This is a genomic window from Aliiroseovarius sp. S1123 (assembly GCF_023015885.1).
Taxonomy (GTDB): Bacteria; Pseudomonadota; Alphaproteobacteria; order Rhodobacterales; family Rhodobacteraceae; genus Aliiroseovarius.
On sequence record NZ_JALKBE010000008.1, the window covers coordinates 56,535 to 114,205 of the forward strand.

Below are 57,671 nucleotides of genomic sequence, written 5' to 3' on the forward strand. Positions count from 1 at the left end.
GGTCGGTCGGACAGGAGTGGGGCGGCGAGCAGACCATTTCCGGCCCGAAAGTCGTGATTCCCGTGAAGGCGCGTGTCACCGTGACCGAGCTTCACAATGTGATCGACGAAGCGACCGGCCTTGTCATGCGTGACAAGGAAACCGGCGAGAACCTGCAAAAACTGGTCGAGGTCGAGCGGATTGAAACCCGCGAGCCGCTTCATATCTATCCGGATGTCTTCGATGTGCAGATCGCGACCGAAACCCAGATGCGCCATCGCGGCATTTTTCAGGTGCCGGTCTATAAGGCGCAGGCCGACATCGCGACCGAGTTCCCGTTTGATCGGGTCGAGGCGCAGCTGGAAGAGGACGAGTTCGCCGTGTGGGAAGAAGCAAGCCTGCGTCTTTCCGTCAGTTCAAACCGCGCCTTGCGCGGCGAAGCACGCCTGACCGCAGACGGGGAAGAGATCTTGATGGAGCCGCTGGGCGAGTCAGCGGGGCTGATCGCAGCCCTGACCGGTGGCAAGGCGCAGACGAAATTTGATCTGGCGCTTGGGCTGAATGGCGCGGCCCAGCTGCACGTGGCCCCGGTGGGCCGGATATCGACGGTCGAGATGAACAGCGACTGGCCCGATCCCAGCTTTGGCGGGGCCTTCCTGCCTGATGGGTCCGAGATTTCCGAGACCGGGTTCCAAGCCAAGTGGACCATCCCGCATCTGGCGCGCAGCCTGCCGCAAATCTCGCGCCAGGATTACGAGCAAACCGCGCGCAGAAGCACCGCTTTCGGGGTTAGCTTCTACCAACCCAATGATTTCTATCAAAAAGCTTGGCGCGCGGCGCGTTACGGCATCCTGTTCGTGTCGCTGACTTTCCTGACGGTTCTTCTGATGGATATGCAAAGCAAGAAGCCGGTGCATCCGGTGCAATACCTGCTGATCGGTCTGTCGCAGGCAGTGTTTACGCTTCTAATGCTGGCCTATGCCGAGCAGGTAGGCTTTACCGTTGCCTACATCGGATCGGCGGCGGCCTTGATCCTGTTGTTGTTGATGTTTGGGCGCTTCGCATTGAAGCTCGGATCCCGGACATGGGTCTTGGGGGGCATGTTGGTGCTGCTGTACGCTGTGCTCTATCTGATCCTCTATTCGACCGACTATGCGCTTCTGGCGGGTGCCACGCTGGCCTTCGTGGCGATCGGGGCGACCATGTACGCCACGCGGAACGAAGAATGGTACGGCGAAGATGGACCCGGGCCGGGATTGTTCGCCCGACGTACGCCCAAAAAGGCAGTGGCGCGGTCCAGCCCTGTAGCGACACAAAATTCTGAAGGACCGTGGCGTGCATCACCTTCGGATGACACGCCGAAAGAGGACCAATAACGAAAAAAGAGGCGCCGAAAGGCGCCTCTTTCGCATTCAGGATGATCGGGTGCGGTCAGGCGAAGGCCGCCTCAAGTGCAATCTCAACCATGTCGCCAAAGGTCTTCTCGCGTTGGTCCGAGGGCAGCGCCTCGCCGGTTTGCAGGTGATCAGACACCGTCATGATCCCCAGCGCCCGTACGCCATAACGGTTGGCCAGCATATAAAGCTCGGCCGCTTCCATCTCGACCCCCAGAATGCCGTGGCGGGTCATCTCTTTGTTCAGGTCAGGGCGTTCGTCATAGAACGTGTCGGATGAATAGATCCCACCCACATGCACGCCCACATCGCGGCCACGTGCGGCGGCAACGGCGGCTTCCAGCAGGCCATAATCCGCGCAGGGCGAGAAGTTCAGCTCGCGGAAAATGGTGTTCGACGGCGTGCCTACGGTTGTGCAGGTCATTGCGATCACCATGTCACGGACCTTTACATGCGGCTGCATGCCGCCACAGGATCCAATACGGATCAGCGTTTTCGCACCGTAATCGCGGATCAGCTCGTTCGCGTAGATCGAGATCGACGGCATCCCCATGCCAGACCCCTGAATGGTCACACGGTTTCCTTTATAGGTGCCGGTAAAGCCCAGCATCCCGCGCACCTCGTTGACCAGCTCGGCCCCTTCAAGAAAGGTCTCAGCGGCCCAGCGGGCGCGATAGGGGTCGCCCGGCATCAGAACGGTTTCAGCGATTTGGCCCTGTTCGGCCCCGATATGGACGGTCATGGTTGGCTCCTATATTCAAGAAGGGTCGCAGGCAAAGGAGAGCCCCGTGCGCTGGATCGTATTCCCATTCTTTATCGTGCCAAGTTTAACCCATGCGCAAGAGGCAGCCGAGTTGACGCTGGTGAAACAGGTTTTCGCCGAGCTTCAGCCAAGGTCCATCCGTTGGAACCGCGAGTATTGCGGTTATATCGGCTATGACGCCGATGGCACCCTTTCAGCGTCACGCCCGACACCCGGCAAACGGGATGCGTGTCTGCCGGATGACCCCGAAAATCTCGAAACCATCGTGGCCTCGTATCACACCCACGGCGCGTTCTCGACCGACTACGCGAACGAGGTGCCGTCGGGCGAGGATATGGAAGGCGACGAGGACGAGGGGATCGACGGCTGGGTCGCCACGCCGGGCGGGCGGCTTTGGTATATTGATACGGAAGACATGGTGACCACGCAGATTTGCGGGATCGGATGCCTGCCGATGGACGAAGATTTTCAGCCCGGCGACATGGGGCATGTCGCCCAGAGCTATAGCTATGATGCGTTGGTCAAGAAGCTGGAAGATGGGGGCGTCTGAGGAAACTCAGTGCGCGCGCGCCGGATCGGACATGACGCCCAACCCTAGTTGCGTTGGGGCTTGCCTGCCGGGTCTTTCGCATCCCCGAACCAGATCGACCAGAACGTCCGGTACTGCCCCTGAACCTTGGCGCGGCCAAAGCCAATCCCGACCGAGCGCCATGTTTTGCGCCGCCACATGCCTTCGTTCAGGATGACCTTGCGGTGATTGGGCGAATTCAGGAAGCCTTTGATCACAACCTCTGGGTCGCTATATCCCCACGCGGTAATTTCATAGCCGTTCTTGCGGTAGCGCGTGCGCAAGCGCTTGGGCGCGTCCCACATGGCTTTCGGGGCGCCGTGATTGGCATAATAGGGCGCGTCGCTCCAGCTGTGCGTGTTTGTGCCCGGGATGGGGCCGCCACGGGGGGCGATGTTGCGGGTGAAGTCCTCGACATGGCGTCCGGCAACAAGGGTCAGGCTGGAGGACAGCGGGATCGACGGCAACCCGCGCTTTGCACGTTCGCGCATCAGAATATCATAGGCCTGTTTTTCGATGTCACTCAGGTGGTCATTCGGGGTCGGCTTATAATAGTTGAACGCCCCGGTTTTCGAGCTGACCAAGATTGGGTCACCCGCTAGCGCGGGTGACTGAAGAGCGAACAGCCCCAGAGCTGCTGTCATAAGAAGCTTTTTCATGTGGACACTCGCCTTTGGTTTGACTCGACGCACTACTTTCACGAGACTTACGCGCGAAATGAGGCTGAATTCTGCACCGAATGGTGCAAAATCGCGTCAATTGTTTCCAATGCGAGTTACCGCTTGTCCTATTCTGCAGCGATGCCCTTTGGCGCAACCAGCGTCACGATGTCTTCCATGATCGTGTTCAGCTCGAAATCCTTCGGCGTATAGACCTTGGCCACACCCATCGCGCGCAGGCGCGCGGCGTCTTCGTCCGGGATGATGCCACCTGCGACCACGGGCACGTCGCCCAGACCGGCGTCTTTCATACGCTCCATCAGCTCTTCCAGCAGCGGAATGTGGCTGCCCGACAGGATCGACAGGCCAACCACATGGGCTTTGGTTTCCAGCGCCGAGGCCACCAGCTCTTCGGGCGTCAGGCGGATGCCTTCATAGGTAATGTCCATGCCGCAATCGCGGGCGCGGGCAGCGATTTGTTCGGCTCCGTTCGAATGGCCGTCGAGGCCCGGCTTGCCAACCAGGAAGGTCAGGCGGCGGCCCAGAGCGTCTGATACGGCATCGACGCGCGCACGGATTTCGTCCAGCCCTTCGGTGCGGTTCGAGGGGTTCTTCGACACACCTGTGGGCGCGCGATACTGGCCAAAGGTCTGGCGCATCACTTCGCCCCATTCGCCGGTGGTCACGCCTGCTTTGGCGGCGGCGATCGAGGACGGCATGATGTTCTCGCCGGATTTAGCGGCGGCGCGCAGGGCGTTCAAGGCATCTTGCACGGCGGCGTCGTCGCGATCCGCACGCCACTGTTCCAGACGTGCGATCTGGTCAGCTTCGGCTTCTTTATCAGCGACCATGATGGCCCCGTCACCAGCGGTCAGCGGGCTTTCGGTGGTCTCGAGCCATTTGTTCACACCGACAACCGTGGTGTCGCCGACCTCGATCTTGCCGATGCGGGCGGCGTTGGATTCTACCAGACGCGACTTCATGTATTCGATGGCCGCAACCGCGCCCCCCATGCCGTCAATCTGGGCAAGCTCGGCACGTGCACCTTCCTTCAGCTCGGCCACTTTGCGTTCCACGGCGGGGTTTTCGTCGAACAGGTCGTCGAACTCCAACAGGTCGGTTTCATAGGCCAGGATCTGTTGCATGCGCAGCGACCACTGCTGGTCCCACGGGCGGGGCAAGCCAAGCGCTTCGTTCCATGCAGGCAGCTGCACCGCACGGGCGCGGGCGTTTTTCGACAGCGTCACGGCCAGCATTTCGATCAGGATGCGGTAGACGTTGTTTTCCGGCTGCTGCTCGGTCAGGCCAAGGCTGTTCACCTGAACGCCGTAGCGGAAGCGGCGGAATTTCGGGTCTTCAACGCCATACCGCTCGCGGGTGATTTCGTCCCACAGCTCGACAAAGGCGCGCATCTTGCACATCTCGGTCACAAAGCGAATGCCTGCGTTCACGAAGAACGAGATACGCCCGACCATCGCGGGGAAGGCCTCGGCGGGTACTTTTTCCTTCAGGTCGTCCAGGACGGCAATGGCTGTGGCCAGTGCGAACGCCAGCTCCTCCTCTGGCGTCGCACCGGCTTCCTGCAGGTGATAGGAACACACGTTCATCGGGTTCCATTTCGGCAGGTGTTCACGGGTGTAGGCGGCAACATCGGTAATCATGCGCAGCGACGGCTTCGGCGGACATACATATGTACCGCGCGACAGGTATTCTTTGATGATGTCGTTCTGAACGGTGCCCTGCAGCTTCGAGATATCGGCGCCCTGTTCCTCGGCGGCGGCAATATAAAGCGACAAAAGCCACGGCGCAGTGGCGTTGATCGTCATCGAGGTGTTCATCTGTTCAAGCGGGATATTGTCAAACAGGCTGCGCATGTCGCCCAGGTGGCTGAGCGGCACGCCCACCTTGCCCACCTCGCCACGCGACAGCTTGTGGTCGCTGTCATAGCCGGTCTGGGTCGGCAGGTCGAAGGCCACCGACAGGCCGGTCTGACCTTTGGCCAGGTTGGTGCGGTACAGTTCGTTCGAGGCCTTTGCGGTCGAGTGACCCGCATAGGTGCGGAAAAGCCAGGGGCGGATGGTATTCGAAGACATGGCAGAGACTCACCTTATGTTGCGCTGCAGCATTTTTAGTTGCGCAAGAAAATTACGCAAGGGGTAAAATCACGGGAAGAAAGTTACGTGGGGCGGTGCGCGTGGCGTGACGCTCTCGCTGGTCGCATTGGAGATGCCAGATTGACTGGCGTCACTCCTTCTTTACCTTTCTGAAAAATGGTGAGAAGGCTTGAGCATGACGCGCGTTGTGGAACTTCCTCTTTGGTTGCTTGTGCTGATCCTGGCTTTTGCCACGGTGACCTTTGCCTCGCATTTTCTGTTCCCGTCTGTGCGTTGGTTCTTTCGTAAGCGGCTGGAGCGTGCTGTCGCCAAGTTGAATGAACGGCTGGAGCGTCCGATCGAGCCGTTCAAGCTGGCGCGGCGCTATGACATGGTGCAGCGGCTGTCGTATGACCCGGAAGTGGCCAAGGCCATCGTAGACCACGCGCGCAAGGCGGGCATCCCGGAACAGGTGGCATTTGAGAAAGCCCAGCGTTACGCGCGCGAGATCGTGCCGCGGTTCTCGGCCACCGCCTATTTCGGGTTTGGCATTCGGTTGGCGAAACTCTTGTCGCGCGCTTTCTATCGTGTGCGCCTTGGTGCCTTTGACGAAGCGCGGCTGAGCGAGATTGATCCCGACGCGACGGTCATCTTCGTGATGAACCACCGCTCTAACATGGACTATGTGCTGGTCACATGGTTGGCGGCCGAACGGTCGCACCTGTCTTATGCGGTGGGTGAATGGGCGCGAGTCTGGCCATTGCGGATGTTGATCAGGTCGATGGGGGCGTATTTCATCCGGCGCAAAAGTCGCAACAACCTCTATCGTAAAGTGCTTTCACGCTATGTGCGCATGGCGACGGATGGTGGTGTGACGCAAGCCATGTTCCCGGAAGGGGGGCTGAGCCTGAATGGCGAGGTCGGTGCACCCAAGCTGGGGCTGCTCAGCTACATTGTGCAAGACTTCGTTCCGGGCGAAAGCCGCAACGTGGTCTTTATTCCGGTCGCGATGAACTATGACCGGGTGCTGGAAGATCGCGTGCTGGTGTCTGCGGATATCAAGGGCACCCGCCGTTTCGGGCTTCGGTTCAAATATGTGGCACGTCACGTGGGGCGGCATGTTTGGCAACGGGTCACGGGGCGGTTCTATCGCTTTGGCTATGCCTCGGTATCCTTTGGTGATCCGGTGTCGCTGGTAGATTTCTTGGGTGGGAACCCACCTGAAGACATGTTGGAGCCTCTGGGGGATACGCTGATGGCGCGTATTCGTGATGTGGTGCCGGTACTGCCGGTGCCGGTGGTCTCGGCTATTTTACTTGAGGGTGATGGGCAGACCCGCGCCGAGATCGCCGCGCGCTTTGATGCTTTGGTCTCGGCGATGGAGGCCGACGGCGCACATGTCCATATCCCGCGGGGGGACATGGCTTACGCGGCCGAAGTGGGGCTGCGTGAACTTTTACTGCGGAAGATCATAACTGAAGAGGGCGAGGGTGATGCGGCCCAATTCCGTCTGCATCGTCCCGACAGGCTGATCCTGGCCTATTACGCGAATTCGATCGCGCATCTCAGCCCGGAATTAGAGCCCATTCATATCTCGGATCTGACACCCGCCGAGGTCGCGGACGCGTCTGTGCTATAATGCGCATGGGATGCGCCTGCTTGACGTTAAGGTCAAAATTGGGCGCGACATAAAATTACAAAAAGTTGCCAAATGGTGTTGCAATCTTGCTTTTGGAAAAGTAATGCTGCAGTAGCAGCCGCAATTCTGCACTGCGGCGATAGAATCAAATAACACGCGAAAACAGGAGGCCGCCATGGCTTTGGACACGCAAACTGGCATCGCCGAATATGATGCTCCGAAGAAAGATCTCTACGAGATCGGTGAAATGCCCCCGCTGGGCCACGTTCCCGCACAGATGTACGCATGGGCGATCCGCCGCGATCGTCAGGGCGAACCCAACAAGGCCATGCAGGTTGAAGTCGTAGAGACTCCCACCTTGGACAGCCACGAAGTGCTGGTCATGGTGATGGCTGCTGGCGTGAACTACAACGGCATCTGGGCCGGTCTGGGTGTTCCGGTCAGCATGTTCGACGTGCACAAGCAGGACTATCACATTGCCGGATCGGACGCTGCGGGTATCGTTTGGGCCGTGGGTGACAAGGTCAAAAGCTGGAAAGTGGGCGATGAAGTTGTCATTCACTGTAATCAGGATGATGGCGACGACGAAGAATGCAACGGCGGCGATCCGATGTTCTCTCCTAGCCAGCGTATCTGGGGCTACGAAACCCCCGATGGCTCGTTCGCTCAGTTCACCCGCGTTCAGGCGCAGCAGCTTCTGCACCGTCCCAAGCACCTGACCTGGGAAGAAAGCGCCTGCTACACGCTGACGCTGGCGACTGCCTACCGCATGCTGTTCGGCCACCACCCCCATGAACTGAAGCCCGGCCAGAACGTTCTGGTCTGGGGTGCATCGGGCGGCCTGGGTTCCTACGCGATCCAGCTGATCAACGCAGCGGGCGGCAATGCCATCGGTGTGATCTCGGACGAAAGCAAGCGTGACTTCGTGATGGGTCTGGGCGCCAAGGGCGTGATCAACCGCAAGGACTTCACCTGCTGGGGCCAACTGCCCACCGTGAACACGCCGGAGTATGACGTGTGGTTCAAAGAGGCACGCCGCTTCGGCAAGGCCATCTGGGACATCACCGGCAAAGGCAACAACGTAGACATCGTGTTCGAACACCCCGGTGAATCGACTTTCCCGGTCTCGAACCTGGTTTGTAAGAAGGGTGGCATGGTTGTGATCTGCGCCGGCACCACCGGCTTCAACTGTACCTTCGACGTGCGCTATACTTGGATGCACCAGAAGCGTCTGCAGGGCTCGCACTTCGCGCACCTCAAGCAAGCGGCTTCGGCAAACAAGCTGATGATCGAGCGTCGCATCGACCCTTACATGTCGGAAGTGTTCCCGTGGGCAGAAATCCCGGATGCGCACATGAAGATGTATAAGAACGAGCACAAGCCGGGCAACATGTCGGTGCTTGTTCAGTCGCCGAAGACCGGCCTGCGGACCTTCGAAGACGCACTGGAAGCCGGCCCTAAATAAGCCGCATTCTCCACCCAATTAAACCTGCCCGCTGCCTTACTAAAGGTGGCGGGCAATTGATTCTCGAGTGCGAATCACCTGTAGCAGTCTGCGGGAATCGTGAGATTTCCGTTACGGAAGGTAATTTTTCTACCTTTCGCTGCCTCGCTATTTATGGGGAGTTTTAATCCGCGAGTTAGAACTGGCAAATACACCTGTTAAAGTTAAAAAAAGCACCACTGTTCGAGGGTTCTACCGTGTCTGACAAATGGATTGTTGATGTACTTACCGACCTCATGGCCTATGCTGAAAGAAATGGTCTGAGTGTGACGGCAGAACAGCTTGAAGATGCCCGTCTCATTGCTTTGACCGAGATTTCAAACACGTCTCGCGAGCAGAAGGAGACTGCGCGAACCTATGACGAACCGGCTCGAAGACCTTCTCTCTACCTTGCAAGCGGCGGGCACGCTTGAAGACCTGCAAGCGGTACTGGAATCGTTGCGGGACCACTACAAGGTCGAGCATACGGTTTACCATTGGGTAAACTCTGTCGGGGAACGTTACGGGGCTGGGACCTATTCAGCCGAATGGGTCGACCGGTATCTTGAAAAAGAATACCTTCGGATGGACCCCGTTATTTTTGGCTGTTTTCAAAGATTTACACCCGTGTCGTGGAAAGAGCTCGACTGGTCTTCAAAGCCTGCGCGTGAAATGTGGCAGGATGCTTTGGATCACGGGCTGGGAAATCAGGGCTATACGATCCCTATTCGCGGACCAAACGGACAGTTTGCGTTGTTCACGCTGAACGCCTCTCTCAGCGATGAAGAGTGGGCGCAATTCATCGACGACAACGCCCGTGATCTGATGATCCTGGGGCATGAGTTCAACAAAAAGGCGCTGGAATTCGAGCAGTGGGGCGAAGACGGAAGCGTGCCCGCGCTGTCCCCGCGCGAGCTGGCGTCAATGAGCTGTCTGGCGCGTGGAATGAGCCGCGCACAGGCCGCGGCTGAGCTAAATATCTCGGAACATACGCTGCGCGTTTACATCGAAAGCTCGCGTCACAAACTGGGCGCGATGAATACAACTCACGCGGTCGCGCGCGCGCTTTCGGCCGGCATCATCATAATTTAAACAAAGTTCTACCCCACGATGTATTTGCCATACGTTAACTAAGAGGCGAGCATTGTCCTATTAATCACTCGGACAAAGGAGCTCCACTCATGCTGCGTTACCTCTATGGCAATGATCTTTCGAAATTCCCCCTGCTGGCTGAGACCATGTTTCAGGATCGGGCGGAACAATTCTCGCACCGTCTTGGCTGGGACGTTTCGGTCGACGAGAAGGGATTTGAGCGCGACGAATATGATGACATGAACCCGCTTTACGTGATCTGGGAACAGGCCGATGGCCGTCACGGTGGGTCCATGCGCTTTCTACCCACGGTCGGGAAAACAATGGTGAACGACCACTTCAGCCATCTGACCGACGGGGTTCACATCGAAAGCCCGCTGATCTGGGAATGCACCCGCTTTTGCTTGTCTCCAAGTGCAGATCGTCGTGCATCGGCGGCACTGGCGCTGGGCGCAGGCGAGATCATGGATACGTTCAAGCTGGAACATTATGTCGGTGTATTCGATCCGCGGATGGAACGTATTTATCGTCTGATGGGGCTAGAGCCGGACGTCATCGGTATGGCCGGTGAAGGCCGCGACCGCATCGGGGTCGGCCTGTGGTCGATGGATGAAAGCGCGTTTGAACCTACCTTGAAGAAGGTTGGCGTAACACGCGAAGTCAGCCAGGGCTGGTTGCGCTATTCGCTGTCTACGGTCAACCGCGCGCCCGCACCACAGATCTTGCCGCGAAGCGCCTGATCACAACCTGAGAAAAATCGGCGACCAGCGTCTTCGGGCGCTGGTGCTGCTCATGCACGCGCGATAGGGTCGCGGCATGAGCGAACGACCCCCTGTTACTTTTTCGGACGACCAGGCCGAGGCGCATGACCGCGTTTCGGACATGTTGCGTCTGTCTGGCGTCAATCTGGATGATGCGCTGCTGACACCCGTTTCTGACGGCAAGTCGCAAGTGATGGCGGTGATCGGCAAGGCCGGGTCAGGCAAGACGCTGTTGCTGGCCGAGCTTTACCGCGCGCTTGAAGATGCAGGTGTCGAGGTGATCTCGGGCGATTGGGAGGGCAAGCGTCGCAAGGAACGCCGTACTCTTGCCATTCTGGCGCCGACCAACAAGGCAGCAAGCGTTCTGCGCAACCGGGGTGTTCCTGCGACGACCATTCACCGGATCCTCTACACACCTGTCTACGACCCCGAGTACGAAAAGATTGCCGAGTGGCTGGCCGGTAACGGTGACCGGCCCGAAATCGAAGGCCTGACGGACGAGGCATTGGACCGGGCCTTTGCGTTCTATCAGGCCCAGAAATCTGTTCCCGGTGCGCTGGCGGCAGCGGGGCTTCGTGGTTCTGACTTCATCACCGGCTGGAAGCGGCGTGACGATCCCTTGGACATTGGCTTTGTCGATGAAAGCTCGATGCTGGATGAAAAGCAGTTCGACGATCTGCGCGAGATTTTCCCAACCTTGGTCCTGTTCGGCGACCCGGCGCAGCTGGCCCCGGTGGGGCAGTCCGGCAAGATGATCTTTGACGACATCAAAGGGCCTCGAAAGCAGGTTCTGCACCGCATTCACCGTCAGGAAGAAGACAATCCCATTTTGGACCTGGCGCATGCTCTGGCTGACGAATCGCTGGATTTCGACGGGTTTGAACGGATGATCCATCAAGCAGCTGCACGGGATGACCGCGTGGTGGTGGCACCACGTGCCAATGCGGATCTGATGGCGCGCTCGCCCGTGCTGGTCTGGCGCAACAAAACGCGGGTGCGGTTGATTCAGGCCTTCAGATCCGCCTTTCACGCCCCTGAAATCGAACTTCTACCCGGCGAACCTCTGATCTGCGACGGGATCGAGCTGCCTCTGAAGCACCGCAAGAAACGCATCGATCTTGAGGCGCGCGGGCTGATCAAAGGCGCGCAATGTGTCTATTTGGGGCCGGGGAAACGGCCCGGGTTCTCGCGACTGCATGTGCTTGGTGCGGAAGACCCTCAGGTCTCGGCAGCGTCGATTGTGAAGATCGAAAAACCGGACGAGGAAGAGCCGTTCATCCCCTTCGCTGCCCGCATGGGTGCCGCGTTCCTGCATGGGGCGGCGGTGACGATCCACAAGGCGCAGGGCTCGCAATGGCCCGAAGTGCAGGTCTTCGCTCCGGACATTGCCGCAGCGGCCTGGGCCGGGCGCACAGAGGCCGGATTGCCGCTGTGGAAGCGCTTGGCCTATGTGGCGATCACGCGGGCCGAGACGCGGCTGCATTGGGTGACGCGCTATGCAATGGCGCGTCCGCAGGCCGAGCTTTCGACGGCAGACTTGCCCGCGAAACCCACCGCCCTGACCCTGGAAGCACAAGGAGCACCTGATGCCTAGTATTCTGATCACCGGGGCCAGCGCCGGCATTGGCCGCGCCGTGGCCGAGCTGTTTCTGGCTGAAGGCTGGACAGTGGGCCTGCTGGCGCGCCGTAAAGAGGTGCTGGAGGAGATCGCCGAAGGGCAGGACAGGGCGCATGTGCTGGTCGCGGACGTCTCGGATCCACAAGCCGTGAGTGCTGCGTTTGATCGGTTCGCTGCGAAGGCAGGCCGTCTGGACGTACTTTTCAACAACGCGGGGCTTTTCACGCCCGCCGCACCAATTGACGAAGTGTCTGTCGAGGATTGGACCCGCGCCGTGTCGGTCAACCTGACAGGCATGTTCCTGTGTGCCCGCGCCGCGTTTGCCCAAATGCGGGCGCAGTCCCCGCAAGGCGGGCGGATTATCAACAACGGCTCGATCAGCGCCCATGTCCCACGCGAGGGTGCAGTGACCTATACAGTCACGAAACACGGGATCACGGGCCTGACACGGCAACTAAGCCTTGATGGCCGCCCGTTTGACATTGCCTGCGGGCAAATCGACATCGGCAACGCGCGGACCGATCTTTTGCAGGGCATCATCGACACAGCCGTCGCTGAGGGCGACGTGCCGCCCCCGTCCATGGATGTGGGTGAAGTGGCAAGATCCGTCTTGCATATGGCGCAGCTGCCGCCCGAGGCGAATGTGCAGTTCATGACCGTGATGGCGACCAAGATGCCCTATATCGGGCGCGGCTAACGCCGCGGGCTTTCGGTGGCTCACTGCATGAGCCTGAGGGGGCTTTGCCCCCGTGCGAAAGCTAGGCGCTTTCACACTCCCCCAGGATATTTTTGGCAAGAAAATGCGTGCTAGTTGCGCAGGATCATACGGAAGGCTGCGGATGCGCCCCAACCTGCGGCGATGGCGATCACCAGCGACAGAAGGCCATAGATCAGTGGCTTGTCGTGGGCCAAGTTGAAGATCCAGCGTTCTAGTCCGACTTTTTGGACGTTGATGATCGTCTCGTATTCCGAAGTCACCTGACCGTCGCGTGTCAACAGGATGCGCGTGCGATAGTCGCCTTCCGTCAGGTTGGCAGGCAGGGCAATGCGCGTCTCAAAAAGCGTGTCCTGCGCCAGTTTGACCGAGTTTTCCAAACGCTTGTAGAGGCCCGATTTCTCGCGGATGCGGATCAGAGCGTCCGTGAACTCGCGCGGGTCTTCGATGTTGAACGGATTGTCCGAGATCTGGATCGAGCGTTCGACCGAGATCAAGTGTTGGAAGTCGTCCAGCTTCGAGATGGTGTTGTCCAGCGTATTCGAAGTGGCGATCGCATAGAAGCTGGGGGCGGCGGCAAGCTCCATCGCGTCGGTGTTCACCCAGATGCCAAAGCGCTTGTCTTTTTTGCGTACGGTGATTGGGGAACTTGGCCCTTCGACCACGACCACGACGCCAAGCGGGCTGTCTTCTGGGGGCGGGCTTTCGCGTTTGACCGCGCCGAAGATCAGGATCTCGGAGCCAACAAAAGTGGCCGTAATTGCCACGCGGTTTTGGCTAAGGCCCGCGACGATCTCCTCGGCCCGGGTGGGCAGGGTCGACAGCAGGAACAGGGCGAGTATGGACAGAATACGCAGCATCAGTGGCCCCCTGCCGCGCCAATTTCAAACAGTTCGGTGGGTTGGATCAGCAGATCCAGACCAAGTTTGCCGCAGACCGCCAGCACCATGACGGCCAGAAGTACGCGGAGCTGTTCCGCTTTCAGGCGCACACCGATCCGGGCACCGATCTGGGCACCGATGACACCGCCGACCAGCAGCAGGACGGCCAACCCCATATCCACGGTGAAGTTGGTTGTGGCGTGCAGCAGCGTGGTGAAGGCGGTAACGAAGATGATCTGGAACAGCGACGTCCCGACGACAACTTTCGTTGGCATTCCAAGCAGATAAATCATGGCAGGCACCATGATGAAGCCGCCACCCACACCCATGATCGCGGCCAGAATACCGACGAGAACACCGACGAGAACCGGAGGAATGACCGAGATATACAGCCCCGAGGTACGGAACTTCATCTTGAAAGGCAGATTGTGGACCCAAGTGTGCTTGCGTCGTTTCGGAACGCCGTTTCCGCCGCGTGACTTCATCAAGGCACGCAGGCTTTCAACGAACATCAACGAACCGATGATACCAAGGAAAAGCACATAGGACAGTTTGACCAGCAGATCGACCTGCCCGATGGCCTTCAATGCGTTGAACAGCTGTACCCCGAGGGCGGCCCCGATCAGACCGCCGATCAACAGCACGACCCCCATTCGGAGGTCCACCGTCTTTCGCTTCAAATGTGCCAAAACGCCTGAAAACGAGCTTGCAACAATCTGGTTTGCTTCAGTCGCAACCGCAACGGCTGGCGGGATCCCGATGAAGAACAGAAGGGGGGTCATCAAGAAGCCCCCTCCGACACCAAACATGCCAGACAGGATGCCGACTATGCCACCGAGGCCCAGCAGAAGGAACGCGTTTACGGACACTTCGGCGATTGGCAGGTAAATCTGCATAAGGCGGGGTACTCTGAATGATCAGTCTTGGGGTTGGCCCATTAATGGCGCAAATCAGGCGGGCTCGTCACCTGTTAAGTAGCGTCTAACCAGTTTTTCCAGCTTTTCAGCACCAAGTGGAGCCATTTTTTTGGTGTGTTCGTGGCTGATTGCCTCGTCCGACAGGCCTTGGGCCATGTTGGTGATGGTCGAGAAGCCCGCAACACGCAGTCCAAGGAAGCGCGCCAGAATCACTTCGGGCACGGTGGACATGCCGACGGCGTCTGCCCCGAGGGTGCGGATAGCGCGGATTTCGGCGGGGGTTTCAAATGACGGGCCGGAATACCACGCGTAGGTGCCATGCTGCAGGGCGATGCCTTCCTCTGCCGCGATGCGCTGGAAATCTGCCGCCATTTCCGGGTCATAAGCGCCGCCCATCGGCACAAACCGCGCGTCGGTCTTTTCCCCGATCAAAGGGTTCAGGCCCGAGAAGTTGATGTGGTCGGTAATCTGCATCAGATCGCCCGGTGGGATGTCTGCCCGCATGGACCCCGCGGCATTGGTCACGATCAGGCGATCCGCGCCAAGCTCTTTCAAGACCTCCAGCGGCAGGCGCATCGCGTCAGAGCGCCCGTTCTCGTAATAATGCTCGCGCCCTCCGAACACCGCCACCCGGGTGGTGCCCAGCGTGCCGATGGCAAGGTTCGGGTTGTGGCCCGAGACACCGGCATGTGGGAAGCCTTCAAGCCGGCCATAGGGGATCGCGACGCCGTCCACCGCCTCGGCCAAATGGCCAAGACCGGACCCGAGGACCAGACCGACCTCGACGGGGGCGGTGCCGGCAACGGCGCGGATCTGATCCGCGAGCGCCTTAGCGTTCTTTGACATAGGGTTGCCCCCCGGCCTTGGGTGCTACGGATTTGCCGACAAAGCCGGCAAGGATTACCACGGTCAGGATATAGGGCAGGGCCTGCATGAACTGGACCGGAATGACGATGCCGCCAAGGTCGATGTTCTGATACCGGTTCGCAATGGCCTCGAGCAGACCAAAGAGGAATGTGGCGCCAAGCGCGGGCACCGGTTTCCACTTGGCGAAGATCAGGGCTGCCAGCGCGATATAGCCACGCCCGGCCGACATTTCTTTGATGAAGCCTGCACCAAGGCCAGTGGCCAGATAGACACCGGACAGACCGCAAAGAGTGCCTGCAATCGCCATCGAGGCATAGCGCAACTTGATCACGGACACGCCAGCGGTATCCACAGCCGCCGGGTTTTCACCCACTGCGCGCAGGCGCAGGCCGAACCGGGTGCGGAACAGGACGAACCACGACAGGGGCACCATCAGAAGGGCGACATAGACCAGAATGGTGTGGCCCGAGATGAACTCGGAATAGACTTGCTGGATCGGGTTGGCTTGATCAATCAAAACGCGCAGGGGGACGCCTGCGGCCTCGGCATCGGATTTTCCAAGGGCAAAAGGCAATTCGATAGGAGGGAAGCGGCCTTTGCCCATCAGGGGCGGTGTCCGTCCGCCTTGGCTGAACCATGCCTGGGCAGCCAGCACGGTAAGGCCCGACGCCAGAAAGTTCAGCGCCACGCCGGAAATCAGCTGATTGCCGCGGAAGGTAATCGACGCCACGCCGTGCACAGCCGAAAAGCTGATCGACGCGAAGACACCGCACAGAAGACCCAACCAGACAGATCCGGTGACGGACGCAATGGCGGCAGCCATGAATGCTGAGACAAGGATCTTGCCCTCAAGCCCAATATCAAAAATGCCGGCGCGTTCGGAAAACAGGCCCGCCAGACAAGCGAAAAGCAGGGGCGTGGCAAGGCGCAGGGCCGAGTCGGCAATCTGGACGATCGTCAGGAAATCCATTTTACGCGTCCTTTCGCTTGGCGGCGGCGATGAACATGCGTTCGACCGGCATGCGGACCATGTTGTCCAGTGCACCTGTGAACAGGATCACCAGACCCTGAATGACCACGATCAGCTCGCGCGGGATTTTCGACCACAAAGACAGCTCGCTGCCGCCCTGATAGAGGAACCCAAACAGAAGCGCGGCCAGCAGCACTCCGAAGGGATGGTTGCGACCCATCAGCGCCACCGCGATGCCGATAAAGCCCGCGCCTTCGACGGCGTTCAGGATCAGGCGCTCGTGCTGGCCCATCGTGGCGTTGATCGCCATCAGACCCGAAATGGCACCTGACAGCATCATCGCAACGATGATGATCTTGGTGGGCGAGATGCCCGCATAGACCGAGGCCGTCGGGCTTTCCCCAAAGGCGCGGATTTCATAGCCCAGTCGCGAGCGGTTCATCAGCAGATAAACCACGACGCACATGGCAAGTGCTACGAACAGCGATACATTTGCAGGTGCGGACTTGGAAAAGCTGATGCCCAGCGGGGCCAGAAGCTCGTGCAGCGTGGGCAGGTTCGTCACGTCCGGGAAGCTGGCCGAGGCACTTTCCTGCGCCCCCTTTAGCTTCAGGGGTTTGATCAGCAAATAGCCCATCAGCGCTGTGGCGATGAAGTTGAACATGATCGTGGTGATCACGACGTGGCTGCCACGTTTGGCTTGCAAATAGGCCGGGATCAACGCCCAACCCGCGCCGAACAGACCGCCTGCGATCATCGCGAAGATCAATGCGATGCTCCAATGGGGCATCAAAACCGTGGGAATGAACAGGCAGGCCAGTCCCACCCCTAGACCGCCGATCATCGCCTGACCTTCACCGCCAATGTTGAACATTGCGGCTTTGAACGCGATGGACACGGCAAGCCCGGTGAAGATGAAATTAGTGGTGTAATAGAGCGTATAGCCCCAGCCATAGGTCGACCCGAAGGCGCCGTCGATCATGGTCATCAGTGCCTTGAACGGGTTTTCCCCGATGGCGAAAATCACCAGACCCGACAGAACGAAAGCGATCAGCAGGTTCAGAAAAGGAATAAGGGCGACGTCAGCCCATTTCGGCATCTTGTCCATCAGCTGTCTCCTTCCCCGGTGACACCGGCCATCAGAAGGCCGAGTTCGCGTTCATCGGTCTGATCGGGCAGGCGTTCGCCCATGATATGCCCGTCAAACATCACGGCGATGCGGTCGGACAGCGACAGGATCTCTTCCAGCTCGACCGAGACCAGAAGCACGGCTTTACCCTGATCGCGCAGGCCGATGATCTGCTTGTGAATGAACTCGATCGCGCCGATGTCCACGCCTCGTGTGGGCTGACCGACCAGAAGAAGGTCCGGATTACGCTCGATCTCGCGGGCCACGACGATTTTCTGTTGGTTCCCGCCCGAAAAGCTTTTCGCGGCTAGATGGGGCAGGGGCGGACGGACGTCGAAACGATCCATCTTGTCCTGCGCAACCTCGACCATCTTGGCGTTGTCCATCAGAAGCTTATTCTTCTGGTACTCGGGCTCGTGATGGTATCCGAACACCATGTTCTGCCATGCAGGGAAGTTCATGATCAGCCCGTGTTCCTGACGATCTTCCGGGACATGCGCAATCCCACGCGCACGACGCGAGCGCCCGTCCGAAAACTTGCCCGTCAGATCAATCGGGTCACCATTAATGCGGATTTCACCTGTGGCCGTAACATAGCCGCCAAGCACTTCCAGCAGCTCGGACTGACCGTTGCCAGAAACCCCCGCAATGCCCAGAATTTCGCCCGCACGGACGTTCAGGTTGATGCCTTTCAGGCGCTCGACCCCATGGTCGTCGACCATGCGCAGGTCTTTGACTTCCAACACGTTCTCACCCGGCTGTGCGGGCACTTTATCGACGCGCAGAAGCACTTTGCGCCCGACCATCAGCTCGGCCAGTTCTTCTGGGTTGGTGTCTTTGGTTTTCACTGTCGCCGTCATCTGGCCACGACGCATCACGGACACGGTGTCGGTGATCTCCATAATCTCGCGCAGCTTGTGGGTGATCAGGACGATGGTTTTGCCTTGATCACGCAGCCCGTTCAGGATGCGGAACAGGTGGTCGGCCTCGGCCGGCGTCAAAACGCCCGTCGGTTCGTCCAGAATCAGGATATCGGCTTCGCGATAGAGCGCCTTGAGGATCTCGACACGTTGCTGCGTTCCAACGCCCAGATCTTCGATCAGAGCCTCGGGATTTACGTGGAGCTCATACTCATCTGCCAGAGATTTCAGTGTTTTGCGTGCCTTGGCCAGCGACGGGCGCAGCATCGGGCCGTCCTCGACCCCAAGGATCACGTTTTCAAGCACCGAGAAATTTTCGACCAGTTTGAAGTGCTGGAACACCATCCCGATGCCAGCACGAATGGCGGCCTGACTGTCGGGGATCTGGGTTTCTTTTCCGTGGATGAAGATTTGGCCTTCATCGGCTTTGTAGAACCCATAGAGAATGGACATCAACGTGGACTTGCCCGCGCCGTTTTCGCCGATGATCCCATGGATCGTCCCCGGCTGAACGGAAATCGAGATGTCCTTGTTCGCCTGCACCGGCCCAAAGGCCTTCGAAATGCCGCGAAGCTCAATTGCGGGGGCAACAGTTGCCTGTTGCCCCTCGGTTTTTGCGCCTACCATGGTCGGATCAGAAGTCCAGAACCGGGCAGCTGTCGTCGGACATATAGTCGTGTACGACCAGTTCGCCCGAGATGATCTTGGCGGCAGCAGCGTCCACGGCGGCCTTCATTTCATCCGAAACCAGTGCTGCGTTGTGCTCGTCCAGCGCATAGCCAACGCCTTCGGCTGCCAGGTTCATGACCTGTACGCCCGGCTTGATGTCTGCACCCATTTTCATGGCTTCATACACGGCCACGTCCACGCGCTTCAGCATCGAGGTCAGGACCTTGCCCGACTGAAGGTGGTTCTGGTTCGAGTCCACGCCGATCGACAGGATGCCTTCGTCAGCTGCAGTTTGCAGAACACCCAGACCGGTGCCGCCGGCGGCTGCATACACGATGTCAGCGCCTTGGCTGATCTGTGCCTTGGTCAGTTCGCCGCCCTTCACCGGGTCGTTCCAAGCCGACGGCGTGGTGCCGGTCATGTTGGCAATCACGGTAGCGTCCGGGTTCACGGCCAAAACGCCTTCGGCATAGCCACATGCGAATTTGCGGATCAGCGGGATGTCCATGCCGCCGATAAAGCCCACGGTGCCCGATTTCGAGGCGGTCGCGGCCATCATGCCGACCAGATACGAGCCTTCATGCTCGGAGAATGCAACGTTCAGAACGTTCGGCGCATCCGACCAGCCGTCGATGGTGACGAAGGTGGTGTCGGGATAATCGGGGGCCACTTCCGAGATCGGGGTCGACATGGCGAAACCCATGGTGATTACCGGGTTTGCACCGGTTTCCGCAAAGCGGCGCAGGGCCTGTTCACGTTGGGCTTCCGACTGCAGTTCGACCTCAAGATACGAACCACCGGTTTCAGCGGCCCATTTTTCGGCGCCATTGAAGCCAGCTTCGTTGAAGGATTTGTCAAATTTACCGCCTAAGTCGAAAATGATTGCGGGCTCGGCCAGCGCGGCACCTGCGGTCAGGGCCAACGACGCAGCTGCGCCTAGAAAGCTTTTCATCAGGGTCATTTCAATTCTCCCGGTTGTTGTTGTTGTGGGGTCGCACAGACTGCCTGTCTGCCGATTCCCCAAAAGTCTGCGAGCAGATCGCTGCCAAGGATCATCCGGGATTTTCAACAGAGGGCAAGAGGAGATGCTGAAATTTGTTCGCCGCAGTGCCGCAAAACTTGGGGAAAATCAGAAGGTTCACCTTAGGTAAGGTGCTTTTCCATCAGGGTTGCGTCGCAGGTCGAGCCGTCGGATCGCGTGTAATATGCAGGCCGTTGGCCACAGGTTAACCAGCCCGCTTTGCGGTAGAGAGCACGGGCCGCAGCGTTGTCTTCTGCGACCTCAAGAAAGGCGCGCGTTGCCCCCATTTGGGCGGCGGTGCGTTCGAACCCTTGCAGCAATTTGGCGCCGGTCCCTTGCCCCTGCGCCTCAGGAATGACGGCAACCGTCAGAAGCTCGGCCTCGTCAACGACAACGCGCCCCATGGCAAAGCCGTTGGGCTGGGCAACAGTGAATACATGCGGTGAGGTCTGAAGCTGCGCGATCTCATCCGCGCTCCAGCCGCGCGATGCAATGAATGCTGCGACATGGATGGCCGACAGGTCGTCTGCGGTTGCGTCAGTCATGGCGGATCAGGGCAGGATCACCGGCGCGGGATCGCGCGGAGGGGCGGCGTCAGCGGACCGGATATAGAGCGGTGCAGGGCGGTCGGAGACATCGCCTGCGTGCAAGCGTTCGGCGGCGATCCGGGCGATGGCGGGGGCCGGGGGCGTTGTGGTCTCGGGGCCGACACGGTCCCCGGTTAGGGCGTCTGCCTCAGTGCACGTAATCAGGCTCGGCGAGGTATCACCATTCTCGGCAAAATGCTGCGCGTAGACGTGATCCCGCCGTGCGTCGATCAGGGACCAGACGGGGCGGGGGGTGCCATGGGCCTGTGCTTCAAGTGACGACACCCCGATGGCGGGTACGCCCAAGGACAAGGCCAGCCCACGTGCTGCCGAGACCGATATGCGGATGCCGGTGAAGTTCCCCGGGCCAACACCCACGCCGATGGCGCTTAGGTCAGACCATGCCATGTCAGCGTCGGCCAGAACCTCTTCCAGCAGCGGAAACAGTCGTTCGGCTTGGCCTTTAGCCATGTCCTCGTGCTTTTCAGCGACAATCGTGTCCCCGCACAGCAAAGCGGCCGCGCAATGCGCGGCCGATGTGTCAAATGCCAAGATCACCGGATCAGGCCGCAACGGGGCGTACCTCGACCACTTCGGGGATATAGTGCTTCAGCAGGTTCTCGATCCCCATTTTCAAGGTCAGGGTCGAGGACGGGCAGCCCGCGCAGGCGCCTTGCATGTGCAGGTAAACGATGCCGCGATCAAAGCCGTGGAAGGTGATGTCGCCACCATCTTGGGCCACAGCCGGGCGGACGCGGGTGTCCAGAAGCTCTTTGATTTGTTCAACGATTTCGCTGTCTTCGCCGGTGTGTTCAGCATGGCCCGAGGCCGCAGCTTCACCCGCCATAACCGCCTGACCCGACTGGAAATGCTCCATGATCGCGCCGAGGATGGCGGGCTTGATGTGATCCCAGTCCACCGCATCGTCCTTGGTCACGGTAACGAAATCAGCGCCAAAGAACACGCCGGTCACGCCGTTCACCTTGAAGATACGCGCCGCCAGCGGCGAGCCTTCGGCGGCGTCGGCAGTCGGGAAGTCAGCGGTTCCAGCCCCCAATACGTCCTGACCGGGCAGGAATTTCAGGGTTGCGGGGTTCGGAGTGGATTCAGTCTGAATGAACATGGGCGCACCTTTTCTGTCAGGTTTGATATGGGGCGCGAGACATTGACTGTCAAGCCGCTGAACCCCGATGGAAGCGCCTGCCAGACTAGATGATCTTTGGTTGGAGTTCGGACAGATCATAGCGCGTTACGGTCCCAAAATCCTCGGCCTCGGGCCCGATCTTGGCCAGAACGCGTGCTAGATCACGGTGGTTTGAGTGACTCCAGAGAGCAATGGCGAAGGCTTCGATGCAATCATCCGTGGCGATGTTGTGGTGCTGACGATGGGCCTGAACCTCTTTCGTCATGCCTGCGCGTGTTCCAAATGGTCGCGGCGCTTCGGTCACATCCCATTGGTGCACTAGAATGGCACGCAGGATCGAGGGCAGGACATCCCCGAAAGCAATCACTTGTTCGGGTGTTAGTCGCGCGCGAAAGCAGCGTAAGACACCCTCGATTGCAGTGTAGGTCATATTGTCTGACAGCAGGGCCGAGCCCATTTCGTCTTTCGTGCGCGCCAAGATCGATGCGAATTCTTTTTGCGCGTGGCGATATGTCCAAGGCATTGGCATCGGGTGTTGGGCCTAGGTGATCGCTTCTAGGCGTTCCTTGGTCATCGTGCCGGGGACAATGGTGATCGGGATTGGCAGATCGGCGGCGGCTCGGGTCATTTGCGTCACCAGCGGACCGGGGCCGGCTTTTCCTTCACCTGCGCCCAGAACCAGCACGCCCACATCGGGGTTCTCGCGCACATGGGCCAGAATTTCCGGCACGGCCTCTCCTTCGCGGATGACCAGCTCGGGTTCGACGTCCTGACGGTCGCGCATCCATTTCGCGAAGACCTCATAATGCACGGTGATCCGCTCGCGCTCTTCCTCGCGCATCAGCTCGCCCACGCCGATCCAGTGATTAAACTCGTCTGGTGGGATGATCGACAGAACCGTGACGCCTCCGCCCGTATGGGCCGCACGCATGGCGGCGAACCGCATCGCGTTCAGGCATTCGCGGCTGTCATCCAGAATTACGAGAAACTTGCGCATAGATGTCCTCCGAAACGGGATTACTCTGCCCGAGCGGTTGAGGAGTGTCTATCGTTTTTCTGCGATCCCGCGTCTTAGCCTGCGCCAGAAAGCGCCCAGTCCCAATAGAGTTCACGCACGCGCCCGGTCACCGGACCGACGTTATACTGCGTGTCTTCAAAGGCGCTGACGGGGGTGACTTTCGACATATTGCCCGAGGTGAAAACCTCATCCGCGTTGTGAAAATCGTCATAGCCAAGAACGGTTTCATGCACGGTATAGCCGTCTGCGCGCAGGTTCTTGATGTGACGCGCGCGGGTGATTCCGGCCAAGAAGCAGCCATTTGCGATCGGGGTGAAAATCTCTCCATCCTTGACCATGAAGATGTTCGCGGTGGCAGTTTCAGCGACGTTGCCAAGCGCGTCCAGTGACAATGCGTTGTCGAACCCCTTGGCCCGGGCTTCCAGCAGCATCCGGGCATTGTTGGGATAGAGGCACCCGGCCTTCGCGTTCACAATGGCGCTGTCCAACGTGGGGCGGCGGAATTGGGTGGTGGTCAGACGGGACGAGGCCTGCGGCGGGGCCATCGCGATTTCTTCAAGCGAGATAGCAAATCCGGTGCTGTTTTCGCGCGGGGCCACGCCCATATGGCCACCATCAATGGCCCAGTACATCGGACGGATATAGACGGCGGCATCTTTCGGAAACAGCGCCAGTCCTTCTTTCACGATCTCGATCATCTGTTCGGTGGTCACGGTCGGCGTGATCATCAACGCCTCGGCCGAGCGGTTGGTGCGTGCGCAATGTGCCTCTAGATCCGGGTGGACGCCCTCGAAGAATCGTGCGCCGTCGAACACGTTGGTGCCTAGCCACGATCCATGATCAGCGGCCTTCATCACGGCCAGATCTTCATTGTGCCACGTCCCGTTGAAATAGGTGCGGATGTTGGTGCCGATTGCCATGGTGTCCTCCTGAAATCGGCTGGAGGCTAGCAGCGATTGAATGTCGTTCCAAGAGCAACAAAATGAAAACGCTCTGACGACGTAGGGGGGATGCCGTCAGAGCGTAAACTGCGTGCGATCGGACCAGACGGGCACGCGACGTGCCATCGATCCTTCCGGGCGGGCATCCGGTAAAATCGGAACTAGGCACGGGGGTAATGTGCTGTCTCGTTGCGAAACTTTTATGACAAGTTCAACGGATGCCGATTTCCGCCAGAGCCGAGGCCAGTTCGGCGGGCAGGGGCTCTTTGTCTGACGGATCATTCGCTTTCAGATCGCGTGGGGCATCATCTGCTGACAGATAGCGCCAGCCCTGAAATGCCCGGCGCGGTGTGCTTTCGGTCAAGACGACCTCGTGATCCAGCACCAAACCGCAGCGGCGGATGCCATCCTGTCCAATGACCTCGTCCAGTCGCAAAATGCGCTGACGGGCCAAGATCAGCCCCTTGAACACCCAGTACAGAGAGCCGCCAGCCAGAAGTTCGGCCTCGCGTTTGGGCCACATGCGGGTGACGTGGCGGGGGGCGGGCAATCCGGTCTCTCCCATGCGCATATTCTGCCACGCGGTCAGGTCTTCGACCTTCTCGGCGCCAACGCATAATTTTACCAGATTTACGTGCTTTGCCATCTTCCCCATCTACATGTAGTGTTCTAGAAGTCCGATCTTACGCGCCCCGTTCGGGATTCGCAATCGCTGCACGTGCCGGTTGCAACGCTCGAAAAAGGGGACGACGCCATTGACCAAAATGGGCCTCTCACGTATTGTGGAAAGCCCTCCAAGCCGAACAGGAACCAATCGTATGAGCCGCTTTGCCGCCCCCATCGCCGAACAGATCTGGGATATGAAATATCGCTTGAAAAAGGCCGATGGGACGCCTCAGGATCAGTCGGTTGAAGACACGTGGCGCCGCATCGCACGCGCGCTGTCCGCCTCTGAGCCCAAGCAGGAAGAGCGATTCTATAACGCGCTGGACGATTTCAAATATCTGCCCGCCGGCCGCATCACAGCAGGCGCTGGCACCGGCCGCGCCGTCACCTTGTTCAATTGCTTCGTCATGGGCACCATTCCAGACAGCATGTCGGGCATCTTCGACATGCTGAAAGAGGCCGCACTGACCATGCAGCAGGGCGGTGGCATCGGATATGACTTCTCGACCATCCGCCCGCGTGGTGCGGATGTAATGGGCGTGGCCGCAGATGCCTCGGGCCCGCTGTCCTTCATGGATGTGTGGGACGCGATGTGCCGCACGATCATGTCGGCAGGCTCGCGCCGTGGGGCGATGATGGCCACCATGCGCTGCGATCACCCGGACATTCAGGACTTCATCACCGCCAAATCCGACGCCGCCCGTCTGCGCATGTTCAACATGTCGGTTCTGGTCACCGATGATTTCATGGAAGCCGTGAAGTCGGACGGAAGCTGGGATCTGAAATTCAACGGCACGATCTATCACACGGTTGAAGCCCGTGATCTTTGGAACAAGATCATGAAGGCCACCTATGACTATGCCGAGCCGGGCGTGATCTTCATCGACCGGATCAACCAGATGAACAATCTGAACTATTGCGAGACGATCGCGGCGACCAATCCCTGTGGCGAACAGCCCCTGCCGCCCTATGGCGCGTGCCTGCTGGGGTCGATCAACCTTGCGAAGATGGTCAAGGATCCGTTCGAAGAGACCGCCGAACTGGATGGCGATGCGCTGTCCGAGCTGGTCGCGACTGCGGTGCGCATGATGGACAATGTGGTGGACGAAAGCCGCTTCCCGCTGGAAGCCCAAGCGCAAGAAGCACAAGCCAAGCGTCGGATCGGCCTTGGTGTGACCGGTCTGGCGGATGCACTTCTGATGCTGGGTCTGCGCTATGGCTCGGACGAGGCTGCGGCCCAAACCGAAGCGTGGATGAAGCAGATTGCACGCGCGTCCTATCTAGCGTCGGTCGAGCTGGCTAAGGAAAAAGGCCCGTTCCCGTTGTTCGACGCTGACAAATATCTTGCCTCGGGTTCGCTTCAGGCGATGGATGACGACGTGCGTGACGCGATCCGCGAGCACGGTATCCGCAACGCGCTTCTGACCTCGATCGCACCCACAGGCACGATCAGCCTTTATGCGGGCAACGTGTCTTCGGGGATCGAGCCGGTCTTTGCCTATGCCTATACCCGCAAAGTGCTGCAGCCCGATGGCACCCGCACCGAAGAAGAAGTCGTGGATTACGCCGTGCAGCTGTGGCGCGACAAGTTTGGCGATAAAGAGCTGCCCGACTATTTCGTCAACGCGCAGACGCTGGCCCCGATGGATCACGTGAAGATGCAGGCGGCGGCGCAGAAATGGATCGACAGCTCGATTTCGAAAACCATCAACTGCCCGGAAGACATCAGCTTTGATGACTTCAAGGACGTCTACATGGAAGCGTGGGAAACCGGTTGTAAGGGGTGCACCACCTATCGCCCGAACGACGTAACCGGATCGGTTCTTTCTGTGTCCGAGGAAAGCGAGAAAGCACCCGAGGCCGATAGCGGCGCAGACGTGGTTTATATCTCGGAACCGCTGGACCGCCCGCAATCGCTGGAAGGTCATACCTACAAGGTGAAATGGCCCGATAGCGAGCACGCGATCTATATCACCGTGAATGACCTGATCATCAACGGCCACCGCCGCCCGTTCGAGGTGTTCATCAACTCGAAGAACATGGAGCACTTCGCCTGGACGGTTGCACTGACCCGCATGATCTCGGCCGTGTTCCGCCGGGGTGGGGACGTAAGCTTCGTCGTGGAAGAGCTAAAAGCCGTATTCGACCCGCGTGGTGGGGCGTGGATGGACGGGAAATACATCCCCTCGATTTTGGCGGCCATCGGCTCGGTGATCGAGCGCCACATGGTGATCACCGGCTTCTTGGAAGGCGAAGGCATGGGGCTGAAGTCGGACCCGCAGGCGCAGGTTGTGAACCTTGGTGAACAACCGCGTGGCAAGGCCTGCCCCAGCTGTGGTCAATACGATATGCGGATGATCGAGGGCTGCATGACCTGCGGCTCCTGCGGTCATTCCAAATGCGGTTAAGATCCGGACGCCGGATGCTTCAATAGGCCTTGCGCCCCATCATGGTTTCAACTCTTCAGCGCGCCCTGAATAAGGGCGCGCTTTGCGTTTAGACAGGCCCGTTCAGTCCACGACGGGAGCGTGTTTATACCTTCAGGGCCGATTCCCCGAGGTCGCGCTCAAACTCCTGAAAAACAGATGGTTTCTGCCTGAAAAGCAGGTTTCGATTGCTTTTTGGCGCAGAATAGGTGTGAATCGTAGCCAACACTGATGAACCGGCATAATTTTGGCCGGTTTCTGATTTTACATTTTGTATTACGCAATTGTTGATGGATATTAGGAGTGTTCGTTAACGCAATGAATTTATTCAGCGATGAGAAGCAGTTTCATTTGATGACCCAATCCGCGCCGACTTTCATCCATATCGGGATACACAAGACCGGCTCGTCGACCTTGCAGCATAAATTTCGCACGCATGCGTCGATCTATTATGTCGAACGTGCGGACGTTCGCAATGCATTCATTGGCCACTCTCTGGACTTCGACGATCACCCCTTTCAGTCCGAGGCCGAGCGGGCTGCGGATCAATCCAAGGCGCTGGTCATGTCGCATGAACGGCTGTCGGGCTATCCGGCGTCGGGCGGGTTTGACCGCGAACTGATCGCGGGCCGTCTGGCCAAGGCCTTCCCCGATGCGAAGATATTGGTCGTGTTTCGCGAGCAATCCCGCTGGATCAAAAGCTTCTATCAGCAATATGTGGCAGACGGCGGCAGCCTGAAGTTGCGTGAATTTTTGACCAATCCACAGCCACAGATCTATAAACTTCCCGCGTTCGAGCTGGACTATCTGAATTATCATCAGTTGGTGTCGCTGTATCAGGGGCATTTCGGTGCCGACAATGTTCTGGCGCTTCCGTTTGAGCTGATGGTGAAGGATTTCGATGCGTTCTCGGGGCGCCTGAATGAATTCTTCGGGTTTAATCTTGAGCTGGTGAACGAGGTGACAAACCGTGCCCGTCCGTTGATGCCGCTATTGTTCATGCGGTTCGTGAACGGGACCATCGGAAACACGCAATTGTCGCCCGGTGGATTTGTTCCACTTGGGTATCTGAAACTGGCCACCAAGCTGCTGGGTGCGATGCCGGGCGCGCGGGCTTTGGATAAACGGATTTCGGCCCGGTTTGATCGTCTGATTGATGAGAAGATCGAAGGCCACTACGATGAAAGTAACAAGGAGCTGGAAACCCTGATAGGTATGGATTTGAAGCCATATGGGTATTTCCGCTGATCCGTCTGGGTCTGCAAGGCTTACGGTGCTGACGCCATTTTTCGGCGATACCTGCATCATTTAAGAAAACAACGCCGGCCGCCGGATTGATAGGCCGCGAGGGGGATAGTTGGGAAAGGTGGACCGCGTCAAAGGCGCGGAGTTTGAAATGAGTCACGATTTACAAGAAATTGATACCGATGTGCTGGGTGTGGATTTGCCGCGCCAAGATCGGTTTTACCGGCAGCTGTATCTGATCCGGCGATTTGAACAGAAATTGTTAGAGCTGTTCACGAACAACATGCTGGCAGGAACGACCCATACGTCGCAAGGGCAGGAGGCCAATGCGGTGGCGATCATGGAGGCGCTGAAGCTGGATCGCGACATGGTCTGGTCCAACCACCGCTGCCATGGGCATTTCCTGTCCTATTGCGGCCAAAGCTATCGCCTTTTCGCCGAGATTCTGGGCCGCCGCACCGGGGCCTGTGGCGGGCGCGGAGGTTCGCAGCATTTGCATTGGCGCAACTTCTATTCCTCGGGCATTCAGGGTGGGTTCGCGGCGGCTGCCGTTGGTGCTGCGCTGGCTGAGAAGGATAAAGGCGCGATCAGCTGTATTTTCATGGGCGACGGTACAATGGGCGAGGGCTCGGTCTATGAGGCATTGAACTTCGCGTCGCTTCTGTCCGCACCCGTCCTGTTCGTGGTCGAGGATAATGGCATTGCCCAAACCACCCCGAAAGAACTGGGCGTTGCGGGATCGATCACAGATCGCGCGCGGGCCTTCGGGATCGACTGTCACCATCTGGCCAGCACCGATGCGGATGAAATCTTTGCGACGGTCAGCCCCATCGTGGACCAGATCCGCACCACCGGACGCCCGGCGTGGCTGCATCTGGAAACGGTGCGCCTTGGACCGCATTCCAAAGGCGACGACACGCGCGACGAGGCTTTCGTGGCCGAGCTGCAAAAACGTGATCCCTTGACCGTGTATCGCGACCGCGTAGGCGACCCCGGCGCGCTAGAAACATGGTGCGACGATCACATCGCGCAGGTTCTGGATCTGGCTTTGAAGGATGATGTTGCATGCGCGTCGTAGAAGAACTTCGGGACAGCCTGTTTGGCATCATGCAGCGCGATCCGTCGACCATCGTGTTGGGCGAGGATTTGCTGGATCCCTATGGCGGGGCGTTCAAGGTCACGCAGGGTCTGTCAGATGCCTATCCGAATAACGTCATCACCACCCCGATCTCGGAAGCCGGTTTGGTCGGTGTCGGTCTGGGCATGGCCTTGCGCGGGCGCACCGTGCTGGCCGAAATCATGTTCGGGGACTTCCTGACCCTGACGACAGACCAGTTGGTGAACCATGCCGCTAAGGTGAAGTGGATGTTCAACGACGCGGTGGACGCAAGCCTTGTTGTGCGCACGCCTATGGGCGGTGGGCGCGGCTATGGTCCGACCCATTCGCAAAGCATCGAGAAACATTTCTGCGGCGTGCCCGGTCTGACCGTCATGGCGGTGAACCAGTTTCAAAGCCCCGGAGATCTTTTGAAAGAGGCCGCCGAACTGGGCAGCCCGGTTCTGTTTATCGAAAACAAGATTATGTACTCGAAACTGGTCGAGCCGGACCGGCTTGTCAGCTATGACCGCCCAGACGCCGTGATCCTGACCTATGGCGGCGTGACCGAGTTCTGCGTACAGGCGGCCGAGCGTCTTTTGGACGACGAAGAGCTGACCGTCGAAGTTGTTCCGGTTCAGCACTTGTCACCGTTGCCCGCGGATTTGATCCGTACCGCTGCCGCCAAATCTGACCGCGTGTTTACGGTCGAGGAAGGCACGGTAAGCTGGGGGTTTGGCGCGGCTGTTGCCGAGGAAATCCTGTCGGCCGGGATCACACCGCACCACTTTCAATCGATAGCTGCTGACCCCACCGCCATCCCAAGCGCGCGCAATTGGGAGCTGGAAATCCTGCCCAGCGTCGACAAGATCGAACGCGCTGTTGTGGCCTCGTTTTAAGGAAAGATCATGGCACACATCGACATCATAACCCCCCGGGTGAATGCAAACGAAGACGAGGTTCTGGTGGCCGAACTGCATGTTGCGGTGGGCGATCAGGTTGACGTGGGCGATCTTCTGATCTCGGCGGAAACGACCAAAGCCTCGGTTGATATCGAGGCGACGCATGCGGGGACGGTGTCAAAGATCAACGGCAAGAAAGGGCGAATGATCGCCAGTGGCAGCGTGATCGTGGTGATCGACATCGGCGGCGATAGCGCCGCTGCGGGCGACGATGCGGGCGGGGCCGACGGTGGCAGCGCCGAGGTGAAAGTGACCACTAAGGCTCGGTTGCGCGCGGAAGAGCTGGGGATTGATCTGGACGCGGTTCTACCAAAAGCAGGACGCATCGGCGTGGCCGAGGTCGAGGCCGCTGCAGGCAAAGGCGCGGATGGCGGACCACAAGTGACGGCTATGCAGGCCGTTCTGGTCGGCGGCGGCGGGCACGGCGCCACGATTGGCGAGATCGCGGTTGCCTGCGGCTGGGATCTGATTGGCGCGGTGGACGGGAAGCTTCCCAAAGGCACGCAGGTCATCTCGGGGGTCGAGGTGATCGCAACGGATGAGGCGCTGCAGTCGCTTTATGACAGCGGTGTGCGGGTGGCGTTTGTCGGGATCGGCGGGGCGACCTCGTCCGAGACGCGACAGGCCGTGTTTGAAAAATTGCAAGCAATTGGTTTCACTTTGCCACCATTGGTGCATCCGACCGCCCATTTCGGCGCGGATGTGAAACTGGGAGCGGCCAGTTATGTGCTGCCTAATGCGATGGTTGGGCCGCGCTGCCGGATCGGGGCGAATGTGATCGTGAACTCGTCTAGCACCGTTGCGCATGATTGCGTCGTGGGCGACCATGCGCATTTGACACCCGCTGCCATTCTGGCGGGCAACGTCCGGATTGGGGCAAGCAGCGTAGTTGGTATGGGCGCGTCTGTGCTGTTCGGCGTTGAGGTGGGGCAGGGCTGCTTGATCCACAACAACGTCTCGGTCCTGATGGATGTGCCGGACTTCACTGAGCTGTCGTTGGAACACGCGCCGAAACGCCGGGATCTGGACGCCTAGGTGCGGGTGGCGTTTCCGATCACCTGATCCCATTCCGCAAGGATGCGCGCGGGCGCCAAGCGGTCGCGATTGATCGCGGCGTTCCCGGCCATATGCGCGCGAAGCGCTGGATCTTGCATCACGCGGATCACGGCGTCCGCCAAGGCGGGTGCGTCATCCACTGGCACGAGTAGCCCATTTTCGCCTTCGACGATCATCTCGCGCGGGCCGAAATCACAATCGGTCGAGATCGCAGGAAGGCCCGACACCGTGGCTTCCGCCAGCACATTCGGGAAGCCTTCGAACCGCGAGGGCATGACCAGAAGATCCGCATCTGACAACCACGCACCGGGCGTCGGGCTGGAGCCGGGAAGCGCGACTTGATCCTTTAGGTTCAGCTTGTCGCGGAGCGCTTCCAAGGCTACGCGCTCGGGCCCTTCGCCGTGAATGGTCAGCGTTGCGTCCGGCAGGGCGGCCGTGATCTGCGCCATCGCGTTTAACAGAACATCAAAGCCCTTTTGCTTGTCCAACCGCCCCACGGCCACCAACCGCGTGCCGTCGGGTTTGGCCTGTACCGCGTGATCCGGGTTGGGTGCACATGGGTTGGGAATGACCTTGGCCGTCGCCTGCACCGAATTGGGCAAATCCGCCCGCGCACGCGCGGTCTGCATGACGGCGCTGGCTGCACGACGCACCAGAAGGTTCTGCGCATGCCGCCAGATCGGGTGGGCGTTTTGGGCCCGTGGATTATTGCGCTCCGAGATGACGACGGGCACGCCAGTCCCAATCGCTGCGGCAAGGGACAGAACATTCACCTTGGTCAGGAAGGACAGGACCACATCGGGTTGCGTGGCCCTGATAGCGCGCCTGATCATCCAGAGCCGCGCCAGGGGATTGCTGCCTTTTGCCCCGTCCGGCAGCAGCAACCGCACGGTTTCGGGATACGGAAAATAGGACCTGCCACCCGGCATATCGAACCCCATGACAGTAACCTCGTCACCCAACTGGGCGCGATGTGCGGCGATCATGGCGACGACCTTCTCGGCGCCGCCTGCACCAAATCCACCCTGTATGATAAGGATCTTCACGCGTTACTCCGCGGCATTGGACAGCGTTGATTTCGAGGGATCCTGCGGTGGGGTCGCGGTGCTTCCACCCTCGTCATCGGGCGTATTCAACTGCGTCTCGATCAGGGGACGATGCAGGTTCTTCGACTGGATGAAGATACGGCCAATGTATTCGCCAAGAATGCCAAGGAACATGGCGTTCAACGTCATCGAGAGCAACAGCAGTACGGTGGTCGTTGCAAAACCGGCGGGCCAGTCCTGTCCGAAGACCAGCTTGGCGACGATGTAGAACATCATCAACAGGAACGTCCCCAGCCCGACGAAGAGGCTGATATAGGACGCCAAGCGCAGTGGCAGAAGCGAATGGTTGATCAACCCGTCAATCGCAAGGGACAGCATGGCGCGGAAGGGGAACTTTGTTTCGCCCTCTAGCCGGGCCTGACGGTCATAATCAAACCCGATCTGGCTGAACCCCATACCGCTGATCAAGCCGCGCACATAGGGCGAGCGGTCGTCGACGCGCTTCAGCTCGTCCAGAATGCGGCGGTCGGTCAGGCGAAACTCGCCCGCGTTGCGGGGCAGGTTATCTTCGCTGATCCGGTCGATCAACGCATAAAAGAACCGGCGTGCGAAGGCGGTAATGCGCCCGTCCGGCAAGCTGCGGCGCACACCATAGACCACTTGATGCCCCTGTTTCCAAAGGTCCAGCATATGCGGGATCAGCTCGGGCGGGTCTTGCAGGTCGCAATCCAGCTGAATGGCACAAGCCCCGCGCGCCGCACGGTACCCGGTCAGAACCGAAGCCTGATAGCCCACGTTCTTAGAAAAGCGGATGACGCGGACATTCGGGTCGTTCTGTGCAATCTCGGAGAGGATCAGGAAGGTGTCATCGTCCGAGTGGTTGTCGGTGAAAATGATCTCGGGCTCATAGTCGTCGAGCTCGTCAAACACGGCCAGAACGCGGTCATAGGCACGGCGGACATTGGCCTCTTCATTCAGGGCGGGGATTAGGACTGAAATTAACGTGGTCATGCGCTCCTCCGTCCAAAGGGGGCCAGCGGGTCCAGCTCCTCCATCGCGTTGATCACGCGCGACAGGCCCGCGCGCAAATCAAGGCTGGGCCGCCAGCCGATTAGATCATGCACCCGGTCCGAGATCAGGCAAAGCTCGTGGCCCGCGTCTGGGTGATGCGAATGCAAGGTTACAAGGTCGCGCGGTGCGCCGGTCAGCGCCAGCACCAGTTCAGCCACCTCGCGCATGCTGGGTGCCGTTGCAGATCCCAAGTTCATCACGTCGGGAAGCGGGCCATCGACGCGGCCAAGGCCAATCAGGGCGGTGACGATGTCGGACACATGCACCAGATCGCGACGATCCTCGGGCCGTTTGACATCAAAAGGCTCGCCCGCCAGACAGGCTTCGATCAGGGAGGGGACGATGAAATCGCCAGCCTGATCCGGTCCATAGGTCAGCGCCAACCGCGCGGTCGTGGCTTGGAATGGAAGGTGTGGGCGCGCAGCATTCAGGTAATGGGTGCCCGACAACATGGACGCCGCATAGGCGTTGGTTGGCAGTGTATGCGCGTTTTCATCTTGCGGCGCTGCGGCGCGACCGTACTCGGCGATGGTCCCTGCACGGATGAAGGCTTTGGGCGGGATCTGCAGTGCATCGGCAGCCCGGATCATGGTCAGAAGCGGCGCGACGTTTGCCTCGTGCGCAGTTTCCAGATCGCGCAGCGGGTCCGAGGACAGGAAACGGGTTTGTGCACTGAGGTGATAGATCACATCGGGCGCAATCTGCGCCATCTGCCGTGTAACGCCGTCCAAATCCAGCGGATCAATCCAATAGATGCCGATGCGCGCGGCGATGTCCTGAAGGCGGGCGGTGGACGACCCCGGGCGGGACAGCACGGCAACTTCGTCTCCGGCTTCGACCAACGCGCGTGCAAGATGCGAGCCGATGAAGCCCGTACCACCGGATATCAGGATACGACGGCTCATACACTTAGATCCTTCTGAAGGGCCTTGTCGCGACTGCGTCGGTTGCGAAAAAGCGTGACGGGCAGCTTTTCAAACAGCAGATAGGACACATGCGAAGTGGCAATGGCGACGATGAAGGTGACCACGCCGAACAGCAGGACACTGGCCCAAACGTTGTCCGAGAACAGGCCGAGCTTGTGAAACACTAGCCGCATGGGCATGTAAATATAGGGGTGCACCAGATACAGGCTGTAGCTGATCGTGCCCAGATACTGCGCCCAGCGGGCGGACAGAAGCCGCGCGGTGACGCTGTCTTTTTCGACCGCGAAAAGAAAATAGAGGAAGGTCAGGGCCATGCAGATCAGGGTGATCGGTTCGCGCAATTCGCCTGCACGGAAATCGAAATGCGCGCGAGACGCGGCATAGCCCAGCGACAGGGCGGTGATGACCTCGAGCAGCGCACGCGCCGGAAGCTTCTCGACGACGCGTCGGCCGTGGAGCACGAAGACAAGGATGCCCGCGACGAAATAGATGGATTTCGGGAACAGCACCAAGAACGCGACCGAGGCCAGCGCCATGATCAACTGAAGTCCGCGGAGCCTTTGGGTGATCGCAAAGGCGCCCAGCCCGGCCAGAAAATAGAACATCATCTCGTAGGTCAGGCTCCACGCGTTCGGGGTCAGCTGTTCTGTCCCGGCCAGCAGGTTGGTGAAACTCAGCGCATAAAGGATGGTTGGCAGATCATTCAGCTTGGGCTGCAGGTTCGTGACCGCGTTGCCTGCGATGAAGATCAACGAGAAGACCAGAAACAGCGGATAGATCCGCAGCATACGGCGGGTCGCGAAATCGCGCGGTTCATAGCGGAAGGCGCTGGGCAGGATGACAAAGCCCGATATGGCGAAGAACAGGTAGACAAAGAAGGTGCCGAAGTTCCACAGCGGCTCGGACATGGCCAGATAGGCGGCGTTGTCCGCATAGACATGTTCCGCCGTGCCGCCGATGATATGGGCAAACAGCACCATTGCCGACGCCAGGCCCCTCAGCCCATGAATGCCGGTATTGTGGCCGCCCTCGTAGGGCAGCCAATCCGGCAACTTATGAGGGGCGCGCAGGTTGGTCATTGGGCGGCAATCCCCTGATGCTGACGCGCGAAACCGGTGAAGACCTCATGCATATAGTCCATGTGGGCGGGTGTCAGGCCGTGGTGCAGGGCCAGCAGAACCCCGCCTTTCATTACCTCATCCGCCACCGGATAGCCCGCCGGGTCGGTCTTGCAGGTGACATTCTGCATGGCGGGCTGGCGCAGGATGTTGCCGGTAAAGACCGGGCGGGTTTGAATGTCGGCGGTTTCCAGATGGATTTGCAGATCGCGCCGCGTGAAGGGCGCGCCCTCGCGCAGGGTCAGCGGGAAAGACAGCCAACCGGTGCGGCTGTTCGGCAGCTGCTCGGGCAAGATGAACCAGTCTTCATAGGCTTTGAAAAAGGCCATATGGGCGTCGAAATTCTTTTCGCGTTCGCTGATGTTGTGGTCCAGCTTATCGAGTTGAACCAGACCAAAGGCTGCGCTGACTTCCGAGGGTTCAAGGTTATAGCCCAGATCCTCGAACAGGAATTTGGCGTCATAGTCGATGCCGTCGACCTTCACGTTAAAGCGGTTCTCGATGGTCTCGGATTCGACAAATAGGGACGAGCTGCGCCCCCACGAGCGTAAAAGCAGCGCCCTGCGGCCCAGTTCTTCGTCATTCACGCACAGCATTCCGCCGTTGCCCGCGCCGTTGATGACGTGCGAGCCATAGAAGCTGGTGGTCGACACGTCCGAGAATTTGCCGGTGCTGTCCGATCCGATCGTGGCGCCCAGCGTGTCGGCGCTGTCTTCGATGACTTTCAGGCTGTGGGCGTCGGCGATCTCGCGAATGCGTTGCCAGTCGGGCAGATTGCCAATTAGGGACGGGATCATCACGGCCGAGGTGTTGGGTGTGATCATCCGCTCAATCGCGTCCACGTCGATGTTATAGGTGCCGGGGGCGACATCTACGAAAGCGGGGACCAGCCCTTGGCGCACCAAGGGCGCGACCGTCGTGGCAAAGGTCAGGGCCGGGGTGATCACCTCGCTGCCTTTCGGCAGGTCCAAGATCTCGACCGCCAGATAATTCGCCGAAGAGCCCGAATTCACCATGATCCCGTGGGATTTGGCAAAAAGCGCGGCGACGCGCTCTTGCATCTTGCGGACGCGCGGCCCCATCTGAGTCGACGTTTTCAGTACTTCGACGACAGCGTCGATTTCGTCCTGACCATGAACGGTTTGACCGTAATTTACGCGCATAGTGGTCTCCTTCCCGGTCGCTATTGGGCGGCCAGTGATGTTGAATTCTGTGGTGCCCCCGACATCAGCGCGCCGTATTGCGCGATCTGCGTCAGGGTGAAATCTTTCATGTTTTCTTGGGCGTGATGGGCGCGATGCCAGTCGACGGTCATCCGAACGGCTGCGGGCAGATCCAGCTGCGGGCGCCAGCCCAATTGCGTTTGTGCCTTGGTGCTGTCCAGCCGCAGGACCCCGGCTTCGTGCATGTTCGGGTCGGCCTGACCGAATTCGAACCGCGGCCCGTCGCGGCCCCAGCTGTCTTGCATCAAGCCTGCTAGGTCGCGGACATTGACGGTGCCCGAGACGTCGGGGCCGAAGTTCCAAGGCCCCGCGAAGGGCGCGCCATCGGACAAGAGCCGCGCGGCCAAAGCCAGATAGCCAGACAGAGGTTCCAGCACGTGCTGCCACGGACGGATGCTGGAGGGGTTGCGGATCTGCACGGGCTCCCCTGCCACCGTGGCCCGCACGATGTCGGGGATCAGGCGATCCTCGCCCCAGTCGCCGCCGCCAAACACATTGCCCGCCCGCACCGTCGCCAATTGCGGTCCATCTGGCGCGTTGAAAAACGAACGCCCATAGGCTTGCGCGATCAGTTCTGTCGCCCCTTTCGAGGCGCTATAAGGATCCGAGCCGCCCATCGGGTCATTCTCGCGATAGCCCCAGCCCCACTCGTTGTTCTCGTAACACTTGTCGCTAGTTACGACGATTGCAGCTTTCAGCGACGGCATCGCGCGGGCCAGATCCAAGACATGTGCGGTGCCCGAGACGTTGGTCGCGATGGTTGCCGCCGGTTCCACATAGGACCGCCGCACAAAGGGTTGCGCGGCCATGTGGATCACCAGATCGGCGTCAATGTCGCGTGCTTGTGCCAGCAGGGCGTCACGATCGCGAATGTCGATCAAACGGCTGTCCATGTCTGCTGTCAGCCCGGTCGCATCGCACAGGTTCGGCCCGGGCTCGGGCGCAAGCGCAATGCCGGACACACGGGCGCCAAGCTGCATCAGCCAATGGCTGATCCAACCGCCCTTGAACCCGGTGTGACCGGTGACAAGAACGTGGCGACCTTTGAATGCGCCGCCAAAATCAGAGGAAACAGCGCCGGACATCTTGGCCCTCAAATCGCAAGGGCTGTGATGTCTGACGGCAGTTCTTCATGGAACCGCAGCCAGGGCGGAGTTTCTTCTTCGCACAGGTCGTTCAGCGTGTTGCGATCCCGGATCGTGTCCATCGGGTGCCAGAAGCCGTCATGTTTGTACGCCATCAGCTCGCAATCCTGCGCCATCTGGGTCAGGGGCGATTGTTCAAGCGGTTCCATGTCATCGACGAAATAATCCATGACCTCAGGCTCGAACACGAAGAAGCCCCCATTGATCCAGGTATCGCGACGGCGGACCTTTTCGGTGAAGGCTTCCACCCGGTCACCAGCCAGTTCGATATTGCCGAACCGGGCCGGAGGCTGCACCGCGGTGACAGTCGCCAGTTTGCCGTGGGACTTATGGAACTCGATCAGTGCGTTGATGTCGATGTTTCCCAACCCGTCCGAGTAGGTGACCATGAAGGGGCCGGGCCTCAGCCATTCTTTCAAGCGGCGAATGCGGCCACTGGTCATGGTCTTCGGGCCGGTGTCCACGACGGACACGTTCCACCCACCGGGAGAGGCAGGCACAAGGTCCATCTTGCCGCTGTCCAAAGACACGGTGATGTTGTTGGCGATCAGGTGATAGTTCGCAAAATACTGTTTCAGCGACAGAGATTTATACCCCGCTGCGACAATGAAGTCATTATGCCCAAATTGGCTGTAGATATCCATGACGCGGGTGATAATTGGACGGCCACCGACCTCGACCATAGGTTTTGGGATGGTGACGGTTTCCTCGGCCAGACGCGAGCCCAAGCCACCGGCTAGCAAGATTGTCTGCATAGTTCGTTCCCCCCTTTGAAAGTTGTTTGAACGAGAGTGAAAGGCGTTCCGATAAGTGCCACCCTAGGAACGCAGTTTAGAAAATTGATTGGTTGAAAAGGTTGATGGATGGGGATCATTCAGAAATCTCCCCGGGTTGAAGAAAAACGCGGCCCTCGCCATAGCGATTGTTCAGGCCGTTTACGGAAACTTCGCGATAGCCATGCGCCTTTGCGTAATTCAAAAGCGGTGCTTCCAGTGCGGTCTCATAACCCAGCAGGAAGGCGGCCGGTGGTTCCCGGTCGAAGACGGATGTGATCTGGTCTGCCCCGGCCATCACGTAATGTTTGGCCAAATCAGGGTCGGTATGTTCTGCGATGCGATAGGCAAATTGCCCCGTGGCCAGTTCCGGATAGACATCCAGCCCGGCCTCAAGCGGATAGATCGGCAGGAAGGTGGCCACTTTGCCGTTGACGATGCCTTGATCTGCCATTGCGGTGGCCAAGGCCCGCCCACCTGCATTCATACGCTGCGGCGTCGATGTGCTGGCACCCAGAGTGGTGCGCAGTTCCGGGGCCAGCCACGGCAGGGCGGTCAGCACACACAGAAGCGACGCTGCGGCAAGAACCGGACGCGTGTAGTCATGTTTTGTCCACGGCACGCGGGCAAACATCAGGGCGGCCAAAATGGGCAGTACGACAAGTGGTGCAATGTAGTATTGCGAGAAACCGGGCGTGGGTAGGAAGCTCATCGCTGCGGTGGTCAGAAGGGTTCCGAGGGTCACCAGAACCGGACCCAGCGCATGCTGGTCTGCGCCGTGCTGCGCTTCCGATCCCGTGAAGGCCATCCAGCCAAAGCACAGAATGACGAAGCCGATAATCAGCGGCACGCCTTCCAGCCAGATCCCATAGGCAAGCTGCGCTTTCGCCCCCAGTCCCAGCGCAAGGCCGGGTTCGGTCAGGCGGTTGACCTCCCAATAGGCGACGTGGGGGCCGGTGTGGAACTTGACGATATGCGCCAGGAAAAGCTGCGGATCAGACAAGAGTTGGATGAAGAGCGGCAGGGCGCCCACCAGCCCACCGATCAGGATCGGCAGAGCCACGCGGCGCACACGAAGCTTGAAGGGCAGGGCTGCGGGCAGCAAGAATGCAGCAATCGCGACAGGCGGAATGAACGCAACGGCGCTGACCTTCATGCCCGCCGCGATGGACAGGCACAGGCCCGAGGCGAACAGGCGCGTGGTCCGCAGGCGCCGCTCGTTCAGCTCGATCAGGAAGAGTCCAAGCCCGGCAAGGGCAAAGGGCAGCTGCAACAGGTTGTTTGAGGCCGCCATGCCGGGTTCGTTCATCAAGGGATGACAGGTCAGGACAGCAACGGCAGAAAACAGCGACAGGCGCGTTGATCCGGACAGGCGCAGGGTCAGCCAGCTGGTCACACCCGCCAACATCAGCCACGCGGCAAAGATGCCCATCCGAGCCGAGAACAGAAGCCCTCCGGCCCCGAAGATCAGGTCGAACCCGCGGAAATACCATGCGGAATAGGGGACGTGGTTATAGAAGATGTCCTGATAGAGCTCTAGCTCGCCCATCAGGCGGGCGGGGGGGACGAACATCATCTCGTCCCGGCGTAATCCATAGCCCATGAGGCGGCCATAGACGGCGGCCAGAAGCACGGCAAACCCGATGACTAGGGCGATCTGGCCCATGCGGCGGGCGATGGGATCGTCTAGCGTCTTCGCGGTCGAAGCTGACGGGTCGGATTTGAACATCTCGGTCACACTCATGACGCATCCTTTCCGCCGCGCAGGGCTACTGAGACCAGTTTGAAGGACAAAAGCACGGTTGGGGCCAAGGCGATGGCCTGCGCCAGATAGGCACCGGCCCCGAAACTCATCAACAGTTTCAGCAGAACCGCGTTAAACAGATAGACGGCCACATAGGCCGCGACGTAGTGCGGGAAACGGCCATAGCCTCGCGTGCCGAAGACGAAACGCCCGTGGGTCATGTGATTGAACACCACGCCGATGGCGAATTGCAGCGCCAGCGCGATCTGCGGGTGGGCACCCGAAAAGACGAACGCGGCGTAGACCGAATAGCCAAACGCGGTGTTCACCACGCCCGCCACAAGGAACCGCAGGAAGCGGTTGTCGGGCGGCGAGGTTTCGCCCGAAGGGGAGGTCGCGACCGCCCGGATCATGACGCAAGCTCGGCATAGGCGAGACCCTTGGGAAGTCTCGCGTCACGGTCAAGAGGCTCAACGCCCATGTGTTGCATCAGGATGGAGTTCACAAGATGCACATCATAGGTCCGGCAGGCATGTTCGCGTGCGGCGTGACCCATGGCGGTCGCAAGGGAGGGATCGTCGATGAAGCGTTTCATCGTCTGCGCAAGGGCGCTCGCGTCCCCTTGAGGAAAGACCATACCAGACACGCCGTCTTGGGTGGCTTCGCCACAACCGGGGGCGTCTGTGGTGATCACAGCGCGTCCACAGGACATGGCCTCAAGGATCGACCGCGGAACGCCCTCACGCAGCTCGGTCGGCAAGACAAACACGCTGCACTTGGCCAGATACGGACGTACGTCACGTGTCTCGCCCAACCAGTTGACCAGCCCGCGTTTCTGCCAATCGGCAAAAAGGTCTGGGTCAATGGCGTCAGGATTGCTGTCTGCCGGTCCCAAAATGTCGATGTCACATTCATGCCCTTGGGCACGAAGAATTTCAGCGGCCTTGCCAAGGGTCAAAAGCCCCTTGCTGCGCAAAAGCCGCCCGATGAACAGAAATTTCACACGCCCTTGAGGGACAGGAGTTTCAGTAAAACGCCGCGTATCCACGCCGGATCCGGGCACGTCATGCAGCGGCACGCGGTCCGGGATCAGGTGAAAGCGGCGAATGTCGCGCCGGTCGGCCGAGTTGTAGCAAAACGCGCCATGAATGCGGCGCAGTGCCACTCGGTGCAATAGGATCGACAAGTCACGAACGCGCTTGCGCCGACCCGTCGGGTTCTCTTCCATGAAGCTATAGCCCAGCCCCGTGAACAGCGCATAGCGATGCGGGACGCCCGCGATTTGCGCGGCGAGGCTGCCGTAGATGTTGGGCTTCATGGTGTACGAGATCACCAGCTCGGGCTTTTCTTTCTGAAAGAAGCGGACCAGCGCCCAAAGTGTCCCCAGATCGCGTAGCGGGTTGGTCCCCGTGCGGTCCATCGAAATAGGGCAGGGACGTACGCCATTGTCGCGCAGGGTCTGGGCGGTCTCGTCATCGATGTCAGCGGCGGCGGCCAAAACCTCGTAGCCGTTCGCGGCCAACCTGCGGATCAGGTCGAGGCGGAAATTTACCAACGACCAGCCAAGGCTTCCCAGAACCACGGCCTTCTTCGGCGCGTCATTCGCGGCCGAGATATGTGTTCGAGGCGCCCCCAGCATTATCGTCACTCACCCGCCCACAGGCTTGTGCGGGATGCGATGCCAACCTCGGCCAGACGCTGCGGGCCAGCGACAGGTGCGGGATAGGACGGACGATGGCTGCGGATACAATGCACATTCTCGCGCGGGGTATCATCCGCGTGCTCGCCATATCCAGGACACAGGTCGATCAACTGACGGCGCACAGCAGCTTCGTCGCCCGCGCGTGCGGCGGTTTCGAGTGCGACGATCGCAGAGCGAAGATGCGCCATCGGGATGCCGTCCGGTAGGGCGCTTTCGACGGATTCGATGCCACTGTCGCGACGCTCTTCGGCCTTGTCGAACAGCTCTTCAAACAGCTTTTCGCCCGGACGGATGCCAACAAAGTCGATGTCGATATCACGGTAGGGTTCCAGCCCGGCCATGCGGATCATACGCTCGGCCAGATCAACGATTTTCACTGGCTCGCCCATGTCCAAAACGAAGATCTCGCCCAGACCCGAGTTGCGGGCCAGACCCTTGGCGGCTGCCACCACGGTCAGCTGAACAGCTTCGCGGATGGTCATGAAGAAGCGCTCCATCCGGCGGTCAGTGACGGTCAGTGGACCACCTTCGGTAATCTGTTTCTGGAACAGCGGGATCAACGACCCGGACGACCCCAGTACATTGCCGAACCGGACCGAGAAGAAGCGCGTCTGCGTCGTCGATTTCGGGCTTTGCTTCTGATAGGTGATACGGTCCTGCGCTTGGGCATAGAACTCGGCCACGCGCTTGGTCGCGCCCATCACATTGGTGGTGTTAACGGCCTTGTCGGTTGAAATCTGAACCATGGCAATCGCACCGACATCACGCGCGGCATCCGCCACGTTCCGCGTGCCGATAACGTTGGTCAGCACACCTTCACAGGGGTTCAGTTCCACCATCGGCACGTGCTTCAATGCAGCGGCATTGAAGACCAGTTCGGGCTTATATCGCTGGAATACGGTCTGAACGCGCTGGGCATCGCGGATACAGCCCACATGGACCTGACGGTTCACGTCGGGATAGTTCTTTCCAAGGTCCATATCGATCGAGTAGGCATTGAATTCGCAATTGTCCAACAGCACCAGAAGTGATGGATCGAACGAAGCGATCTGGCGTGACAGCTCGCTACCGATTGAGCCTCCGGCCCCAGTGATCAACACCCGACGCCCTTCGATCATCTGGCGCAGCAGCGACCGCTCCACAGCTTTCTGCGGACGGTTCAGGATGTCTTCAGGTTCAATTGCACGCAGCTTAATCTCGTTATCAACAACCTGATCCAGCGCGGGATCGGCCAGGCCGGGCAAACGCGAGATCTTGATGCCGTTCGAGGTCGCCCAAGACAGAAGCTCGAAGATTCCTTTGTTGTCGAAATAGGACACATCTTCGGTCAGCAGTATCTGCTGCGCCTTCAGATCACAGTCCTCCAGCGCCTTGATGGCCCGCTTGGGTTCGCGAATAGAGCCAAGAATGCGCGCACTGTGGAAATGCAACCCGGTCGAGCCGGTGGCATCGTCAATGATCCCAACCGGAACATAGGTCGAACCACTGCGGTCGAGCGAGCGTAAGAACAGGTCGCAATTCGTGCCGGTGCCAACAAGGACCACGGGAATTTGCTTTTCCGCGATGCGATCGGCACGCTTGGTACGACGGACCAGCTCGCGGTGGCGTGCAACAATGCGCAGCGCGCCGGTGAACGGTATCGTCGCCAGAAACTGAATGATAAAGATCGAGAAGGTGATCGGTTCCAAGGCTGCGATTTGTGCCGCGATCAGAATCTGAACGCAAATCGCCATAATTGCTCCGCGCGAGATCACCATCACATCGTTCAAAGAGGTTGATCGCGAATGACGTGTGTAAAAGCCCATCACGGTAAAAACGACCAGATTGACGATGCCTGCTAAAAGCATCATCGGCGTCATCACGGCAAACAGTTCCGAAGTGACCGATCCACCTTGCGACAGGCTGATTGCGGCAAACACCGCTGCGGCCGAAGCAATCATGTCTCCGACAACTAGCTTGTGATTTGCACATAGCTCGATCTTCTTCTGAGCAAGCCAGTACTTCAGTGCTTCTTGTATTCCGGTGCGCGTGGACGCATCGCCTTCGCGAGAAGGCCCGAACCCCATTCCATCAAGCATTTTTAGAACCCTTTTCGGCTCTGAGATAAAAAAACATCATTCAAATTTCGTGACGCTCCAGGGGCGCACGACAGAAATCCATACATTCAGTGATGTTGAACCGGCTGACATTTTCCGACACAGGCGGCCGGAGAATGTCAGCCGTAGAGATTAACAAATAAAATTGTTCAACATCCCATCACACTCGTTACTCGCGTGCCCTCACCAAAACTTTTTACTGCGCCAAAATCTGGCAAACAAAATCCGCACTTAAAAATGCGCGCGGGTATACAACTGGGGCGGAGAGCACAGACACAAAATTCTTTTGCTATTGAGAAACAGACCCACCCCTGGAAGCTTCGATGAAAAAATCAAAACGTAACCTGTTTCAGCAAAGTTCAGCTTAGCGCAATCTTTGCCTTATTTCTAACAAATTGTAGACACGTACTGTTTCTATTTTTGAAACATATAATGATTACAGTGTGTTGTGTGTTGCGATTTATGGCAATTAGGCGTGTTCTATGATGGCTCTTGTTCTTGCACGAAAGGAGAACTCGCAAAGAAAGATCGGAAAAGGACGTAACGTCGCTGACAATGCAACCAAAAGTGGTTCTAAATAGAATCGGTTAACGGGCGCTTTCGTTGGTCTTGGAAGTGCCGCGTGAGTGGGTCCAATGCGGCAGAAAGCCGGGTGCCAGCTTGGACAATTCTGACTTGTCGGCCAGATAGAACTCCTCCATCGCCTGTTTCAGATCGTCTGGAAGCGCTGGATAGGTGAAGGGCTTGGCAACAAGGTTCCGCAATGTGCTGACCGGCGGCCGGGTGCGGATCGGGTCGAGAAGCGGACGAAGCGGTGCGAGGACACGCCGCAAAGGTCCCGGAACTGCCGCGGCATGTTTGTCCTTTACCTTCTCGCGCACTGGCGGGGTCAGCTGGCCGGTATAGCCGATGTGATCCGCGACCCATTGCAATTGCCGATCCGGATGCGTGGCGACATCTTCAAATGCCAAAAGCAGGATTTGCTTGTGCGGGAACAGGGCATAGAAGCGCTTCAGATGGTGACCATAGAGCCCATCATTCAGAAACCGTTCGGTCGCGGCTTTTTGCGGATCAAGGTGGCGGCGGATATCCTCGTTCACCTCTCCGCGGCGCAGCAACATGCAGTAATCCGAGTACGCACGCTGAACGGGGTCGCGCATCTGAACGATCATTTTCACGTCCGGATAAGTGGCATGAATGCGCTCGGCGGCTTCGGGCTGGGTCAGATAAGAGTTTGATTTCTCGCCTACGATGTCATCGGGCTGAGCGCCGTCGAACTGAGCGTTGAACCAATCAAAGCCCTTGTCATAGACACGCGAGAAGAAGTGCAGTTCGGGCGCGGGCATGAAGATACCGGGCGAGGCCGAAAGGGAGTGTTGCTCCCATGTCGTCGCGCATTTGGCAGCGCCGATGATCAGAAAGTCGATGGGACGGGGCGTGGTGGTCATAGTTTAATCCCTCTGTCCGGCAAGCATATCATAGACGGCGGTGGTTTTGGCGATATGGACGTCCAGCCCATACTGTCCACGAACGTCCTTCTGTGCGGCGTCCAAGATACGCGCGCGCAGGCCGCTGTCTTCGATCAGATCGCGCATGGGGGCGGCAAAGGCCCGAGCTTCCCAGGGATCCACAAGAAACCCGGTCTCGCCATCTGTGATCGCTTCTGGGTTGCCGCCATGTCGCGTCGCTATGACGGGGGTGCCCAGATGCATCGCCTCGATCAGCGTTCGGCCAAATGGTTCGTCCAGCGCCGTGATCAGCAGCGCATCGACGCCTGCCATCGCAGGGGCAGGGGGATCTCGAAACCCCATCAAATGCAGGTTTGCGGACAGCCCATGCGCAGCAGCGCGGTCGACGCAGGCCTGATCCAGGCCCGAGCCTTCCGTTTCGACCCGGCCAAAGATCAGCCCATGCACCGGGCGGTTGGGCATCGCATCCCGCACGGCCTTGACCGCGTCCACGAAATGTACCGGGCGCTTGCGGTCATTCAATACGCCGAAATAGGCCAAGAGCACGCTGTTATCTGGTACGCCCAGTTCGGTGCACAGCGCTTTGTGGCAGGCCACACGATCCGGAATGTCCGGGTCCAGATCAAACGGGCTGCGGACAACTTGGAACCGGTCATCAATCGACCGGACGGGGCGCTCGGGGCGCGAAAACTCGGACACCGACAGAATGCGATCTGCCAGCAGAGGGGCGATGATATTCGCCCCCTTGGCGTCAGGCCCTTGCCGGTGATGCCAGATGAATTTGCAGCCAGCGAGCTTGGCCGGCAGGCTCCAGGAGCCATGCATGCGACCATCATTGGTGTGTACGATGTCGATCCGGTTTTTCTTTAGATAGCGTACCATCTGCGGGACGGATCGCAGCAGAAATCCAAACCGCGAGGCATCTTGCGGGCTGCGGCTGTGCTTGGGGGCAATGATGCGAGGGGTTTCGAGCACCTCGTAAGACAGACCCATATCCGAGATATAGGCGCCCAATGCGCCGCCCTCGCGGTGTAGCGCAATGACAGGTTCGTAGCGCTCTGGATCAAGGTTGCGGATCAACCCCAGCGCCGAGACATGGCTGCCCCCAATCGTGGCACCCCCGACAAAGGGATAGAAAATGCGTATTTTGGTCATGAAAAGCCTAAAAAAAGAACTACTGAGAATTAGTGGATAGTGAGGCCGAGCGCGAGACTTCAATCGTGTCGCCGGGCATGAGCGGGTCGGTGGGGGCGATGATCAACGATACAGGCGCACCATCGACCACCCGCGTGACGCGATATTCGGTCTGCTCTTCGGTCAACGGGTCGGGCACGGCCAAGCCGCTTGCGACCGCTTGGGCGCGCAAGGCCTCGGATGTGGCAAGTCGGATGTCCAGACGGGCAAGATCGCGGTCAACCCGGTTCAATTGTTCCAAGGTGCTGGCGCGGGCGTCATCTGTCAGGGCCAGCGTGTCGCGTTCGGCGCGGTTAAGCTGTTGGCGGGCCGTCAGACGGGCGATTTCCAACTGCAGTCGCTTGCTTTCCAGATCGTTCAGCGCGGTGGTCAGCGCGTTGACACGCGTATTGACCGTCAATCCGCGTTGTTTCAGGGACGTCACATCGTCCAGTTCGGCCGTAGTGCGTGCGATCTGTTCCGAGCGCAGGGTGATTTGGGCGGTCATACGCTCGATCTGCTCGCGTAGCACCGCTTGCAAATCGCGCAGCCTATCGGCTTGCGAGGCACGCGCATTTTGGGTGGCTTCCAGGATGTCGCCTTCAATGCCACGCGGGCGCGGGCGGAGAGAGGTGGCGGTGCCGTCCGCCGCGCGATCCAGATCGTCCAGATCCGCGACCAGTCGGGCACGCTCTGCCTGGAGGGCGTCAATTTCGGCCTCAAGGCTGCGGACCTCTCCTCCCAAGCGCATTGTGTCCTGTGCAAACGCGCCCACATTGCCCGGATGCAGGCGGATCAAGCCGCTGGACAGGGCCAAAGCCTGTTGCGCCGTCAAACCGGGCCGAAAGGCGTACGCACCTGGTGCCGTGACCTCGCCCAACACAAAGATTGGCTGGTGGCCGGTCACTTCGATGCCAACGCGTGGGGCAGGCGAAATGCCCAGTTTGCGCTCGATTTCGAACTCGATTTGACGCGCCAATGCCGGGGCGGTCTGGCCGATGGCGCTGATGCTGCCGATCAGGGGCATGGACAGAACGCCATCGGTCGAAATGCGATACTCGCCCGAGACTCCGTCAAGCACGGTAAAGGCGTTGCGATCCCCGTCCCAGCGCAACACGCGCAGGCGTAGTTCGTCCTGTGCATGCAGTTGATACTCGGCCGCCCGGGCATGATCCGAGAGGGCAAGCGTGGTCAGGATCATGGTAAAAACAAGGGAAATGATGCGGATCATGGGCGTACTCTTTTGTTACGAAGGACCGAGATTTGCGGGTTGGGCGGGCGGGGGCGCGGGGCAGGGTCCCGCAATGTGGCAGCGGTCAAGGAAAACAGAAGGATCCATGGGACATTCCAGAACCGCGCGAAAAAGGTTGGGAACATGTTGAAGGCGGCGGCATAGATCAGCAAAACCACGAGCGTGATCGCCCAAACCAGTCGGTTCGCACCCTCGGCGATGGCGGCCCAGATCAAGATGGCTCCTGACAGGAAGAATCCGATCAGCCCCAGCATCGAAATCAAGCCGCCTTCGACGAAGGCCAGCATATAGGTGTTGTGTACGGCTGCATGATGCGAACTGATCTCGCGGAATTGTTCGACGCCGAGGCCGACAAAGATCGTGTCCTTCATGACGGCGAAGGCCTCTTGCATCAGCTGTGCGCGGTCCGAAAACGTCCCGGCCCCCGACAGGTTGCGATCCAGTAGCGGGTTCAGCACACGCTCTTGAAATACAGCGGGCATGAAGGTGTCTCCGAACAGGACCATGAGCCCCGCAACGGCAATAAACGCGGCGGCCGAGATTGGCAGATACTTAAACGGGCCAACGATGGTGATCAGCAGCGTAACACCAAGAATTGTTGCCAAAAGGCCTGACACCGATCCGGTCAGCATGATGCCGTAGATCAGCGGCGGCAGGCACAAAAATACCGTGCGCAGTTTGAACTCGCCCATCTTGTACAGGCCCAGCACCAGCACAATCGCAATGGCCCCATGCACGGCGCCCTCGTTTTCGCGCTGGAACAGCGAACGCATTCGCCCAGAACCGGACACCAGCATGTGGTTTGGATTGTCGACGAAATGCACGACATAGGCCCCGAAGACCATGACGAAGACGTAAGACGCGACCAACAGTTTCACCAGCGCGATGGTCTGGGCGTAGGACCGCCCGCCAAGGATCATTGGCAGCACCAGAAGCGAATAGCCGTATTGGGCAAACGTGTTGGGCAGGGCCAGTGGGTTGCCATTGACGACGGAGCTGACGGTCAGCCCCCCCATAAAGGCGAAGAAAGACATGAACCAGAAGGCGGTGGCCGGGCCGAAGAACTTGATGCTCAGCGTGCGGTTGGCCAGCATCAGGATAAAAGCCATCAGGGCCACGATGTCCGATGCCGTGACATAGACCGAGTCCAGCTTGACGTGGTTCATCGGGGCCAGCACGACCGCCGCCGCGATCAATATACCTGTCGGGGTCGCAAGGCCCGCGCTGACCAACCCAAAGGGATCCCTCCGGGGCTGACGTCTGCGACGCGCAGATGACCGCAATGGGAGAGGCGAGGCGTGGTCCCGGCGCATAATCATGAGCGCACCTCAGACTTGCTTGCGGTGTCAGGGCGGGTTTTGGCTTCAAGCGTTCGCATGACCAGCCAACCGCAAGCCACAAGCCAAAGCGTATTGCTGATCAGGTGGCTTAGCGCCGCGCCATTCACACCGAAAGTGACAACGAAAGGATAGATCAACGCGAAGAAAAGTGCCGCCGTTGCCGCGCCGATCAGCATCAGTTCCCGGTCGTGACCGAGGCTGAGAAGGACAGGCCCGAGAATGACGCCAGCCAGAAAGAGCGCCACGGCCACGGCCTGAATGGACACGACGGGGGCCGCGGCGACGAAGGCCTCGCCAAAGGCCGCATCCAGGATGGGGACGATGTAGATCAACGCGGGAATAACGCCTGCCAACAGGATTGCGCAAAAGGCGACGCTGATCCAAAGCGCAGTTTTGCGAATGCGCACGTAGTCGCCGCTGGCGGCAAGGCGGCTGAACTCGGGGAAAACGGCCTGCTTGATCGGGCGGCCAAGGCGGATTGCGGCGTCTCCGCATTTGCGGGCGATATGATAGTGGCCGACAAAGACAGGAGCGACGAGCGCACCAAGGATCACCACGTCCAGCCGCTGTGTGGTCTGGCGCAGGATCACGGCAAGGTTCGAATTCCACATGAACCGCAGGAAGCCTCGGTTTTGACCCAAGGTGGCGATCAGGCTTCCAAATCGAGGCTTCTGTCCGCGTTGCCGCATTTCGCGACGTCCGAAGATGAAAGCAATCAAACCTTCTGCAAGGCTGAACAGGACGAAGATGACCACGAAATGAACCAATGAGCCGCCCACCAGCCAGGCAATGATGGACAGAAGCAACCGGAACAGGGCCGTTGCCGCGTCGATCTTGGCTAGCAGGTCAAACCGGTCATAGAGCCTGAGAAGCGCCACACCGGTGGCCCTCAGCGACAGTGCCACCGCAAGTGCCCCCAGTGACAACAGATGCGCAGCACCGCCATCCAGCCCTATGGATCCAGCGACCAAAGGGGCCAGGAAGAGGATCAGCGCCGCAGCAGCCAGCCCTCCGATCACGTCAAGCACGATGGACAGACCCACCAGATTTTCAAACCGCGCAGTGTCTTTTTCTTCCAACGCGATGCTGCCGTATTGGATCACCGCTTGCCACGGTTCAAAATGCACAAGCCGCGCGTTGATCCGGGCAAATGCCTCGATCAAGGCCAGCGCGCCCAACCCCGCAGCCCCCAGTGCCCGTGCCGACACCGCCAACGAGATCATCCCCAAAATCGCCATCGCAACCTGAGAAGAGAATATCCACTTCAAATTGCGTACAAGGCGTTGGGCGACTTGGTCGTGTGGAAGGATCTGACGCAGGCGCTGGATCATTTAATGTCTCCGGCAAGCAATGCCAGCCAGGTTTCCACATGGCTGAGTGTGCTTCCCGACGGGCGCGCCCACGGATTATTTGGCAGGTCGGGGGACAGGCCGGGCGTTGCCGCCTCATAATCATCGGGAAGCCCATCGCGGTCACTATCAACGATACGTGGGGCGCCGGGAAGCGTGGGCCATCCGCCAACCTGGTCCGGGTTGTCGATCACGCGGCCCAGGCATTTCAGAGTGTCATTGATCACTTGCTTGTCCAGAGCATCCAGATGGACATTGCCCGGCAACCGGTCACCCACGTGGGTCAGGACTTTCTCAAGCGTGTCTTTCGTTCTGTATATTGGTGCGGAAAAGGGTCCACTTGTCGTCGGAATGCGTCGTGCTTTGGCGGTTGGGTTCAGAACAGAGAAGGTCCGCGGATTGCACCCGGCAGCCGCGCCGGTTTTGTTTCGGAAAGCCATGATCGACACGCGCGTCGTACGTTTCCATTCGAAGACCTGAACGGCTTCGGGTGTCTTGGACTTCGTGCTTGGACCGCTGAGTGCGATATTCCCGCCATAGATGATCGTCACATCGCCCACGAGGTCATAGAACTCGCCGAATTGGCTTTTGGGGTTATAAAATACGTTGTTCAACACCTCGATTGGCCCCACATCAGTACCCTTGATGTCGGGCATCCGGTCACGGTGATGTGCAAAAAGGTTCCGCGCAATCGTGATCCGGCCACAGATGTTGTTTTCCTTCTCGTGCGAGCAGATCAGCGCCCCTTTCGAATGTCGGCCTTTCGGGTGGGTGCTGTGATCCAAGCTAAGCGCCAGAATGCTGTCGGCCAGCGTGATATTGGCGACCTTCCCGCCGGACACATGGATATTGAACGTCTCGTCCGTGGCAAACTGCATCGAGAGATTGCCGAGATAGATCTTCTTGGCGTCCTCAAGCGTGATCGCATCCACATTGGCGGACGGTGTGACGCTGGGGCCGGGGCGGACCTTCAGAAAACGGATCACCACCTCGCGCGAGTTTTTCACGATCAGGGGCGTTTGGATCGAGTTGCGGTTGCGCAGCTGGATCCCCTTTCCCGGCGCGGTTTGGCCCGCAATGTGTATGTTTGAACCAACGAATATCGGGCTATCGAGCATGATTGTGCCCGAGACCCGGAAAACACAGACCCGCGGCCGCCCGTCATTCTTGGCGCAGGCACGCAACGTGCCCGTGCCGCTATCCGCAAGCGAAGTCACCTCTACGATGTCGCCGCCCTTCCACGCCAACGCCTTGGCCCCAAAGCCAAGCGCACCGGGGAACGCGATGTCCTGTGCCAGCGCGGGAACGGTTGCTGTAATAAGTCCCATACTGGCAGCAACAGAGGCAGCGGTCGGGGCAAATCGCGGCCGGCACCTCCTGAGGCGATTACGAATAATATCCCTCACCGTAATTATAGTATTGAGCATAACCACCATATCCCAATCTTTGATGTCTGCGCGTATCAACGTCGTTGATCAGGGTTGCCGTGATCGGCAGACCATCTCGTTTCAGCCGTTCAACGGAATCCACCAGAACGTTTTCTGGCGTGCGTCCCCAACGAACCACTTGCCAGATTTCATCCGCCAGCACGCCGATGCGGACGGTGTCGTCCACGACCAGCACGGGCGGCGTATCAACAATCACAAGATCATATTTTTCCCGCAGCTCGGTTCTGAGGGTCGCCAATTGCTGGCGCTGCGCTTTCAGATTGGATCCGCTGCGCGCATCCACCGAGAGAAAGTCCAAGCCCTCGACGGTTTTGCCACCCAGCGAGACAGGGCCGGGGACAACTTTGCCCGACAGGACGTCCGCTAGTTTTGCAGGCTTGGTATTCGCTTCAAGCAACTTCGACGCCGCCTCGCGGTGACTGTCCATGTCGATGATCAAGGTGCTCAGCCCATCCAGTGCGGCCGACACGCCAAGTGCCACAGTGACTGTGGACTTGCCCTCATGGGGCAGGCCGGATGTGATCATGACCACCCAGCCTTCGTTACTGTCGTCAAACCACAGCCCGGTTGCGCCGCGAACCGCTTGTGCGAACATTGTATGGGGCTTGGCGATAAGGTATTTGGCGACGCCTTCGCGGCGCATCGCGCCTGCGTCGCGTCCAATCCGGGGCAGGAAGCCCGCATTCGGCAGGCCGGAAATCCGCATGGTCTGCGTTTCATTCCACAGCCGTCGGTTCATCAGGTCCAGAATAAGTGCGACGACAAAGGCCAAGACCAGCCCACCGACCGCGGCAACCACAAGCGAGGCCTTCATATTCGGCCACGAGGCCGCAACCGGGGGACGGGCGACCGAGACTTGCCGCGCGCCCTGCGAGACCAGATTGATCTGGGTCTCAAGCTCGTTCAGTTTTTCGATGGCGGTCTGATAGCGCAGGCGCTGCACTTCCAGCAGACGTTCGCGGCGCATCTGTTCAAGCTCGGCGCGGGTGCGTTCTTGAAGCTCGATCTCGACCTTCGTAAGCTCACTTTGAAGCCGCTCGGCGTCTTGACTTGCATCCGCGGTCTTCAGGAATGTCGTGAGATACTGCACTTGCGATCGCAGCCGGTCTGGAAGCTGGTCGTCATCCAACTTGTTCTCTCGAATGAAGTTGGCCAGCTCGACTTCGGCCAGCGTCAGTTCTTCTCCCAAGGTTTCGACGCGTTCGCGCAGGAAGACGATCGAGCTTGAGACGCTGGCACGTTGGTCGGCCAGACTGTTTTCGATGTAAACTGCAGGGATGGCGTTGGCGATATCGGCGGCAAGGCGTGCTGAATTTGCCGTAGAAATAATGTCGATGGCCAAGCTTTCGCCCGAGCGGAAGACGCCATAAGCCCCTTGGATCTTGTCGAGCACCTGCTCTTGATGCAACGCCGGGTCGACAGGCTGCCCGTCCGAGGTCAGAGACACGAATTTCGGATTGTCATAAAGGCCAAGATACACTGCCAACTGATCGGCAAAGGCACGTGATTTCAGGACGTCCATTTCGGTTTCGATGACCGCGCGCGACAGTTCGAAGCTTTCCAGCTGCGTGTCTGCTTGGCGCACGCGCGTATCAAGCCCTGTCAGAACCAGCGTCGCCCGCGCCGTAAAGCGTTCCTCAAGCCGGTCGACCACAAAGTATGTGGCGGCAATCACCGCAACGACAATCAGGATAATCAGGCGCAGATGCCGTCGCAGGATCAGCCAAAATCCATCTAGCCCAATACGATCAAAATCGTTCGAACCGCTGTCCTCGCCACCGATTTGCGCGTCGATCTTCATGAATCAATCTCCATTCGGGTCACGATCTGTTTCCGAATGGCGAAAACACGATGACGACGTTCACCAGAAACGCGCCACATAACCCCTATCAACTTCTTTTCCCGCCGTCCGGCGGGCCACCCAAATTCGTCCAGTTCCTAACTTTCCCCAAGGAGCGGGACGCCGTTAAAATCATGTCTCTGCGTCTAAAATTTCACAGAGCGTGCGCGGTCATAAGCCGCATAATGACGATCGACATAGATCGCTGTCGAAAAATTCTTTGTCACGCGTTCCCGCGCTAGTTTCCCCAAGGTTGCCCTAGCCACAGGGCCTTCGTCAATGAGTTCTGCAACCGCAAGTGCTTGTTTTTCTGGCTGTGCGGGCGGAACAACGCGCCCTGTGTCACCCACAAGCATGGCGCAATCGCCGACATCCGTGACCACGCAAGGAACCTCGGCAGCCATGGCTTCGGATACCGCAAGGGGAAAGGCTTCGCCCCAGGCCGAGGACAACAGGAAGATGTCAAAACCGGGCACAATGCGGTGAATGTCGGGGCGCGTCTCGATGATGCTGACCCGGTCCGAAATGCCCAGATCCTGTGCGGCTTGGTCGGCTAAACTGCCGTGGTGGCCTTCGCCCACCAGTACCGCATGCACGTCATGGCCCATCTCGGCCAGCTGCGCCGTGGCCTTCACCATGGCAACGTGATCTTTCATCGGATGATTGCGCGCGACGTTCCCGATGATCAGGCGCCCTTCGGGAATGCCTGCGATTTCGGATAGGCGCGCACGGGCGTCGGGGTCGGGTTTGAACACCTCTGTATCGACGGCATTTGCAATCAGCTCGACCCGGTCGGGGCAGAATCCGATGGCCTCGTGCTGTTGTTGCGAGACGCCCGAGCAATAGGTGATCAACTCGATTTTCCGCGACAGTGCGGCCATCATTCGGACAACCATTTGGGTCGACCGTTTCTCGTTCTTGATGTCTTGAAGCGAATGATGCACTGCCCAGACTTGCGTGGCTCGCTGGCGCTTGGGCAGCAATTTCAGCCCGGCCCAAGCCGCAAGACAACCATGATACATCCAGCCATGCACCACATCCGGGCGCGCGTCACGTAGCATGCGCCGCAGACGCCACAGCGCACCAAGAGTGATCCTTCCCGGACGTAGCCCAAGATCGGTCACCTCAACCCCCAAGTCCTCGATCTGCGACGCGACCGAACCGGGGGGCACCAACGATATCACGGAATGCGACTGCGCATCATCTTTCAAAGCAGATAAATATCTTTGCAACATAATTTGAGCGCCGCCGACATCCGTGGTTGTGACGACATGAATAACTTTCATGGGGCAAGCTTGCATGGAATCTGAATGTCTGGCAAGCTTCATTCATTACGTATGTGCATGTTGGGGCGGGATTTTCTGGTTCAAAGCCGTTTTGGTGTCGCGTTGGGTATTTTGTTCCAACAGGGATGCGACCGCGGTGCTTCGGTGTGCTCTGACAACTTCTTTTCGCCTGTTTCAGGCCCTTGATTGCTGGACACTTAATGAATCGATTGCTCGAGATTTTGATCTGCCTGTGCATGTTGGTGGTTGCCGTGCCCCTCTGCGCGGTGACCTATCTGATCGTCGTCAAGGCCCTCGGCCATCCGGTGATGTTTCGCCAGACACGGGCGGGGAAGGGCGGTGTGCCTTTCGACGTGATCAAGTTTCGAACCCTCACGGATGACCGCGACGAACATGGCATTTGGTTGCCGGATGAAGAGCGTCTGACCCCCGCCGGGAAATTCCTGCGCCGCACGCGGTTTGACGAGCTTCCGCAGCTATTCATCATTTTGGCGGGCCGCATGGCACTGGTCGGCCCCCGTCCGCTGATGGGCGAGACAATCGACGGGTTCGGTGCGGATGGGATCAAGCGCGGGTCGGTCCGACCGGGCCTGACCGGATGGTCTCAGGTCAGCGGAAATACTGCGCTGAACGATGACGAGAAGCTGACGCTGGATCTGTGGTATGTGGCCCATCGCACGACCGCGTTAGATTTTCGTATTCTGGTCGAGACGATCGGTGTTGCCCTGTTCGGAGAGCATCGGCGCGAAGATCGGATCGCGGCGGCAGAGCATTGGGGAAGCACATTAAACGCGCAGGCCCAAGCATGACGTCCGGCATGAAGATTGTTTTGGTCGGCGCGGTGGAAAGCACCCAGATTGCCCTGAATGCGCTTTGTACCTCGGGCCACGCGCCCGCAATGGTCGTGACCTTGCCGCCCGAGCTTGCGCATCGCCATTCGGATTTTGTCGACGTGGCGCCGCTGGCGCAGGAATATGGCTGCGCCCTGCATCTGACTGGCAAAAGTGACAGCGCAGAAACGATCTCCGCCATCCGTGCGCTCGACCCGGATTTGGTGCTGGTGATCGGCTGGTCTCAGCTGTGCGGAGCCGAGTTTCGCGCGGTGCCAAAGCTGGGATGCATCGGATTTCACCCCTCGGACCTACCCAAATTGCGGGGGCGGGCGGTTTTGCCGTGGACGATTCTCTTGAGGGAACGGGTTATCGGCACCTCGCTTTTTTGGCTTGGCGAGGGCGCAGATACCGGCCCCATCGCCGCGAAATCACGGTTCGAGGTCGACCCCGAGACGATCACCGCGCGGGAACTTTATGACCGCCATATGGAGGCGCTCGCTGACATGTTGCCCCCGCTGATGGAGCGCATCGCGTCAGGCGACGTTCCCCGCGTTCCGCAGGACGAGGCTGGGGCCAGCCTATGTGCCTTGCGTCGGCCCGAGGATGGATTGATCGACTGGACCACCCCCGCCGCCGACATTCACCGCCTGATCCGCGCAGCGGGCCCCCCTTATCCCGGCGCGTTCACCCATGCGGCGGATGGGACCAAGCTGGTGTTGACGGCTGTCCGCCACACACCGCGCGCGGGCTACTATATCGGTCTGCCCGGGCAGGTGCAGGACATCGATGGGCGAACCTTTACGGTCGCATGCGGTGACGGAAACTGCATTGATATTCTTGATTGGCAGGGGGCGGAGGCGCCTCCGAAATTACATAGTAAACTTGGAAAGATGACGACATGAGCACGCTTGCCTCGACCGCATTTGGCGGCGATCCCAAAGCACCGGTCCTAGTGATTGCCCCCCATCCTGATGACGAGGTGCTGGGCGTCGGCGGCACCATCGCGCGGCTGGCCGACGAGGGACGCGAGGTGCATGTGGCGGTGGTCACCAAAGGGGGGCTGCCGCTCTTTACCGAAGACATGACCGCCCGCGTCCGGGCCGAGGCCCGCGCCGCCCATGATCATCTGGGTGTGGCCAAGACCCATTGGCTGGATTTCCCCGCTGCCGAACTGGCCGAGCATCCGCATGGCGGGTTGAACGCTGGCCTTGGCAAGCTGGTGCGAGATCTGGCGCCTGGGCTGATTTTCGTCACTCATCCCGGCGACATTCACATGGACCACCAGCTGTCGTTCCTGTCGACGCTGGTCGCCAGCCGACCGCATCAGCAGGATTATCCGACCACGATTTTGGCCTATGAGACGCTGTCGGAAACCAACTGGAATGCGCCCTATCTGACGCCCGCTTTCGTGCCGAACGTGTTCATCGACGTCACGGAAACGCTCGAGCGCAAGCTGGAGGCGTTCCAGATGTTTGCGAGCCAGGTGAAAGAGCCGCCGCATGAGCGATCCGTCAACGCCTTGCGCGCTTTGGCGACCTTGCGCGGGGCCACGGTGCAT

At 59.2% G+C, this 57,671-nt stretch carries 51 protein-coding genes and 1 pseudogene (2 of these 52 cut by a window edge); 16 read left to right on the forward strand and 36 right to left on the reverse strand.

The features are described 5' to 3' along the window. Nucleotides 1-1,355, forward strand: a pseudogene (gene creD, locus MWU53_RS13840) (cell envelope integrity protein CreD); it begins 121 nt to the left of the window's first position. 55 nt (nucleotides 1,356-1,410) lie between these two features. On the opposite strand, the gene deoD reads toward creD, so the two are convergent. Then, complete coding sequence (deoD, locus tag MWU53_RS13845) at nucleotides 1,411-2,115, reverse strand: purine-nucleoside phosphorylase (protein WP_247094242.1); 705 nt, start codon at nucleotides 2,113-2,115, stop codon at nucleotides 1,411-1,413. Between the two features lie 46 nt (nucleotides 2,116-2,161). On the opposite strand from deoD, the gene MWU53_RS13850 reads away from it, so the two are divergent. Beyond that, nucleotides 2,162-2,686, forward strand: coding sequence for a DUF4329 domain-containing protein (locus MWU53_RS13850; RefSeq protein WP_247094243.1), 525 nt, complete (start codon nucleotides 2,162-2,164; stop codon nucleotides 2,684-2,686). Nucleotides 2,687-2,730: 44 nt separating this feature from the next. On the opposite strand, the gene MWU53_RS13855 is transcribed toward MWU53_RS13850, so the two are convergent. Next, nucleotides 2,731-3,363 carry a hypothetical protein gene (locus tag MWU53_RS13855; RefSeq protein ID WP_247094244.1) on the reverse strand — a complete coding sequence of 211 codons (633 nt, stop codon included), beginning with the start codon at nucleotides 3,361-3,363 and terminating at the stop codon, nucleotides 2,731-2,733. Nucleotides 3,364-3,491: 128 nt separating this feature from the next. Continuing rightward, complete coding sequence (locus MWU53_RS13860) at nucleotides 3,492-5,456, reverse strand: protein meaA (protein WP_247094245.1); 1,965 nt, start codon at nucleotides 5,454-5,456, stop codon at nucleotides 3,492-3,494. 196 nt (nucleotides 5,457-5,652) lie between these two features. On the opposite strand from MWU53_RS13860, the gene MWU53_RS13865 reads away from it, so the two are divergent. From MWU53_RS13865 to MWU53_RS13890, 6 genes are all read left to right on the forward strand, one after another. Beyond that, complete coding sequence (locus MWU53_RS13865) at nucleotides 5,653-7,095, forward strand: 1-acyl-sn-glycerol-3-phosphate acyltransferase (protein WP_247094246.1); 1,443 nt, start codon at nucleotides 5,653-5,655, stop codon at nucleotides 7,093-7,095. Between the two features lie 175 nt (nucleotides 7,096-7,270). Beyond that, a complete protein-coding gene (ccrA, locus tag MWU53_RS13870; RefSeq protein ID WP_247094247.1) occupies nucleotides 7,271-8,560 on the forward strand; it encodes a crotonyl-CoA carboxylase/reductase in 1,290 nt (429 codons plus the stop codon). A gap of 396 nt (nucleotides 8,561-8,956) precedes the next feature. Further along, entirely contained in the window at nucleotides 8,957-9,670 is a 714-nt protein-coding gene (locus MWU53_RS13875; RefSeq protein ID WP_247094248.1) for a LuxR family transcriptional regulator, read from the forward strand. Between the two features lie 89 nt (nucleotides 9,671-9,759). Further along, nucleotides 9,760-10,410: an acyl-homoserine-lactone synthase gene (locus MWU53_RS13880; RefSeq protein WP_247094249.1), complete on the forward strand. Its 651-nt coding sequence runs from the start codon at nucleotides 9,760-9,762 to the stop codon at nucleotides 10,408-10,410. Between the two features lie 76 nt (nucleotides 10,411-10,486). Further along, a complete protein-coding gene (locus tag MWU53_RS13885) occupies nucleotides 10,487-12,025 on the forward strand; it encodes an AAA family ATPase (RefSeq protein ID WP_247094250.1) in 1,539 nt (512 codons plus the stop codon). After that, nucleotides 12,018-12,746 (forward strand): SDR family oxidoreductase, encoded by a 729-nt coding sequence (locus MWU53_RS13890; protein WP_247094251.1) that lies wholly within the window; start codon nucleotides 12,018-12,020, stop codon nucleotides 12,744-12,746. The genes MWU53_RS13885 and MWU53_RS13890 overlap by 8 nt, the downstream gene beginning before the upstream one ends. A gap of 110 nt (nucleotides 12,747-12,856) precedes the next feature. Here the strand turns inward: MWU53_RS13890 and MWU53_RS13895 are convergent, their stop codons facing one another. The 14 genes from MWU53_RS13895 to MWU53_RS13960 form a co-directional block, all read right to left on the reverse strand. Continuing rightward, nucleotides 12,857-13,624: a TIGR02186 family protein gene (locus MWU53_RS13895; protein WP_247094252.1), complete on the reverse strand. Its 768-nt coding sequence runs from the start codon at nucleotides 13,622-13,624 to the stop codon at nucleotides 12,857-12,859. Then, complete coding sequence (locus MWU53_RS13900; protein ID WP_247094253.1) at nucleotides 13,624-14,541, reverse strand: sulfite exporter TauE/SafE family protein; 918 nt, start codon at nucleotides 14,539-14,541, stop codon at nucleotides 13,624-13,626. Before MWU53_RS13900 ends, MWU53_RS13895 begins: the two co-directional genes overlap by 1 nt. A 54-nt stretch (nucleotides 14,542-14,595) precedes the next feature. Next, a complete protein-coding gene (locus tag MWU53_RS13905) occupies nucleotides 14,596-15,408 on the reverse strand; it encodes a purine-nucleoside phosphorylase (protein WP_247094254.1) in 813 nt (270 codons plus the stop codon). Beyond that, nucleotides 15,392-16,399: an ABC transporter permease gene (locus tag MWU53_RS13910; RefSeq protein ID WP_247094255.1), complete on the reverse strand. Its 1,008-nt coding sequence runs from the start codon at nucleotides 16,397-16,399 to the stop codon at nucleotides 15,392-15,394. Before MWU53_RS13910 ends, MWU53_RS13905 begins: the two co-directional genes overlap by 17 nt. A gap of 1 nt (nucleotide 16,400) precedes the next feature. Next, nucleotides 16,401-17,507, reverse strand: coding sequence for an ABC transporter permease (locus MWU53_RS13915; protein ID WP_247094256.1), 1,107 nt, complete (start codon nucleotides 17,505-17,507; stop codon nucleotides 16,401-16,403). Continuing rightward, nucleotides 17,507-19,075: an ABC transporter ATP-binding protein gene (locus MWU53_RS13920; protein ID WP_247094257.1), complete on the reverse strand. Its 1,569-nt coding sequence runs from the start codon at nucleotides 19,073-19,075 to the stop codon at nucleotides 17,507-17,509. Before MWU53_RS13920 ends, MWU53_RS13915 begins: the two co-directional genes overlap by 1 nt. A gap of 7 nt (nucleotides 19,076-19,082) precedes the next feature. Continuing rightward, the gene (locus tag MWU53_RS13925; protein WP_247094258.1) at nucleotides 19,083-20,078 is read right to left on the reverse strand and encodes a BMP family ABC transporter substrate-binding protein; all 996 of its coding nucleotides are present in this window, start codon (nucleotides 20,076-20,078) and stop codon (nucleotides 19,083-19,085) included. Between the two features lie 182 nt (nucleotides 20,079-20,260). Further along, on the reverse strand, nucleotides 20,261-20,683 hold the full coding sequence (locus tag MWU53_RS13930; protein ID WP_247094259.1) for a GNAT family N-acetyltransferase: 423 nt from the start codon (nucleotides 20,681-20,683) through the stop codon (nucleotides 20,261-20,263). A 6-nt stretch (nucleotides 20,684-20,689) separates the two neighbouring features. Beyond that, on the reverse strand, nucleotides 20,690-21,298 hold the full coding sequence (gene tsaB / locus MWU53_RS13935; RefSeq protein WP_247094260.1) for a tRNA (adenosine(37)-N6)-threonylcarbamoyltransferase complex dimerization subunit type 1 TsaB: 609 nt from the start codon (nucleotides 21,296-21,298) through the stop codon (nucleotides 20,690-20,692). After that, nucleotides 21,288-21,848 (reverse strand): NifU family protein, encoded by a 561-nt coding sequence (locus tag MWU53_RS13940; RefSeq protein WP_247094261.1) that lies wholly within the window; start codon nucleotides 21,846-21,848, stop codon nucleotides 21,288-21,290. Before MWU53_RS13940 ends, tsaB begins: the two co-directional genes overlap by 11 nt. 85 nt (nucleotides 21,849-21,933) lie before the next feature. Next, nucleotides 21,934-22,392, reverse strand: coding sequence for a DUF2267 domain-containing protein (locus MWU53_RS13945; protein WP_247094262.1), 459 nt, complete (start codon nucleotides 22,390-22,392; stop codon nucleotides 21,934-21,936). 18 nt (nucleotides 22,393-22,410) lie between these two features. After that, complete coding sequence (locus MWU53_RS13950) at nucleotides 22,411-22,866, reverse strand: universal stress protein (RefSeq protein ID WP_247094263.1); 456 nt, start codon at nucleotides 22,864-22,866, stop codon at nucleotides 22,411-22,413. Nucleotides 22,867-22,940: 74 nt separating this feature from the next. Further along, entirely contained in the window at nucleotides 22,941-23,807 is an 867-nt protein-coding gene (locus tag MWU53_RS13955; protein WP_247094264.1) for a branched-chain amino acid aminotransferase, read from the reverse strand. A 232-nt stretch (nucleotides 23,808-24,039) separates the two neighbouring features. Next, nucleotides 24,040-24,474 (reverse strand): DUF1489 domain-containing protein, encoded by a 435-nt coding sequence (locus tag MWU53_RS13960; RefSeq protein WP_247094265.1) that lies wholly within the window; start codon nucleotides 24,472-24,474, stop codon nucleotides 24,040-24,042. A 172-nt stretch (nucleotides 24,475-24,646) separates the two neighbouring features. Here MWU53_RS13960 and MWU53_RS13965 point away from each other — a divergent pair, with 172 nt between their 5' ends. The 5 genes from MWU53_RS13965 to MWU53_RS13985 all read left to right on the forward strand — a co-directional run bounded on the left by MWU53_RS13965 (nucleotide 24,647) and on the right by MWU53_RS13985 (nucleotide 31,258). Next, nucleotides 24,647-26,902 carry an adenosylcobalamin-dependent ribonucleoside-diphosphate reductase gene (locus tag MWU53_RS13965; RefSeq protein WP_247094266.1) on the forward strand — a complete coding sequence of 752 codons (2,256 nt, stop codon included), beginning with the start codon at nucleotides 24,647-24,649 and terminating at the stop codon, nucleotides 26,900-26,902. Nucleotides 26,903-27,238: 336 nt separating this feature from the next. Next, nucleotides 27,239-28,168 carry a sulfotransferase gene (locus tag MWU53_RS13970; RefSeq protein ID WP_247094267.1) on the forward strand — a complete coding sequence of 310 codons (930 nt, stop codon included), beginning with the start codon at nucleotides 27,239-27,241 and terminating at the stop codon, nucleotides 28,166-28,168. Between the two features lie 148 nt (nucleotides 28,169-28,316). Further along, the gene (locus MWU53_RS13975) at nucleotides 28,317-29,243 is read left to right on the forward strand and encodes a thiamine pyrophosphate-dependent dehydrogenase E1 component subunit alpha (RefSeq protein ID WP_247094268.1); all 927 of its coding nucleotides are present in this window, start codon (nucleotides 28,317-28,319) and stop codon (nucleotides 29,241-29,243) included. Beyond that, nucleotides 29,231-30,160 (forward strand): transketolase C-terminal domain-containing protein, encoded by a 930-nt coding sequence (locus MWU53_RS13980; RefSeq protein ID WP_247094269.1) that lies wholly within the window; start codon nucleotides 29,231-29,233, stop codon nucleotides 30,158-30,160. The genes MWU53_RS13975 and MWU53_RS13980 overlap by 13 nt, the downstream gene beginning before the upstream one ends. A 9-nt stretch (nucleotides 30,161-30,169) precedes the next feature. Then, nucleotides 30,170-31,258 (forward strand): biotin/lipoyl-containing protein, encoded by a 1,089-nt coding sequence (locus MWU53_RS13985; protein ID WP_247094270.1) that lies wholly within the window; start codon nucleotides 30,170-30,172, stop codon nucleotides 31,256-31,258. On the opposite strand, the gene MWU53_RS16015 is transcribed toward MWU53_RS13985, so the two are convergent. From MWU53_RS16015 to MWU53_RS14080, 19 genes are all read right to left on the reverse strand, one after another. Further along, nucleotides 31,255-32,325, reverse strand: a complete 1,071-nt coding sequence (locus MWU53_RS16015) for a glycosyltransferase family 4 protein (protein ID WP_247094271.1) — start codon at nucleotides 32,323-32,325, stop codon at nucleotides 31,255-31,257. The two genes, MWU53_RS13985 and MWU53_RS16015, sit on opposite strands and share 4 nt — an antisense overlap. A 3-nt stretch (nucleotides 32,326-32,328) precedes the next feature. Continuing rightward, a complete protein-coding gene (locus MWU53_RS13995; protein ID WP_247094272.1) occupies nucleotides 32,329-33,336 on the reverse strand; it encodes a glycosyltransferase family 2 protein in 1,008 nt (335 codons plus the stop codon). Next, a complete protein-coding gene (locus MWU53_RS14000; protein ID WP_247094273.1) occupies nucleotides 33,333-34,301 on the reverse strand; it encodes an NAD(P)-dependent oxidoreductase in 969 nt (322 codons plus the stop codon). Before MWU53_RS14000 ends, MWU53_RS13995 begins: the two co-directional genes overlap by 4 nt. Then, nucleotides 34,298-35,401, reverse strand: a complete 1,104-nt coding sequence (locus MWU53_RS14005) for an acyltransferase (RefSeq protein ID WP_247094274.1) — start codon at nucleotides 35,399-35,401, stop codon at nucleotides 34,298-34,300. The genes MWU53_RS14000 and MWU53_RS14005 overlap by 4 nt, the downstream gene beginning before the upstream one ends. Further along, nucleotides 35,398-36,603 (reverse strand): DegT/DnrJ/EryC1/StrS family aminotransferase, encoded by a 1,206-nt coding sequence (locus MWU53_RS14010; RefSeq protein ID WP_247094275.1) that lies wholly within the window; start codon nucleotides 36,601-36,603, stop codon nucleotides 35,398-35,400. Before MWU53_RS14010 ends, MWU53_RS14005 begins: the two co-directional genes overlap by 4 nt. A gap of 20 nt (nucleotides 36,604-36,623) precedes the next feature. Next, entirely contained in the window at nucleotides 36,624-37,748 is a 1,125-nt protein-coding gene (gene rfbG / locus MWU53_RS14015) for a CDP-glucose 4,6-dehydratase (RefSeq protein WP_247094276.1), read from the reverse strand. An 8-nt stretch (nucleotides 37,749-37,756) separates the two neighbouring features. Then, the gene (gene rfbF, locus MWU53_RS14020; protein WP_247094277.1) at nucleotides 37,757-38,563 is read right to left on the reverse strand and encodes a glucose-1-phosphate cytidylyltransferase; all 807 of its coding nucleotides are present in this window, start codon (nucleotides 38,561-38,563) and stop codon (nucleotides 37,757-37,759) included. Nucleotides 38,564-38,678: 115 nt separating this feature from the next. Then, on the reverse strand, nucleotides 38,679-40,325 hold the full coding sequence (locus MWU53_RS14025; RefSeq protein ID WP_247094278.1) for a hypothetical protein: 1,647 nt from the start codon (nucleotides 40,323-40,325) through the stop codon (nucleotides 38,679-38,681). Next, nucleotides 40,322-40,738, reverse strand: a complete 417-nt coding sequence (locus tag MWU53_RS14030) for a GtrA family protein (RefSeq protein WP_247094279.1) — start codon at nucleotides 40,736-40,738, stop codon at nucleotides 40,322-40,324. Before MWU53_RS14030 ends, MWU53_RS14025 begins: the two co-directional genes overlap by 4 nt. Then, entirely contained in the window at nucleotides 40,735-41,964 is a 1,230-nt protein-coding gene (locus tag MWU53_RS14035; protein ID WP_247094324.1) for a glycosyltransferase family 4 protein, read from the reverse strand. Before MWU53_RS14035 ends, MWU53_RS14030 begins: the two co-directional genes overlap by 4 nt. 5 nt (nucleotides 41,965-41,969) lie before the next feature. Then, complete coding sequence (locus MWU53_RS14040) at nucleotides 41,970-44,105, reverse strand: nucleoside-diphosphate sugar epimerase/dehydratase (RefSeq protein WP_247094280.1); 2,136 nt, start codon at nucleotides 44,103-44,105, stop codon at nucleotides 41,970-41,972. A 605-nt stretch (nucleotides 44,106-44,710) separates the two neighbouring features. Continuing rightward, nucleotides 44,711-45,571: a sulfotransferase gene (locus MWU53_RS14045; RefSeq protein ID WP_247094281.1), complete on the reverse strand. Its 861-nt coding sequence runs from the start codon at nucleotides 45,569-45,571 to the stop codon at nucleotides 44,711-44,713. 3 nt (nucleotides 45,572-45,574) lie between these two features. Continuing rightward, complete coding sequence (locus tag MWU53_RS14050; protein ID WP_247094282.1) at nucleotides 45,575-46,747, reverse strand: glycosyltransferase family 4 protein; 1,173 nt, start codon at nucleotides 46,745-46,747, stop codon at nucleotides 45,575-45,577. 19 nt (nucleotides 46,748-46,766) lie between these two features. Next, nucleotides 46,767-47,996, reverse strand: coding sequence for a polysaccharide biosynthesis/export family protein (locus tag MWU53_RS14055; RefSeq protein WP_247094283.1), 1,230 nt, complete (start codon nucleotides 47,994-47,996; stop codon nucleotides 46,767-46,769). Then, nucleotides 47,993-49,249, reverse strand: coding sequence for an O-antigen ligase family protein (locus tag MWU53_RS14060; RefSeq protein WP_247094284.1), 1,257 nt, complete (start codon nucleotides 49,247-49,249; stop codon nucleotides 47,993-47,995). Before MWU53_RS14060 ends, MWU53_RS14055 begins: the two co-directional genes overlap by 4 nt. Before the next feature lie 83 nt (nucleotides 49,250-49,332). After that, nucleotides 49,333-50,688, reverse strand: coding sequence for a lipopolysaccharide biosynthesis protein (locus MWU53_RS14065; RefSeq protein WP_247094285.1), 1,356 nt, complete (start codon nucleotides 50,686-50,688; stop codon nucleotides 49,333-49,335). Continuing rightward, nucleotides 50,685-52,034, reverse strand: a complete 1,350-nt coding sequence (locus MWU53_RS14070; RefSeq protein ID WP_247094286.1) for a hypothetical protein — start codon at nucleotides 52,032-52,034, stop codon at nucleotides 50,685-50,687. The genes MWU53_RS14065 and MWU53_RS14070 overlap by 4 nt, the downstream gene beginning before the upstream one ends. 58 nt (nucleotides 52,035-52,092) lie before the next feature. Further along, on the reverse strand, nucleotides 52,093-53,955 hold the full coding sequence (locus MWU53_RS14075) for an AAA family ATPase (RefSeq protein ID WP_247094287.1): 1,863 nt from the start codon (nucleotides 53,953-53,955) through the stop codon (nucleotides 52,093-52,095). 185 nt (nucleotides 53,956-54,140) lie between these two features. Beyond that, complete coding sequence (locus MWU53_RS14080) at nucleotides 54,141-55,280, reverse strand: glycosyltransferase (protein ID WP_247094288.1); 1,140 nt, start codon at nucleotides 55,278-55,280, stop codon at nucleotides 54,141-54,143. A gap of 200 nt (nucleotides 55,281-55,480) precedes the next feature. On the opposite strand from MWU53_RS14080, the gene MWU53_RS14085 reads away from it, so the two are divergent. The 3 genes in view from MWU53_RS14085 to MWU53_RS14095 are tightly spaced (at most 8 nt apart) and all read left to right on the forward strand, a layout consistent with a single transcriptional unit that may run on beyond the window. Then, nucleotides 55,481-56,089, forward strand: coding sequence for a sugar transferase (locus MWU53_RS14085; RefSeq protein WP_247094289.1), 609 nt, complete (start codon nucleotides 55,481-55,483; stop codon nucleotides 56,087-56,089). Nucleotides 56,090-56,097: 8 nt separating this feature from the next. Beyond that, the gene (locus MWU53_RS14090; RefSeq protein WP_247094290.1) at nucleotides 56,098-57,015 is read left to right on the forward strand and encodes a methionyl-tRNA formyltransferase; all 918 of its coding nucleotides are present in this window, start codon (nucleotides 56,098-56,100) and stop codon (nucleotides 57,013-57,015) included. After that, on the forward strand, nucleotides 57,012-57,671 hold the 5' portion of the coding sequence (locus tag MWU53_RS14095) for a PIG-L deacetylase family protein (RefSeq protein WP_247094291.1). It continues 45 nt past the right edge of the window; only the first 660 of its 705 coding nucleotides appear in the window; its start codon is at nucleotides 57,012-57,014; its stop codon lies beyond the right edge, outside the window. Before MWU53_RS14090 ends, MWU53_RS14095 begins: the two co-directional genes overlap by 4 nt.

Bases quoted from the DNA above. Each gene is read 5' to 3' on its own strand.
- deoD (WP_247094242.1), bottom strand. From the start codon at position 2,115: ATGACCGTCCATATCGGGGCCGAACAGGGCCAAATCGCTGAAACCGTT.
- MWU53_RS13855 (WP_247094244.1), bottom strand. From the start codon at position 3,363: ATGAAAAAGCTTCTTATGACAGCAGCTCTGGGGCTGTTCGCTCTTCAG.
- MWU53_RS13860 (WP_247094245.1), bottom strand. From the start codon at position 5,456: ATGTCTTCGAATACCATCCGCCCCTGGCTTTTCCGCACCTATGCGGGT.
- MWU53_RS13865 (WP_247094246.1), top strand. From the start codon at position 5,653: ATGACGCGCGTTGTGGAACTTCCTCTTTGGTTGCTTGTGCTGATCCTG.
- ccrA (WP_247094247.1), top strand. From the start codon at position 7,271: ATGGCTTTGGACACGCAAACTGGCATCGCCGAATATGATGCTCCGAAG.
- MWU53_RS13875 (WP_247094248.1), top strand. From the start codon at position 8,957: ATGACGAACCGGCTCGAAGACCTTCTCTCTACCTTGCAAGCGGCGGGC.
- MWU53_RS13880 (WP_247094249.1), top strand. From the start codon at position 9,760: ATGCTGCGTTACCTCTATGGCAATGATCTTTCGAAATTCCCCCTGCTG.
- MWU53_RS13885 (WP_247094250.1), top strand. From the start codon at position 10,487: ATGAGCGAACGACCCCCTGTTACTTTTTCGGACGACCAGGCCGAGGCG.
- MWU53_RS13890 (WP_247094251.1), top strand. From the start codon at position 12,018: ATGCCTAGTATTCTGATCACCGGGGCCAGCGCCGGCATTGGCCGCGCC.
- MWU53_RS13895 (WP_247094252.1), bottom strand. From the start codon at position 13,624: ATGCTGCGTATTCTGTCCATACTCGCCCTGTTCCTGCTGTCGACCCTG.
- MWU53_RS13900 (WP_247094253.1), bottom strand. From the start codon at position 14,541: ATGCAGATTTACCTGCCAATCGCCGAAGTGTCCGTAAACGCGTTCCTT.
- MWU53_RS13905 (WP_247094254.1), bottom strand. From the start codon at position 15,408: ATGTCAAAGAACGCTAAGGCGCTCGCGGATCAGATCCGCGCCGTTGCC.
- MWU53_RS13910 (WP_247094255.1), bottom strand. From the start codon at position 16,399: ATGGATTTCCTGACGATCGTCCAGATTGCCGACTCGGCCCTGCGCCTT.
- MWU53_RS13915 (WP_247094256.1), bottom strand. From the start codon at position 17,507: ATGGACAAGATGCCGAAATGGGCTGACGTCGCCCTTATTCCTTTTCTG.
- MWU53_RS13920 (WP_247094257.1), bottom strand. From the start codon at position 19,075: ATGGTAGGCGCAAAAACCGAGGGGCAACAGGCAACTGTTGCCCCCGCA.
- MWU53_RS13925 (WP_247094258.1), bottom strand. From the start codon at position 20,078: ATGACCCTGATGAAAAGCTTTCTAGGCGCAGCTGCGTCGTTGGCCCTG.
- MWU53_RS13930 (WP_247094259.1), bottom strand. From the start codon at position 20,683: ATGACTGACGCAACCGCAGACGACCTGTCGGCCATCCATGTCGCAGCA.
- MWU53_RS13940 (WP_247094261.1), bottom strand. From the start codon at position 21,848: ATGTTCATTCAGACTGAATCCACTCCGAACCCCGCAACCCTGAAATTC.
- MWU53_RS13945 (WP_247094262.1), bottom strand. From the start codon at position 22,392: ATGCCTTGGACATATCGCCACGCGCAAAAAGAATTCGCATCGATCTTG.
- MWU53_RS13950 (WP_247094263.1), bottom strand. From the start codon at position 22,866: ATGCGCAAGTTTCTCGTAATTCTGGATGACAGCCGCGAATGCCTGAAC.
- MWU53_RS13955 (WP_247094264.1), bottom strand. From the start codon at position 23,807: ATGGCAATCGGCACCAACATCCGCACCTATTTCAACGGGACGTGGCAC.
- MWU53_RS13960 (WP_247094265.1), bottom strand. From the start codon at position 24,474: ATGGCAAAGCACGTAAATCTGGTAAAATTATGCGTTGGCGCCGAGAAG.
- MWU53_RS13965 (WP_247094266.1), top strand. From the start codon at position 24,647: ATGAGCCGCTTTGCCGCCCCCATCGCCGAACAGATCTGGGATATGAAA.
- MWU53_RS13970 (WP_247094267.1), top strand. From the start codon at position 27,239: ATGAATTTATTCAGCGATGAGAAGCAGTTTCATTTGATGACCCAATCC.
- MWU53_RS13975 (WP_247094268.1), top strand. From the start codon at position 28,317: ATGAGTCACGATTTACAAGAAATTGATACCGATGTGCTGGGTGTGGAT.
- MWU53_RS13980 (WP_247094269.1), top strand. From the start codon at position 29,231: ATGCGCGTCGTAGAAGAACTTCGGGACAGCCTGTTTGGCATCATGCAG.
- MWU53_RS13985 (WP_247094270.1), top strand. From the start codon at position 30,170: ATGGCACACATCGACATCATAACCCCCCGGGTGAATGCAAACGAAGAC.
- MWU53_RS13995 (WP_247094272.1), bottom strand. From the start codon at position 33,336: ATGACCACGTTAATTTCAGTCCTAATCCCCGCCCTGAATGAAGAGGCC.
- MWU53_RS14000 (WP_247094273.1), bottom strand. From the start codon at position 34,301: ATGAGCCGTCGTATCCTGATATCCGGTGGTACGGGCTTCATCGGCTCG.
- MWU53_RS14005 (WP_247094274.1), bottom strand. From the start codon at position 35,401: ATGACCAACCTGCGCGCCCCTCATAAGTTGCCGGATTGGCTGCCCTAC.
- MWU53_RS14010 (WP_247094275.1), bottom strand. From the start codon at position 36,603: ATGCGCGTAAATTACGGTCAAACCGTTCATGGTCAGGACGAAATCGAC.
- rfbG (WP_247094276.1), bottom strand. From the start codon at position 37,748: ATGTCCGGCGCTGTTTCCTCTGATTTTGGCGGCGCATTCAAAGGTCGC.
- rfbF (WP_247094277.1), bottom strand. From the start codon at position 38,563: ATGCAGACAATCTTGCTAGCCGGTGGCTTGGGCTCGCGTCTGGCCGAG.
- MWU53_RS14025 (WP_247094278.1), bottom strand. From the start codon at position 40,325: ATGAGTGTGACCGAGATGTTCAAATCCGACCCGTCAGCTTCGACCGCG.
- MWU53_RS14030 (WP_247094279.1), bottom strand. From the start codon at position 40,738: ATGATCCGGGCGGTCGCGACCTCCCCTTCGGGCGAAACCTCGCCGCCC.
- MWU53_RS14035 (WP_247094324.1), bottom strand. From the start codon at position 41,964: ATGCTGGGGGCGCCTCGAACACATATCTCGGCCGCGAATGACGCGCCG.
- MWU53_RS14040 (WP_247094280.1), bottom strand. From the start codon at position 44,105: ATGCTTGATGGAATGGGGTTCGGGCCTTCTCGCGAAGGCGATGCGTCC.
- MWU53_RS14045 (WP_247094281.1), bottom strand. From the start codon at position 45,571: ATGACCACCACGCCCCGTCCCATCGACTTTCTGATCATCGGCGCTGCC.
- MWU53_RS14050 (WP_247094282.1), bottom strand. From the start codon at position 46,747: ATGACCAAAATACGCATTTTCTATCCCTTTGTCGGGGGTGCCACGATT.
- MWU53_RS14055 (WP_247094283.1), bottom strand. From the start codon at position 47,996: ATGATCCGCATCATTTCCCTTGTTTTTACCATGATCCTGACCACGCTT.
- MWU53_RS14065 (WP_247094285.1), bottom strand. From the start codon at position 50,688: ATGATCCAGCGCCTGCGTCAGATCCTTCCACACGACCAAGTCGCCCAA.
- MWU53_RS14070 (WP_247094286.1), bottom strand. From the start codon at position 52,034: ATGGGACTTATTACAGCAACCGTTCCCGCGCTGGCACAGGACATCGCG.
- MWU53_RS14075 (WP_247094287.1), bottom strand. From the start codon at position 53,955: ATGAAGATCGACGCGCAAATCGGTGGCGAGGACAGCGGTTCGAACGAT.
- MWU53_RS14080 (WP_247094288.1), bottom strand. From the start codon at position 55,280: ATGAAAGTTATTCATGTCGTCACAACCACGGATGTCGGCGGCGCTCAA.
- MWU53_RS14085 (WP_247094289.1), top strand. From the start codon at position 55,481: ATGAATCGATTGCTCGAGATTTTGATCTGCCTGTGCATGTTGGTGGTT.
- MWU53_RS14090 (WP_247094290.1), top strand. From the start codon at position 56,098: ATGAAGATTGTTTTGGTCGGCGCGGTGGAAAGCACCCAGATTGCCCTG.